Annotated in this window: 33 protein-coding genes and 1 pseudogene; 10 read left to right on the top strand and 24 right to left on the bottom strand. The window is 34.6% G+C overall.

All coding sequences use genetic code 11. The features are described from left to right. Window positions 1-115 precede the first annotated feature (115 nt). From QO182_RS17425 to QO182_RS17400, 6 genes are all read right to left on the bottom strand, one after another. The gene (locus QO182_RS17425; protein ID WP_371563035.1) at window positions 116-733 is read right to left on the bottom strand and encodes a hypothetical protein; all 618 of its coding nucleotides are present in this window, start codon (window positions 731-733) and stop codon (window positions 116-118) included. After that, window positions 723-1,226: an RNA polymerase sigma factor gene (locus QO182_RS17420; protein ID WP_371539969.1), complete on the bottom strand. Its 504-nt coding sequence runs from the start codon at window positions 1,224-1,226 to the stop codon at window positions 723-725. The genes QO182_RS17425 and QO182_RS17420 overlap by 11 nt, the downstream gene beginning before the upstream one ends. A gap of 67 nt (window positions 1,227-1,293) precedes the next feature. Further along, window positions 1,294-2,109, bottom strand: coding sequence for a TraB/GumN family protein (locus tag QO182_RS17415; RefSeq protein WP_371539966.1), 816 nt, complete (start codon window positions 2,107-2,109; stop codon window positions 1,294-1,296). Window positions 2,110-2,162: 53 nt separating this feature from the next. Then, window positions 2,163-2,363, bottom strand: a complete 201-nt coding sequence (locus tag QO182_RS17410) for a hypothetical protein (RefSeq protein WP_371539963.1) — start codon at window positions 2,361-2,363, stop codon at window positions 2,163-2,165. A 142-nt stretch (window positions 2,364-2,505) separates the two neighbouring features. Further along, window positions 2,506-3,663 carry an aminotransferase class I/II-fold pyridoxal phosphate-dependent enzyme gene (locus QO182_RS17405; protein ID WP_371539959.1) on the bottom strand — a complete coding sequence of 386 codons (1,158 nt, stop codon included), beginning with the start codon at window positions 3,661-3,663 and terminating at the stop codon, window positions 2,506-2,508. 60 nt (window positions 3,664-3,723) lie between these two features. Then, window positions 3,724-5,544: a TonB-dependent receptor plug domain-containing protein gene (locus QO182_RS17400; RefSeq protein ID WP_371563033.1), complete on the bottom strand. Its 1,821-nt coding sequence runs from the start codon at window positions 5,542-5,544 to the stop codon at window positions 3,724-3,726. A 77-nt stretch (window positions 5,545-5,621) separates the two neighbouring features. Between QO182_RS17400 and QO182_RS17395 the strand changes: the two genes are divergently transcribed. Further along, the gene (locus QO182_RS17395; RefSeq protein WP_371539949.1) at window positions 5,622-7,118 is read left to right on the top strand and encodes a PLP-dependent aminotransferase family protein; all 1,497 of its coding nucleotides are present in this window, start codon (window positions 5,622-5,624) and stop codon (window positions 7,116-7,118) included. A 47-nt stretch (window positions 7,119-7,165) separates the two neighbouring features. Here QO182_RS17395 and QO182_RS17390 read toward each other — a convergent pair whose 3' ends face one another. From QO182_RS17390 to QO182_RS17360, 7 genes are all read right to left on the bottom strand, one after another. Further along, entirely contained in the window at window positions 7,166-7,447 is a 282-nt protein-coding gene (locus QO182_RS17390; RefSeq protein WP_371539944.1) for a F0F1 ATP synthase subunit epsilon, read from the bottom strand. Window positions 7,448-7,525: 78 nt separating this feature from the next. Beyond that, complete coding sequence (gene atpD / locus QO182_RS17385; RefSeq protein WP_371539940.1) at window positions 7,526-9,037, bottom strand: F0F1 ATP synthase subunit beta; 1,512 nt, start codon at window positions 9,035-9,037, stop codon at window positions 7,526-7,528. Window positions 9,038-9,297: 260 nt separating this feature from the next. After that, window positions 9,298-10,827 (bottom strand): G-D-S-L family lipolytic protein, encoded by a 1,530-nt coding sequence (locus QO182_RS17380; RefSeq protein ID WP_371539937.1) that lies wholly within the window; start codon window positions 10,825-10,827, stop codon window positions 9,298-9,300. 31 nt (window positions 10,828-10,858) lie between these two features. After that, complete coding sequence (locus tag QO182_RS17375) at window positions 10,859-13,687, bottom strand: TonB-dependent receptor domain-containing protein (RefSeq protein WP_371563031.1); 2,829 nt, start codon at window positions 13,685-13,687, stop codon at window positions 10,859-10,861. A 295-nt stretch (window positions 13,688-13,982) separates the two neighbouring features. Beyond that, entirely contained in the window at window positions 13,983-15,830 is a 1,848-nt protein-coding gene (gene glmS / locus QO182_RS17370; RefSeq protein ID WP_371563028.1) for a glutamine--fructose-6-phosphate transaminase (isomerizing), read from the bottom strand. 6 nt (window positions 15,831-15,836) lie between these two features. After that, window positions 15,837-17,381, bottom strand: a complete 1,545-nt coding sequence (locus QO182_RS17365; RefSeq protein WP_371563025.1) for a DUF4270 domain-containing protein — start codon at window positions 17,379-17,381, stop codon at window positions 15,837-15,839. A gap of 16 nt (window positions 17,382-17,397) precedes the next feature. Next, window positions 17,398-18,210, bottom strand: coding sequence for a glycogen/starch synthase (locus QO182_RS17360; protein WP_371539923.1), 813 nt, complete (start codon window positions 18,208-18,210; stop codon window positions 17,398-17,400). Window positions 18,211-18,288: 78 nt separating this feature from the next. Between QO182_RS17360 and panC the strand changes: the two genes are divergently transcribed. The 5 genes from panC to QO182_RS17335 all read left to right on the top strand — a co-directional run bounded on the left by panC (window position 18,289) and on the right by QO182_RS17335 (window position 23,870). Further along, window positions 18,289-19,167, top strand: a complete 879-nt coding sequence (gene panC, locus QO182_RS17355; protein WP_371563022.1) for a pantoate--beta-alanine ligase — start codon at window positions 18,289-18,291, stop codon at window positions 19,165-19,167. Window positions 19,168-19,181: 14 nt separating this feature from the next. After that, window positions 19,182-19,532, top strand: coding sequence for an aspartate 1-decarboxylase (gene panD / locus QO182_RS17350; RefSeq protein WP_371539918.1), 351 nt, complete (start codon window positions 19,182-19,184; stop codon window positions 19,530-19,532). Window positions 19,533-19,638: 106 nt separating this feature from the next. Beyond that, complete coding sequence (gene radA, locus QO182_RS17345; RefSeq protein ID WP_371539916.1) at window positions 19,639-21,000, top strand: DNA repair protein RadA; 1,362 nt, start codon at window positions 19,639-19,641, stop codon at window positions 20,998-21,000. A gap of 293 nt (window positions 21,001-21,293) precedes the next feature. Continuing rightward, a complete protein-coding gene (locus tag QO182_RS17340; protein ID WP_371539914.1) occupies window positions 21,294-21,707 on the top strand; it encodes a hypothetical protein in 414 nt (137 codons plus the stop codon). A gap of 201 nt (window positions 21,708-21,908) precedes the next feature. Further along, window positions 21,909-23,870: a transglycosylase domain-containing protein gene (locus QO182_RS17335; protein ID WP_371563019.1), complete on the top strand. Its 1,962-nt coding sequence runs from the start codon at window positions 21,909-21,911 to the stop codon at window positions 23,868-23,870. Window positions 23,871-23,951: 81 nt separating this feature from the next. Here QO182_RS17335 and QO182_RS17330 read toward each other — a convergent pair whose 3' ends face one another. The 3 genes from QO182_RS17330 to QO182_RS17320 all read right to left on the bottom strand — a co-directional run bounded on the left by QO182_RS17330 (window position 23,952) and on the right by QO182_RS17320 (window position 26,892). Next, on the bottom strand, window positions 23,952-24,989 hold the full coding sequence (locus QO182_RS17330) for an aldo/keto reductase (RefSeq protein ID WP_371563017.1): 1,038 nt from the start codon (window positions 24,987-24,989) through the stop codon (window positions 23,952-23,954). Between the two features lie 156 nt (window positions 24,990-25,145). Beyond that, window positions 25,146-26,087, bottom strand: coding sequence for an OmpA family protein (locus QO182_RS17325; protein ID WP_371539908.1), 942 nt, complete (start codon window positions 26,085-26,087; stop codon window positions 25,146-25,148). A 40-nt stretch (window positions 26,088-26,127) separates the two neighbouring features. After that, entirely contained in the window at window positions 26,128-26,892 is a 765-nt protein-coding gene (locus QO182_RS17320; RefSeq protein ID WP_371539906.1) for an exodeoxyribonuclease III, read from the bottom strand. 137 nt (window positions 26,893-27,029) lie between these two features. Here QO182_RS17320 and QO182_RS17315 point away from each other — a divergent pair, with 137 nt between their 5' ends. Beyond that, window positions 27,030-28,832 (top strand): GNAT family N-acyltransferase, encoded by a 1,803-nt coding sequence (locus tag QO182_RS17315; RefSeq protein ID WP_371539903.1) that lies wholly within the window; start codon window positions 27,030-27,032, stop codon window positions 28,830-28,832. 63 nt (window positions 28,833-28,895) lie between these two features. On the opposite strand, the gene QO182_RS17310 is transcribed toward QO182_RS17315, so the two are convergent. The 8 genes and pseudogenes from QO182_RS17310 to serS form a co-directional block, all read right to left on the bottom strand. Further along, complete coding sequence (locus tag QO182_RS17310; RefSeq protein WP_371539899.1) at window positions 28,896-29,177, bottom strand: TM2 domain-containing protein; 282 nt, start codon at window positions 29,175-29,177, stop codon at window positions 28,896-28,898. Window positions 29,178-29,636: 459 nt separating this feature from the next. After that, window positions 29,637-30,575: pseudogene (locus QO182_RS17305) on the bottom strand (2-hydroxyacid dehydrogenase); the annotation flags it as partial. 497 nt (window positions 30,576-31,072) lie between these two features. Then, the gene (proC, locus tag QO182_RS17300) at window positions 31,073-31,849 is read right to left on the bottom strand and encodes a pyrroline-5-carboxylate reductase (protein WP_371539897.1); all 777 of its coding nucleotides are present in this window, start codon (window positions 31,847-31,849) and stop codon (window positions 31,073-31,075) included. A gap of 87 nt (window positions 31,850-31,936) precedes the next feature. Then, window positions 31,937-33,289: a magnesium transporter gene (gene mgtE, locus QO182_RS17295; RefSeq protein WP_371539895.1), complete on the bottom strand. Its 1,353-nt coding sequence runs from the start codon at window positions 33,287-33,289 to the stop codon at window positions 31,937-31,939. After that, window positions 33,279-34,058: a 16S rRNA (adenine(1518)-N(6)/adenine(1519)-N(6))-dimethyltransferase RsmA gene (gene rsmA / locus QO182_RS17290; RefSeq protein WP_091085786.1), complete on the bottom strand. Its 780-nt coding sequence runs from the start codon at window positions 34,056-34,058 to the stop codon at window positions 33,279-33,281. The genes mgtE and rsmA overlap by 11 nt, the downstream gene beginning before the upstream one ends. 167 nt (window positions 34,059-34,225) lie before the next feature. Beyond that, on the bottom strand, window positions 34,226-34,537 hold the full coding sequence (locus QO182_RS17285) for a DUF4286 family protein (RefSeq protein ID WP_371539892.1): 312 nt from the start codon (window positions 34,535-34,537) through the stop codon (window positions 34,226-34,228). A 54-nt stretch (window positions 34,538-34,591) separates the two neighbouring features. Continuing rightward, window positions 34,592-36,370, bottom strand: coding sequence for a tetratricopeptide repeat protein (locus QO182_RS17280; protein ID WP_371563015.1), 1,779 nt, complete (start codon window positions 36,368-36,370; stop codon window positions 34,592-34,594). Between the two features lie 122 nt (window positions 36,371-36,492). Continuing rightward, window positions 36,493-37,764, bottom strand: coding sequence for a serine--tRNA ligase (serS, locus tag QO182_RS17275; RefSeq protein WP_371539889.1), 1,272 nt, complete (start codon window positions 37,762-37,764; stop codon window positions 36,493-36,495). 561 nt (window positions 37,765-38,325) lie between these two features. On the opposite strand from serS, the gene QO182_RS17270 reads away from it, so the two are divergent. The 3 genes from QO182_RS17270 to QO182_RS17260 are packed head-to-tail and all read left to right on the top strand — an operon-like array spanning window position 38,326 to window position 43,894. Continuing rightward, the gene (locus QO182_RS17270) at window positions 38,326-39,270 is read left to right on the top strand and encodes a sugar phosphate isomerase/epimerase family protein (protein WP_371563012.1); all 945 of its coding nucleotides are present in this window, start codon (window positions 38,326-38,328) and stop codon (window positions 39,268-39,270) included. 44 nt (window positions 39,271-39,314) lie between these two features. Further along, the gene (locus tag QO182_RS17265; RefSeq protein ID WP_371539883.1) at window positions 39,315-41,639 is read left to right on the top strand and encodes a chondroitinase-B domain-containing protein; all 2,325 of its coding nucleotides are present in this window, start codon (window positions 39,315-39,317) and stop codon (window positions 41,637-41,639) included. A gap of 11 nt (window positions 41,640-41,650) precedes the next feature. Beyond that, on the top strand, window positions 41,651-43,894 hold the full coding sequence (locus QO182_RS17260; RefSeq protein ID WP_371563009.1) for a heparinase II/III family protein: 2,244 nt from the start codon (window positions 41,651-41,653) through the stop codon (window positions 43,892-43,894). Window positions 43,895-44,045: the final 151 nt, after the last annotated feature.

The raw sequence follows: 44,045 nt of genomic DNA, 5'->3' as shown, positions 1-44,045 counted from the left end.
GAAAAAAGGGTTCAACTTTAATTAAAAAGGCAAACCCCTATTTTTTTAACTTACACACTTTACGGGACAGTGTCTAAATCCTAAAAAAATGCCTGTCGAGTAGACAGGCATTTTGCTATTCTTCTTTTAATTCGTCAATTACTTTCTTGATTTCTTTGGCATACTTTCCATAAAAAAGTTCTGCATGTGCCTTTATAAGAAACCAACAGCCCGTTAACCACAAAACAAAACCAATTATCAGTCCAACAAACAGTATTTCTGGACTTTGCATACCTTCAACTATTTTTATGATTTTTTCCGTTTTTGAACCCAAAGGAATTAGAATCATATAAATAAAACCAAAAGGAATAGAAACAGTAGAGATAATTTTATAGACTTCCATAAATAATTTTATTTCATAATAGGTTTCATACAAATTGTCTTTTGTGCTAATATTTTTATTATTTACAATTTTATAAAAGTCTTTAATTTTTATTAAAAAATAGGTACTGACCATAACTGATATGAAATACACTAGGTAAAAAAGCACTAGATAATTCAAATTAAATTTAATAAATACTGGTACAAGCCCACACACAAGGATCAAGATTTGAAGGTAGGCCTCCCTTTTTAAACCTTTTTTTATATGAGTCAGGGGCATACTGGCTGATTGTATTTTTTCTAGATGATTTGGCACCCTAATTTCTCCTGTGTTTTCATTGTTCCACGCGTTCTGTATATCGTTAAAATCCATATCCTTGATTTTTAATTATTTCTTTTAATTTTTCTTTTGCTCTATTTAATTTCACTCTGGCATTCCCTTCAGAAATCCCTAAATTATCTCCAATTTCCTTATGTGAGAAACCCTCCAGTTGATAAAAGATGATAGCCTTATCTATTTTTTCTAATTTTTGAACTGCTTTGTAAAAATGTTCAATTTGGCTTTCCTTAATTTCTGAATCGTCAGTTTCTTCTTTGATATTTTGAGATACGATCTCATATTTATCGACTTTTCTCTTTTCTTTCTTTAGAAAAACGATAGCGGTATTAATGGCCACCCGATACATCCAAGTCGAAAACTGACTCTCGTTTCTAAACGAATCATACGATTTCCAAAGTTGGCAGACAATCTCCTGAAATAAATCCTGTTGATCATCGTGATTGTCCATATACATCTTAGAAACTTTATATAAAATTCCTTTGTGTTTTTCAATCCGGTTTAAAAATTCTGGTTCTTTCTCTTTCAAAATGGTATTAATTCAGAATAGGTTTATCGGTATACCCTTTTTTTCTCAATAGATTTATCACTCCTTGTTATCCCAATAAATGACCCGCTCCTACAGCAAAAAATGTGCTTTTATCTTTCATCATATTCGGCATATTAACAATCCAGTTTTCATTTCTCACATCTAATAACCATTTTCTGGTTTTTTCATTCATCACTTTAGGAGCCGTAATGTCTTTATATATTTCTGGAAGGTTTTCTTGAATATAATTTTGAACTAACTTTTTTGCATCATCATCATTTGACTCTTGCAACAGTGTTATCACCTCCACATCAGAATAAGCATTACTTAAAAAATCATTTTGCGATTGAAGTGTTTCAAAACCAGCAATACTTTTACTTGAACTTTTAGCCATTTCAATAAATTCCATTTCATACATTTTAATATCAGCGCAGCCAAAGGATTTCATAGTAATCAAACTCATTACTGCCATTATACTGAATTTATCAACTTGTTTGACTGTCATTCCTGTTCTCTTTTGCAACAAAACATCAAAATCATTTAATTGTTGCGGACTCAATGTTTTACTCAATGGTTCTTTTCCATATATAAATTGCTGAGCACTGCTTATTTCTTTTGGATCGGCTAAATTCACCTCTAAGACTAAATTGTCAGTAGAATCAAAAGCTTTCTTGGTTTTATCAGATAGAAAATAATCATTTCCACAGATCATATGAATCGTGCCATATAAATAAGAGGATTTCGATAATCCATTTCCTGAAATTTCCCATAACAGCGATTTTTCATTTAACGGTGCTGAGGCTGCTTTTTTTGCTTGTGCAAATACTCCGCTGGAAATTAACAATACTGCTACTACTGCAATTGATTTAAATAATTTTTTCATAATAATTTGATTGATGATTGATTTTTGATTTGATGATTGAAACTCGTTAAGAATTACTTACTATATTTTGATCTTAAGACCGAAAGTACGCCAGCCAAAAAGAAGCAAGACATCATCAATAACATTTCAAATTTTGGCTTGTCATAAACGTATTGGTTTACTACAGCATGGCCAAGTCCAATTGAACTGATAAAAATCATAACAGGTCCGAAATCATTTCTTTCGCTAAATTTTTTTGTTGTTACTGTTCTCATAATGGTTTTGTTTAATTTGATTACTACTCGTAAGTAATTAAACAAGTAAAACGTTACAAAAAATTTAAATTTATTTTTTGTAAGCTAACAAAAACTAGGGTTTGCACGATATTTTTTTTCGAAAAGGAATACGAAAAAAAGTCTATTGAAAGAGAAACTTGCTCAACAATCGCAACAGTTCGCTAATTTCTTCTGGAGAATTATAACTGTGCAAACAAAAACGAAGTCGTTCCTGCCCTTCGGGAACCGTTGGCGAAAGTGTCGCTTTCACATCAAATCCTTTTTCTTGTAGTTTTTGGGCTATAGATGTAACATTTTCTTTACCCGGAATGATGGCCGATTGTACTGCTGATTTACTGTGTACAAACAATTGTTTCAGTCCTAACATGTTCTTTTCCTGATTGAAATGAATGATGTTTTTGCGAAGTTGCGCTATGGTTTGTTGTTCTTGTTCTAAATGTTGATATCCAGTCAAAATCGCGGTAACGGAACAGAGCGAAAGCCCTGTGGTGTACTTAAAACTTTGATCCAAATTTACTAAACAATCCCTCAATTCAACCGAACCTACAATCGCTGCTCCCTCACATCCTAAAGCATTTTCGAAAGTCAAAATACGAGCAAAAATAGGGTCTTGCAAACCTGTCATTTGAACGAATCCTTCGCCTTTTGAACCAAAAACACCCAAAGCATGTGCTTCATCAACTACTAAATAACAATGGTGCTTATCTGAAATCCGCACTAATTCTTCCAGATTGGGACAATCGCCATCCATAGAAAAAACAGATTCGGTTACGATATAAATCCTTGTTGGGTCTTGGGTTTTAGGTCTTGGGTTTTGGATTAACCTTTCTAAATCTTCAAAATCATTGTGATTGAATTTACAGGCTTTGGCACTCGACAGTTGAATTCCGTCAAGAATAGACGCATTACACAATTCATCGTATAAAATCAAATCTCCTTTTTGAGGAACTGCACTAAAAAAACCAATAGTAGCATCGCAACCCGAATTGAAAATTAACGCTGTTTCGGTTTGATGGAAATTAGCAATAAAACCTTCTGTTTCCTGATACAGTTTGCGGTTCCAGGATAAAAACCGGGAACCGGTCGCTGCTTCTTCAATGCATTTATTTTTACTTAAATACTCCTGCCTGTCCTTAAAAATAATCTCTGACTGAGAAAAACCTAAGTAATCATTCGATGCGAAATCGATTAAATCATTGGGCAAAGCGCCTTTTTGCAAAGCATCGTTTTGTTCCTGTTGATTTAGTTCCGGCTGTATTGATTTTGAAAAACATTTCATATACCGAAAATATAAAAAGTCTGCCGATAATCTGGAACTTTAAGTTTAGATTGTTATTGTCTATCTAAAATTATATTGTACTCCAAACAATAAATTACCTTTTGGCATAGGAACTAAATTCGTTTCTGTATACTCCGTGTTGAAAATATTGTTGGCAAACAAAGAGAGCTCAAAAGCATTTAAAGCATAGGAAGCACCCAAATCTACAACTGAATATGAATCTCCAGCAATTCGTTCCGCATAACGATACGAAATCGTATTGCTGAAATTTTTCAGGAATTGCATATTGTAACTCCCCACAAACTGATTCTTTAGTGAATTCAAAGAATACTGTGAGAAAGTAAAGGTGCTTTCTTCTATATCATTCTGAATAAAAGAATAACCAAATTGTAACTTTTGAGCAAATGAATTAAGATTAAAGGTATAAAGCAGTTGCGTTTCAAAACCTTTGGTGGTAACATCCTGAATGTTTTGGGCTTGCCAGGGATCCGTAAGCTCCATTTTTACGTAATCAATTAAATGATTAGAATTGCGATTAAACACTGCCGCAGACACATTAAAATTAGAGGTATTCCATTTCAAACCAATTTCTTGCGAAAATGCTTTCTCAGGTTCTAAATCAGGATTACCTATCGTAGTTGGAGATTTATAATTCAAATCAGTAAAAGTTGGAATTCTGTAAGTATAACCCAAGTTACCATATACCTTCAGGTTATCAAGCAATTGATATCCAACATCTATACCTGGAAAAGCAAAAAATTTGAAGTCAGAAAAATAAGTCACAGCTACTCCCGGAGTAATATCTAATTTTTTATTGAACAATTCAATACGCTGCTCTAAAAACAAAGTACTTAGAAAACGGTTATTATCCCCAAGATTATTACTCGAAAGAAACACTTTAGCCGTTTCTATACCAAAGCCGGTAACACCGATATTTGACGTATACGATCCATTTAATTCTGCAGCAATTTTGTTTGAAATATGCAAATTCCTGTAAACAGACGGATTCTTCCTGATAAAAATATATTCGTCTTGATTACGTCTCCAATATACCTTTGGTTTCCAGGTAAAATTACCCTTTTTAATAATCGTTGAAAAACCAACTAAACTAGCATTAGTTTCCTCATATTGCTCAGTAGCTGCTGGCGAAGAATAAAAACCATTTGCCCCAAAGTTTTTTTCCGAAAGAGCAACCAACATCGTTATTGGCAATTTGTTTTTATTAAAAACACTCTTCAACACAAAATTCTGATTGTCAAAATCTGTATTATAGCGATAGCCATTCGATATGTTTTTTGAAAAGTGCAAAATATGATTGCTTTCATTCAAACTAACTCCTGCGGTAACAGCAGCACTAAATTGACCATAAGAACCCGCCTGAAGCCTTAATGAAGCATCATTATCAAGCGAATCCTTTGTAACGATATTGACAGCGCCGGTAAAAGCATTTTGACCAAATACACGACTTGCTGGCCCTTTTATAATTTCAATTCTCTTAATAACTTCAATCGGCAAAGCTAAATTCATCGAGTGATGTCCAGTTTGAGCATCATCTACCTTGAATCCATCTATAAGTAGCAGCGTTTGATCAAAACTTCCGCCCCGTATATATAAGTCTGCTTGCATACCACTAGTACCGCGACGTCTTACATCAATACCTGCAATTTGCTGCAAAGCATCGGCAACATTTGTCACTCCGGATTTTTTTATATCCTCGGCAGTAATCAACTGAATGGTTCTGGAATTTTCCTTGAAAGGCAAATCAATCCTACTGGATGTAATAACAACTTCTTGTAAGGTATCTGTCTTTTGTGCGTTTTCCTGTGCATTTACTATGAAAGAACAGATAAAAAAAAAGGCTGAAAAGTATTTCTTTTTCATTTATTAAAGTATTGAATTATTTTAAAACGTTGCAAAAGTAGTACCTTTCCGGACTACTAAAATAGTCCAGTTTTGAAATGATAGATAGTCCGGTTAATGCGTTGTTAAAAAGGCTGATCCACTTTGATAAATCAAGTGCCAGCCCTGTGTATATACAAATCTCCCAACAAATCATCAATGCTATTCAGCGTAGTTATTTAGCAGGAGGCTCTTTATTACCCGGAACTAGAATCTTTAGCCAATTAATACATGTGCACCGCAATACAGCCGTTGCGGTATATGATGAATTAGCTTCTCAAGGTTGGGTTGAAATAATTGCTAACAAAGGGACTTTTATATCAGTTCCAGAACAGAGAACAGCCACAATAAAAGCGGGTTCGAACCAATTAGGAGACATTTATAACTTTGCAGAAACAACTGGATTTCCCTTTCAGCCCTCTTTTCATTTATCATCAACGCAAGAATTTTCAGAAGCAAAGTATGAACTAAATGATGGGCAACCCGATTTAAGGCTACATCCCATTCATGAATTTTCAAAATGGTATGGCACTTCCATGAAACGCAAATCATTGATTTCGAAATGGAATCAAAATAAAAAAACAAGGTATTCTGTATTTGAAAACCAACTGTGTAATTACCTAAATGCTACAAGGGGACTTCACATAAAACCAAAAAATGTCATCAGCACCAGAAGTACAGAAATGAGTTTGTACATCATATCGCAACTTTTAATTCGCCCAAAAGATGTAGTTTTGGTTGGGGATCTGAGCAGTTATGCTGCCAACATGATTTTCCAACAATCAGGCGCCATTATCAAAACAATACCCATTGACGAACAAGGCTTAGATGTCGATTATATTAAAACACATTTTGTAAAAGGGGCAATTCGCTGTGTTTATATTTGTGCCAATCGTGATTATCCTACAACCGTTTCATTAACAGCAGAACGTCGCTTAAAACTGTTACAACTTGCAAAGGAATACCAGTTTGCCATTATAGAAGATGATTATGACTATGATTTTCAGTTTGAAGGCTTGGCTATGCTACCTATGGCCAGCTCTGATGCAAATGGAATGGTAATTTATTTGGGAAAGCTTGGGCAGTCTCTATTTCCCAGTTTTCAAACAGGATTTGTCGTAGCCCCAGAAAATTTAATTTCAGAAGCCAAAAACTACTTGCAAATGTTAGACCGTCAAGGCGATTTAACACAGGAACAAATGCTATCAGAACTGATTTATGAAGGTGAGATTCATCGATTGCTCAAAAAAAACATCCTAGTCTATAAGCAAAGACGCGATTTTTTATACCAATGCCTTGAAGAAAACTTTAAAGATGCTATCCGTTTTAAGAAACCAACGGGCGGTTTGGCAATATGGTTACAGTTTAATACAGTACTTCCATTGGTTCAACTTTCAGAACAAGCGCTACGCTATGATTTGTTTTTGCCTAAAACCATACTTTATCAAGACAAAGACACTTGCGCTATTCGTCTAGGCTTTGGCCATTTGAATGAAGAAGAAATAGAGATCATAGTAAAAAAACTGAAACAGGCTTATGATTCGACCTTAAAATAAAAAAGCCTAACAGTTAAGTTAGGCTTTCCTTATATATTCAAATTATTTTAGTCGACTAAAACAATTACTTTATTGTCTTTCATTTCTAAAGTTCCTGCAGAGATAGCTAATGTATAATTATCCGCATTTACTTTAGTAAACAATCCTGATGTTTCTTTATCAAACTCAAAACTAGCAGCAGTAATACTTACTATTCCTTTTTGAAGTAATGAAACTATTGGTGCGTGATTATTTAAAATTTGAAAACTTCCATCAACACCAGGTACAGATATTGAAGTTATTTCTCCTTTGAATAATGATGCTTCCGGCGATACTATTTCTAATAACATATTTTTGTAGTTAAAGGTTTAAAAGTTCAAAGTTTAAAGTTGCTTGTGAACCTTAAACTTTAAACCTTAAACTATTTTTTAAGCTTCTGCTAACATTTTTTCTCCTGCTTCGATAGCCTCTTCAATAGTACCTTTAAGGTTAAATGCTGATTCTGGCAAGTGATCTAATTCACCGTCAATAATCATATTAAACCCTTTTATAGTATCTTTGATATCTACTAAAACCCCTTTTAATCCTGTAAACTGCTCAGCTACGTGGAAAGGTTGAGACAAGAAACGTTGAACACGACGTGCTCTAGAAACAGCTAATTTATCTTCTTCTGATAATTCTTCCATACCTAAAATTGCGATAATATCTTGCAATTGTTTGTATTTTTGAAGAATCTCTTTTACTCTTTGTGCACAGTCATAATGCTCATCACCAAGAATTTGTGGTGTTAAGATACGAGAAGTAGAATCTAACGGGTCAACCGCTGGATAAATACCTAACTCAGCAATTTTACGAGACAATACTGTTGTTGCATCCAAGTGAGCAAACGTTGTTGCTGGTGCTGGATCTGTTAAATCATCTGCAGGAACGTAAACCGCTTGTACAGAAGTAATAGATCCTTTATTTGTAGATGTGATACGTTCTTGCATCGCTCCCATTTCTGTAGCTAATGTTGGTTGGTATCCTACTGCAGATGGCATACGACCTAAAAGTGCCGATACCTCAGAACCTGCTTGTGTAAAACGGAAGATATTATCAACGAAAAACAAAACGTCTTTCCCTTGATCTGTTCCAGCTCCATCACGGAAATACTCAGCAATAGATAATCCAGAAAGCGCTACACGAGCACGAGCTCCTGGTGGCTCATTCATTTGACCGAAAACGAAAGTAGCTTTAGACTCTCTCATTCCTAGCATATCAACTTTAGATAAATCCCATCCTCCATTTTCCATAGAGTGCATGAATTCATCACCGTATTTTATAATTCCTGACTCTAACATCTCACGAAGTAAGTCATTCCCTTCACGTGTTCTTTCTCCTACTCCTGCGAATACAGAAAGTCCACCGTGACCTTTTGCAATATTGTTAATCAACTCTTGAATCAATACTGTTTTACCAACACCTGCACCACCGAACAATCCAATTTTACCCCCTTTTGAGTAAGGCTCAATTAAATCAATTACTTTAATACCTGTGAATAAAACTTCAGATGAAGTTGATAGATCTTCGAATTTAGGAGCTTGACGGTGAATTGACATTCCGTTTTCTCCTGTTTTTGGTAAGTTTCCTAGACCATCAATCGCATCTCCAATTACATTGAATAAACGACCATAAACATCAGCACCAATTGGCATTTGGATAGGATTCCCTGTTCCAACTACTTCATAACCTCTACTCAAACCATCTGTTGAGTCCATCGAAATGGTACGAACTGTGTTTTCACCAATGTGAGATTGTACTTCAAGTACTAATAAAGTACCATCTTTTTTTGTGATTTCTAATGAATCATAAATTTTTGGAAGTTCAACATCTACGCCGTTGAAAACTACGTCAACTACTGGGCCAATGATTTGGGCAACTTTTCCTATTACTTTTGACATTACTTATGTATTTATTAAATAGCTATTTAGGTTTATGAAATAGAACTAACCAAAACTTATCGATTAGACCTTTTTATCAGGGTGCAAAGATAATTTTTTAAAATAAAAAATCAACACCTTTTTCTATAAAAACAAGAAAAAAATAATGCATTGTTTAAAAATCAATTTTCAACAAATAAAAACAGCAATATTTGGTTAAAAATAAAAAGCCATTCATCTCTCGACGAATGACTTTTATCTATTATTAAAACCCCACTAAATTAAAGCGAGCTTGGAAATAAAATTCTATAATTCCCTAGATCTACTTCTTTTAAATTAGAGCCATACGTGGCATTAATAGCACTAATGAATTTGTTCGCAAGCACTGCGTATCCTCTTGGAGAAGGATGAACACCATCTGTTGAAAACCCACCACCAGTAATAAAAGCACCCGTTACTGCAAATCCGTTTGCTGTAAATCCACCATTTGAAACCTGACTCAACAAAGCATTAGAATCAACAAAAGCTAAGCCTTTTGCCGTTGCAACTGCTTTAATTTTTGCATTATAAGCATCCGTAGCAGTTTTTACCAAAGCTACTTCACTTGCAGTTAAGGTCGATTTATCTTCCATCGGATAGGTCACTCCTATTGTACTATTGTCTACTGGATAACCTGCTTTTGTAGTCCCAATTAAACCACCTGCGGTTAACAATATATAATCTCTAGTTGCTGCCGCATTACTAGCATGACGGGCTTTACCATACAAATTTCCTAAAAACCCGGCAGTTGCTGCAGGGTACTTAAATGGAGCTGCTTGAAAAGCCGCAGTAAATAAGGCCGTAGCATCATAAGCTAACATTTCATCTGCAATTAACAATGGATTAGATGAACTTACAGTTAATGCCTGAAAACGAGCCGACTGCCCTACTGACGCCAACATACTATTCATAGCTCCAAATAATGGATTTAACGCCCCAACTTGCGAAGCGTTTAATGGCACAGGGTTTGCCGCTATATATGTAAAAAACGGCAAAGTATTCACATAAGGAATATTTGCCACAACTCCTTTTGCTCCTCCAGAAGTTAGCGAATTCACTAAGGCTTCATATGTAGCATCAAAACCAACTCCCGAAACTCCCGCTGAAGGAGTTATAGGGTTTGAGCCATCACCTCCAGTTGTAGCATAACCTAAAATATCATTATTTCCTATCCAAAGTGAAAAGAAAGTTGGCGCTTGAGACATTGCATAATCCAAAACAGAAGCAGCACCATCTTTTGGAGCAAAACGAACATAATAAGGATTCGCTGTTCCTGCTAGTATACCTAAAGGACTACCGTAAATTTTCGATAATAAATTAAAACTTTTTGCACCAGGAACGCCACAATTATTATACGGACCAGCAGCAGCTATGGAAGTTAAAATCTCTGTCGAAGGAGTTCCCGCAACTGCAACTGGCGCTCCTCCGCCAGTCGATGCTAATCTCGCTCCAGAAGCAATAGTTCCATTAATTTTAAAACCACCTATATTGTCAGCCATAAATGGGGTTTTAAATTCTCCACCACCAACTGTTGCAAATTTTTGTGCCATTATATTATTATAAGAAGATTTCTGACCTTCTACAAACAAGGCTCCATCTGAGTAACCTGCTGCCATTGAATCTCCTAATGAAACAACTTTAGAAAAATTAGCAGATCCCGCCGTTAAAGGTAATCCGTCAGATGAATTTGAAATTACCGTTACGTCATCATCACTATTACACGCTACAAAGCTTAATGAAACCAATAGTAGCCATTTGAAATTTTTTATCATGGTTGTATTTTTTTTTAAAATTTTAAAAGTATTACGGGTTAATTGTCCAAGAAGCAAAATATTGTTGTCCTATCAATCCAGCACCTAATACTTGCGCGTATTCTTTACCACCAATATTTGAAGCCCCTAACTTAAGTGTTGACTTTAATTTAGGCATTTCATAATTGATTTGAGCATCAATCACAGTAGCAGCATCGATCATACCATCGACCATACTAGATTGCCATAAATACGCACTACTATATCTTCCACTAACATTGAAACCAAAATTTTTGAATAATTTTTCGTTACCGAATGATGCTTTTACTTTGTTTTTTGGAGTATTAAAACCGGCTTCAAAACTTGGATCTTTTGCTTGATCATATTTAAATTCAGCATAGTTATAATTAACACCTACTTCAAAATCTCTATATACTTTTTTAGAAAGACCTATACCAAAACCAAGAGATTCAATCTCAACTTTAGTATTTGTATACAATTGAAAAGCTCTGAAATTTCCAGTTGAAAGAGCGTGTACAGACTGAAATCCTAGGTCTGTTGCACTTGGAGTAGCGTTTGGCGAATCTTGAGCCGTACCATATAAGGGCGCAACCACATTAAGATTCCCAATGAAATCATTATAAATATTATAATAACCATTAATATCTACTGAAACCCCTTCAATAAGTGAACGATACCCTAATTCAAAAGCTTTTACTTTTTCTGGTTTAACATAATCAACATTAGTTTTCTTCAACAATGTAGGATTTCCAGCTGCTGAAAATGCAGCAACCGATGTAGCCGTATAAGAATTATTATAAGCATTCAACCCATTAATCGTAACAGTTGAACCACCAGCAAATGCCTGACCTGTAGCTGTTGAAACAGGAAGAACTTCGCTAAATCTTGTTAAGTTATCCGGAGCTGACCCTAATAAAACTGCACTACCTACATCAAAACCGATGTATTGATCTTGAGTAGATGGATTTCTAAAACCGGTTTGAAATGAAGCTCTAAAATTATGCCTTCTACTTTCACCACCAGAATATACTAAAGAGACTCTTGGAGAAACATTCCCATCAAAATTTTGTGCTTTATCATAACGCATAGATCCAGTAAATTTCAACCTGTCATCCATGAATTTTTTTGTTAACTGCGTATAAACTCCATACTCATTGTACAATATAGGTCCATCTTTATCAGTATAAATTCTACCGTGCGAATTTAGCTGGTATTCTCTATAAGAACCACCTACTTGAATTTCAGCAAATTTGATAAGATCTTTAAAGTTATAATTAGCATCTGAATGATATATCTTCGAATTGTCAACCAATTTAGACCCCGAAAGCACACTTGCTTCATTAGTCACTTTATCAAAAGCAGACTTAAATGCAGCCGTGCCAGGAATTAACCTTCCCGTATCTGCAGCATTTCTTGCAGCAATATGTGCATTTTCAGGTGTTGAACCAGCTAAGGTAGCACCAGCATAAGTTGCTGCATACTGCCCAAACCAAGTTTTATCATCTTTCCAAACTCTATTAATATTAATCCCAGTAAAAAGCATGTCATAAGAATTTCCTCCATCTTCTGTAGTAGTATATCCTCTCACGAAAAAGTTTTTACCTTTCACCTCTAATTTATGTTGTTGCATAAAAAAGTTATTCAAGTAATACCTATTCGCACCTTGATAAACCGCATTTCCATAACCAAACTTACTTTGCCAAATAACTTCCAAATTTTCGTTTCCAAAAGGTCTATAATGTAACGAAAAGTCAATCTTAGTATTACTAGCCTTATTATCCGTTAGATCAGTTTCATTATACCCAGTTCTACTTACATTATAGTTAGGAAGTATATTATTAAACGCTGTATATTGCGACTGAGTGATAGCCCCCGCACTAAACAGTCCTGCAGCAACTCCTTTTATATTTGTAGTAACTTCATCACCATAAACATTTATACCGTCATAATTCACATGACTCCTATCTCTTCCCGCAACAGTCTTGTCATCGTAGTTCGTAGCATACCAGTCCGTACCACGCATATAGGTAAAGTTAGCTTTTGCAGCTAGCTTAGGACTAAATGCATGCGCCATTCTAATTCCATAATCAACATAGTCGTTTGAACCAGCCGCTTTTTGACTCGTTTGTCCAAATTTTGCGTAAGCAGTAATTCCTTGGCTTGTAAATGGACTTTTACTATTCATAAATAAAATACCATTAAATGCATTTGCACCATATAAAGCAGAAGATGCCCCAGGCAGTAACTCTACACTTTGAACGTCAATTTCTGAAATTCCAATCATATTTCCCAATACAAAATTCAATAAAGGAGAAGCATTATCCACTCCATCAACCAACTGCATAAAACGCGTATTTGCTACAGTAGCAAAACCACGGGTATTAATAGACTTAAAAGAAAGACTACTAGTATTCATCTGCACTTCTTTCATGTTTTCTATACCGTCATAAAAAGTAGCAGATGCCGACTTTTTAATATCAGCAATTCCCATTCTTTCGATGGTAACAGGAGACTCTAAAACTCGTTCAGGAGTTCTTGAAGCCGAAACTACAATTTCATTAAGCAGGTTCGACTCATCTTTTAAAATAACATTCACCTTTTGGTTCTTTGATGAAATAGTTACTTTTACAGAAACAAATCCAACACTAGAAATCTCAACTACATAAGGTAATTGGCTTGTTGAATTTAAAGTAAACTTCCCCTCCCCATCAGTAATTGTGCTGGCAGTGCCTCCAACAATCCTAACGTTGGCTCCAATAACTGATTGCGCGTCACTGTCAGTAACCGTGCCTGAAATTGAATTTTGAGCAAAGCTTAGGCTGCAAAAAAACAATGTTAATAAAAGTAAATAAATTTTCATTTGGTTAGTTTTTTTTATGATTAGTGCTACCAAAATACAAATATTTTTGATATCAACATCAAAATGAGTAATTAATTAAATATACGGTAATATATTTAGATGATTTTAACACAATTGCATCAATATGATTTTTATATTATAACACGATATATTGTTAAAAAAATACAAAAAACTATGCACGCATAAGGAAATCAGCCAAAAATTGAATTAATCATAAAAATGTGTCTTTTTGACTTTATTCCATAAAAAAAGCGAGATAAATATCTCGCTTTTAAAATCTATTGTAAAATACTACCTATTCAACAGTTACTGATTTTGCTAAATTTCTTGGTTGATCTACATTACAACCTCTCATAACTGCTATATGGTATGATAATAACTGCAATGGTATTGTTGTAATCAATGGAGACAATGCATCTGAAGTTTCAGGAATTTCAATTATATAATCTGCTAATTCTCGAACTTGAGTATCTCCTTTAGTAACAATAGCAATAATTCTACCGCTTCTTGACTTAATTTCCTGAATGTTACTTACGATCTTATCATAATGACCTTGCTTAGGAGCAATAACCACGACGGGCATTTGCTCATCAATTAAAGCAATTGGCCCATGTTTCATTTCGGCTGCAGGATAACCTTCAGCATGAATATAAGATATCTCTTTAAGCTTTAAAGCGCCTTCTAGTGCCACTGGAAAGTTATAACCACGTCCTAAGTACAAACAATTAGGCGCGTCTTTAAAAGTAGCTGCAATTTCTTTTGCGCGATCATTAGTTTCCAATGCTTCTTTAACTTTCTCAGGAATCAACTCTAACTCTTGTAAATACATATGGAAATCCGAAAGAGATAATGTTCCTTTGGCTTTTGCCAAACGTAAAGCAATCATGGTCAAAACTGTAATTTGAGTAGTAAAAGCTTTAGTAGAAGCAACACCTATTTCTGGTCCCGCATGTGTATAAGCACCTGCATGAGTTTCTCTTGAAATAGAAGAACCTACTACATTACACACTCCAAAAACAAAAGCTCCTTTCTCTTTCGCTAATTTAATAGCAGCCATTGTATCAGCCGTTTCACCAGACTGTGATATAGCAATTACTACATCATTATTATTGATAATGGGATTTCTATATCTAAACTCTGAAGCATATTCTACTTCAACAGATATTCTTGCAAACTCTTCAAAAATGTATTCAGCAACTAATCCCGCATGCCATGATGTACCGCATGCAACAATAATAATTCTGTCTGCGTTTAAGAATTTTTCTAAATTATCCTCAACACCAGCCAATTGAACAATTCCCTCATTAGCATGTAATCTACCTCTATACGTATCTTTAATTACACTAGGCTGTTCGTATATCTCTTTCAACATGAAATGATCATAACCCCCTTTTTCAATTTGCTCCAAATTCATTTGAAGTTCTTGAATATAAGGATTAACCAAAGAATCGTCTTTAATTTTTCTTACTTTCATGCCTTTATGCAACCTAATAATAGCCATCTCGCCGTCCTCTAAATACACCGCATTTGAAGTATATTCTATAAATGGAGAAGCATCTGAAGCAATAAAATACTCGCCCTCGCCAATACCAATTGCCAGCGGACTACCTAAACGAGCCGCTACAATTTCATCTGGATTTTTTTTATCAAAAACAGCAATCGCATAAGCACCCACCACTTGATTAAGCGCAATTTGAACTGCTTTTCCTAATTTAATATTATCTCTTTTTTGTACTTCCTCAATAAGATTAACAAGTACCTCTGTATCTGTATCTGAATGAAAAACATACCCTCTTTTAATTAATTCTACCTTTAAGGGAGCATAATTCTCAATAATTCCATTATGAATTATCACTAAATTCCCAGAATTAGAAAGATGAGGATGTGAATTTACGTCATTAGGAACACCATGTGTCGCCCAACGCGTATGTCCAATCCCAATTGTTCCATTAGTTGTGATTTCTTTTGAAGCTCTTTCTTCAAGATCCACAACCTTTCCCTTTGTCTTGCATAATTTGATGTCTTCACCATCATATATCATGACACCTGCGCTGTCGTATCCTCTGTACTCGAGTCTTTTTAATCCTTTTATAACTATAGGGTAAGCTTCTCTATGACCTATATATCCAACAATTCCACACATACTCTTTTAATTAGGTTTTGTATAATAAATTTCTAATTTCAATCTTTTATCATCAGCAACTGCTGCGCTACTACCGTAAAAAATTGTTCCTAATGGACTCATAACTGAAGCCTTAGGGAATTGCGAAATAACACCACTTGTTGATCTTAACTTATATGAACTTATGGTATTGATGTCTTCTGTAACTACTATACCTAATTTTACATTTGTAGAATCGGCATTTTTAATTAAATTTCTAATATGATTTGTAATTCCTACTTTATAAGTATTGTCTTCCGTTTTTTCTGTATTTAAAATACCTCCAAAAACAGCTTTTCCAGCACTTCCATCATTATAATAATCTACAATAGGACGATTATTATTTAAATCATATAGATAGATACGATTCGGTTTAGCCGCAGTTCCTAAAGCAGTAGGGTCAACATGGAAAACAATACTAGCTTCATTTATCAACCATCCGCTATCTCTAATTGTTTTTAATTCAGTTGTATTAAAAATTTCCAAAACTGACATCGAACCTTCACCACCTTTTATATATAATTTCGAGTCTCCAAGTGTTGTATTAATATTAGCAGTATTTGTCGCATTAGCATACGAAGTATTTGTATTACTTTGCTCTAATAAGCTTACTGAATTTCCTGTAAGTTTAAGTACAATCGACTTTTCAATTCTTGTAGCATCAGAATCAGATGTATCCTCTTTATATTTAATAGTAATCTTACCTTGTCTAAAGTCTAACAAAGCCATATTAGAAGAACTACTTCCTGATTTCTCAACTTGAAAATATAATCCTCTAAAGTATTCTTTAAAAACATCATTAGTCACCAACTTACCTGAAGCCGAGGCATCAATAATTTTTGTTTTAAAATAACTAGTATTCAAATCCAAACGCATTCCTGGAGCAACGCGAGTAATCACATCTTTCCCGTCTGTAGTTACTGTAATTTTATACTGAGCAGCACTAAAGAAAAAAGCATCATTTTGACTTTGATCCAAAGAGCTATTCAAACGACTACCTACCTTAGCAGTATTGAAATCAGAATTTTGATTAGTATAATATTTTTGAGCTTCCTGAAAATTAGCATTAGGATCTAAATCCCTCATAAAGTAACCTGACTCGTAAACACTCAACTTAATTTTACCAACTGAAGGACCTTGAATTGAATCCAACTCATACGTTCCATCCCCACTAGCATCAGTAGCGGTTAATGTACTGAAATACGGGATTGTTAAAACAACACTTTCAATTACTGGATTCTTGCCAATCGTTGGATTAATAGTTTCTAAAACGATCTGTGTTGCAAAACTTGCAGTCGTTGTTCCAAAAGCAGGGTTGTCATAAATCCCTAATGCATTTACAGCAAGATTATTGGATTGTATAGGCCCAACTTTTTGATTATAAGCAACAACATTAGATGTATATTTTACAAAATCAAAATGGTTATCCCCGATTAAACCATCTCCAATTGAATTATAATCTTTATCACAAGAATAAAGAAAAACAACACAAGCCACTAATAGAATTTTCTTAAAAAAAGAATTATTGTACATATTCGATAATAAAAGTTTAAATTGATAGAACCACGTCTCTATAAAAGTTAGAATACGCTTCCGCGAATTCATCTTTAGGGACGAAAGGTAAAAAAGGTTTTCCTGAAGATTCTATAAATTTTGTTAAACTTGGAGACAGACTATCTGAAGCAATAATAACAGCATCAGAATGCTTAATCGTTGCTTTAATAATACTTTCATAATCTGGCGTTTCTAAATCAGCAATAGCATCTAAAGGAACTCCGTCAAGTTTTATTTTATTTATCATTTCTGCATCTAAAGTTCCTTCAAAAGACTGACTATAAACAGAAGTAACGATTTTTGTATCAGAAAACAACGCTTCGTTTTTATAATAATGTTTCATATAGATAGGCAACATTGCTGCCATCCAGCCATGAACATGAATAATATCCGGAACCCAATTCAGTTTTTTAACCGTCTCAACTACTCCTTTTGCAAAGAAAATGGCACGCTCATCATTATCTGCATACATCACACCTTCTTCATCAGCAAATGTCGCTTTCCTTTTGAAATATTCATCGTTGTCAATAAAGTAAACTTGAATCCTCTCTTTAGGTATGCTAGCCACCTTTATTATCAAAGGCATATCCAAGTCATTTACAACCAAATTCATCCCTGAAAGCCTAATTACTTCATGTAACTGGTGTCTTCTCTCATTAATATTCCCATATCTCGGCATAAAAATTCTGATTTGCCCACCCTGATCATTAATCATCTTTGGCACGTCGTAAGACATTAAAGAGACCTCGTTCTCAGCTAAGTAGGGCACCACTTCAGATGATACATATAATATCCTCTTATCTTTCATATTGTAATTTGCTTAATTTATTGGTAATAAAAACCATGCAAAATTACAAAAATTTATGCAGTTATTAACTAATATATTATGTTTGCATTAAATTTAAACAAAATGCCCATGCCTATTTTCTATGGAAAAGCAGCTTTGATAGACTATTTGAAATCTATTAAGACTCAAAAATCTACCATTGGTTTCGTCCCCACGATGGGTGCATTACATCAAGGACACCTTTCCTTAATGCAACAGTCATTGACTGAGAACAACACTACCGTGGCTAGTATTTTTGTAAATCCCACTCAGTTTAACAACCCTGAAGACTTATCAAAATACCCAAGAACATTAGAGGCAGATATAGATAAAATAAACGGATTAAGTACTGATATTATTTTATATGCCCCCACTGTAGATGATATTTACGAAGGAAAAGTACTATCCCAAGCTTTTGACTTTGATGGATTAGAAAATCAGATGGAAGGAAAATTCAGACCAGGCCACTTTGATGGAGTAGGAACAATCGTAAAACGTCTTTTCGAAATCGTAACGCCTACAAATGCATATTTTGGAGAAAAAGATTTCCAACAGTTGCAAATCGTAAAAAAGATGGTCGCTAAAAACAAGCTTAACGTCAATGTTATAGGATGCGATATTTATAGAGAACCTAGCGGTCTCGCTATGAGCTCCAGAAATGAGCGATTAACTGATCAAGAGCGATCAGATGCGGCTCTAATTTTCAAAACATTAAATCTCGCCAAAGAAAAATTTAAAACAAACAGTGCAACAAAAGTGACAGAATGGGTAGCCAAATCATTCGACACAAACAATTCTTTTGACTTAGAATATTTTCAAATTGCAGATGAAAAAACACTCAAACCTTGTTTAAGAAAAAGTAGCACTAAAAAATACCGCGCTTTTATCGCGGTTACCATCAATAACATAAGATTGATTGACACCATTTCATTAAATTAATTTACTTTTGTAGTATGCAAATTCAAGTATTAAAATCAAAAATTCATCGGGTAAAAGTAACCGGAGCCGATTTAAACTATATCGGTAGCATTACTATTGATGAAAACCTGTTAGAAGCCTCAAATATAATTGAAGGCGAAAAAGTTTCCATTGTAAATATCAATAATGGAGAACGCTTTGAAACTTACGCCATAAAAGGAGAGCGTAATTCAGGTGAAATAACTCTAAATGGACCTGCCGCAAGAAAAGTCCAAAAAGAGGACATTATCATTATTATCTCTTACGCTACCCTAGAGTTTGAAGAAGCAAAAACCTTCAAGCCCTGGATTATTTTTCCAAATGAAAAAGACAACTCATTGACTTAAAATAAAGTCATAGATAATTTAACGCTTTTTATAAAAAGACAATGGAAGTAATTCCACTGTCTTTCTTTTTTTAATTTAACTTTGAGATTTAATTCCTTTAATCCTTATGTCGAAAGTAAAAACTTCTTTTTTCTGTCAGAATTGTGGCGCCCAATATGCCAAATGGCAAGGACAGTGTAACTCCTGCAAAGAGTGGAACACCATAGCCGAGGAAATCATCCAAAAACAAGAAAAAGTAGCTTGGAAAAGCGAACCAACTGCAACAAGTAAAGCACCCAAGCCTTTAAAAATAAATGAAATCGATTCTACTCAGGAAATCCGTATGGATACTACTGACTCTGAATTAAACCGAGTACTAGGAGGCGGAATCGTTCCTGGTTCCCTAATATTATTAGGCGGCGAACCCGGAATAGGGAAAAGTACATTATTGCTTCAAATTTCGTTAAAGCTACCCTACAAAACTTTATATGTTTCAGGCGAAGAAAGCCAAAAACAAATAAAAATGAGAGCCGAAAGAATCACTACTTCAAGTGAAAATTGCTACATCCTTACCGAAACGAAAACGCAAAACATCTTCAAACAAATTGAAGCTATTGAACCCGAAATTGTAATAATCGATTCGATTCAAACGCTACATACTGACTATATTGAATCTACAGCAGGAAGCATTTCCCAAATCCGGGAAACAACAGCTGAGCTAATCAAATTTGCCAAAGAAACGAATATTCCCGTTATTCTGATTGGTCATATTACCAAAGACGGTAATATTGCCGGTCCAAAAATATTGGAACACATGGTCGATACTGTTTTACAGTTTGAAGGAGACCGCAATCATGTCTACCGTATTTTACGGTCCTTAAAAAATCGTTTTGGTTCTACGGCAGAAATAGGAATTTATGAAATGTTAGGAAGCGGACTACGTGAAGTCTCAAACCCATCTGAGATATTGATTTCGCATAAAGACGAAGAACTTTCAGGAACTGCGATTGCTTCTACCCTAGAAGGCATGCGTCCGTTAATGATCGAAATCCAATCCTTAGTCAGCACCGCCGTTTACGGAACACCTCAGCGCAGCACAACAGGTTATAATGCGAAACGCCTCAATATGATATTGGCCGTTCTGGAAAAAAGAGCTGGTTTTAGGCTTGGTGCCAAAGATGTATTTCTAAACATAACGGGAGGAATTTCTGTAGACGATCCTGCTATCGATTTAGCTGTAGTAGCTGCCATTTTATCCTCTAATGAAGACATTCCAGTAAACAAGGATTTTTGTTTCGCTGGAGAAGTAGGACTATCAGGAGAAATTCGTCCTGTAAACAGAGTAGATCAGCGCATTCAAGAAGCCGAAAAATTAGGATTTTCCACCATTTTTGTATCCAAATACAATAAAATCACATTAAAAAATACCGGAATAAAAGTGCAACTTGTGGCAAAAATAGAGGACGTAGCCAGCATGTTATTTGGGTAACAAAACATTCATGACTAAAAGCAAAACTAAAATACTGTTATAGCAGCATAATACTCTTTGTTTTGATATTTAGTTATTTACCTGTTAATTTTTACGTTATTCTTAATTTATATCGTATTTTTATAAAACGAACCTGTTTTTCATTTCAAAGACCATAAAGCGTTGGCATTTGATAAAAAAGGGTTAGAATTTATCAATCTAAAAGCCATTTTAGAATAGGTATTTAATACCATTTTTCTTTTTAAAATTAAAATTCTCTACTATAATTAATAACATTATTAAACGTATAAAAGATGAAAAAGCAAACAGGTATTTGGATTGACTCAACAAAAGCAATCATCGTAACTCTTGAAGACGGAAAGGAAGCAGTTAGTGAAATTCAATCCGATCTTGAGAATAGGGTATATCATGATAAAGAAGGCGACAAAGGGAGCTTCTTTGGCGGTCAACATATTGATTCTCAAAAATCCTTTGACGAAAGAAAGAAACATCAAATCAACAACTATTTTAAAGACATTATATCCACTGTTAATGAATCTGATGAACTTTACATTTTTGGACCTGCAGAAACAAAAACGAAACTCCAACAAAAAATTAATGATGAAAAATCGACTATTGCAAGTAAACTTAAATCTGTTGAAACGGCGGATAGCATGACTTCCAATCAGATTATTGCCAAAGTAAAAAAATTCTACAATCAAAAATAATACTACTTACCGCACAAACATGGCAGTATTTAAAATATAAAACATCCTGTTAAAAAACTACAATAAATAATACTGTAGTTTTTTTTATGTCCAAAATTAAAATTTGAGTCCTACCCAATAATTATTCGAATTAAAAAAAGAGAGTAACATATATTCATTTAAATTTGTTTCTCAATCGATTATTAAAATAGTCTACAATTTATGAAAACTGGAAAACAGAAAATAATTTTACTTCTGAAAGTACTTATAGTATTCCTACTACTAATTACTTTTGGTTTTTTTATTTTTAGAGATTCTATTTTGCAGCAAGCAATCGGAGGCGTTTCATCAAAAATTGAACAAAAATACAACAGTAAGTTATCTATAAAAGAAGCTTATTTTGACGGATTTTCAGGAATAAGCCTGACTGAAATCACCTTAGTTCCTAAAGATGCAGATACATTGTTTAGCATTCAAAAAATGAAAACCAGTATTAATTTCTGGCATTTATTACTGGGTGATGTACAACTAGGTACTCTGGAAATTAAAAACGGAATGGTACAACTCACGCAGAAAGGGAATGTGAAAAATTTTGCCGCTTTCCTCAAGAAAGACGATGAGGAATCTACTACCAATAACAAGAGAGATTATGCCGCTTTTGCTTACAGAATTATTTCGAAAGCCTTAAACCTTATCCCTACAGATATGAGCATCGAAAACCTGAAGTTCAAGATCGATGATAATGGCAAAAAAGCAACTATCGACATTAAAAAATTAGTCCTTTCTGATAAAGAGCTCGAAACTTCAATAGATGTTCAAACCAATACTTTTGCGCAGCACTGGAAAATTAGCGGTTTTGCCGATCCACGAAATAACAAAGCAGACATTAGAATCTTTAATAAAGATACCGGAGCAATCAAAGTACCGTATTTTGATGAACGATACAATCTAAAATCTAGCTTTGATTCGATTCGGTTAAACATTGAAAATATCGACAAGAGCGGTGATGAATTACACATTGATGGTTTTACCTCCATTACAAACTTTAGAATAAGCCACCCAAAAATAGCCAGTAAGGATGTCGTAATTAAAAACGCACGGTTTGACTATCGTTTCTTAATCGGTTCCGATTTCATATCAGTAGATAGCAGTTCCACGGTCCAATTCAATCAGGTTAAATTCCGCCCCTACATTTCCTATGATACAGAAGCTGACACGATCTACAAACTGAACGTAGTTATCCCGAAAATGAAAGCCCAAGATTTCATCTCCTCACTACCTCACGGATTATTTACCCATTTTCAAGGAATGCAAGCCGAAGGGACTTTTGATTATAAACTGGATTTTAAATTCAATAAAAATAAACCAGACCAACTTGTTTTTGATAGCAATATCAATAAAGAAAATTTAAAAATAACTAAATACGGAGAAGCCAACCTAAACAAGCTCAATGGCGAATTTATTTACAGAGCGATTATAAAAGATGTGTTGCAACGCCCAATTTTAGTAGGTAACGCTAATGCAAATTACACGCCGATTAATCAGATTTCACCCTACTTAAGAAAATGTGTTTTAACAACAGAAGACCCCTCTTTTTTCTCCCATCACGGATTTATAAACGAAGCATTCAAACAGTCGATTGTCAAAAATATAAAAACAAAAAAATTCTCCCGTGGTGCTAGTACCATAAGTATGCAATTAATAAAAAATGTTTTTCTCACCCGTGAAAAAACAGTCTCTCGAAAACTAGAAGAAATTTTATTGGTTTATATTTTAGAAAACAACCGCATCGTAAGCAAAGAACGCATGCTCGAAGTTTATTTTAATATTATCGAATGGGGACCTAACATATATGGGATAGGCGAAGCCAGCCGCTTCTACTTCCAAAAAAGCCCTTCTGAACTAACGTTCAACGAGTGTTTATTTCTGGCTCGAATTATACCTAGCCCTAAAAAATTCATGTATCAGTTTGATGACCAAGGCAAGCTGAAATATTTTGCCATTAAACAGGAATCATTTTTAACGAACATCATGACTAAAAGAGGGCTACTAAGTATTGACGACACGATTTACAAATCACATCCCCTACGTATTTCAGGTGCTGCAAAATCATATCTTCGATTAAAAGAACAAGATTCAATCCCACTTGACACGCTGTCAATTAATGAAGAGTTTGAGTTCTAAATAAGAAACTCCTTTAAACACAAAAGCCCAATTAGTATGAAACTAATCGGGCTTTTGTACTGTTTGAGGCAATACATCTTATTAAGGAGCTGGATCAGGAAATATAGCCTGAACTTCGTCAATTGCTTTCAAAATTTCATCTGACAATGATACTTGCATAGTATCTATATTCTCTTTTAGTTGTTCCATCGTTGTAGCTCCAATAATAGTACTGGTAACAAAAGGCTGTTGTGCTATAAAAGCCAATGACAATTCCGTTAAGCTTAACCCATTTTTACGGGCAATTTCTTGATACAGTTTAGTTGCTTCAGTACATTGCTCGCTGTTGTACCTTGAATATTGAGGAAATAAATTAATCCTTGCTTTAGGATGCTTTTCTCCCGTTAGGAATTTTCCAGACAGGACTCCAAAAGCCATTGGAGAATAGGCTAACAAACCCACATTTTCTCTATAACCTACTTCAGCTGAACCATTTTCATAAAGCCTATTCAATAAAGAGTAAGGATTTTGGACCGTTTTTATCCTTGGCAAATTATGGTGCTTACTTTCTTCCAGAAAACGCATGATACCCCAAGGGGTTTCGTTAGAAAGTCCGATGTGCCTAATTTTTCCTTCCTTTATAAAATCACCCAAAGTATCTAAAACGGCGTGAATATTATCTTCCCAACCATCTTCTTGCACTTTAAAGCCTCTCTGCCCAAAAAAATTAGTTTTTCGTTCTGGCCAATGCAATTGATACAAATCAATATAATCTGTTTGCAGACGTTGTAAACTATGATCTAAAGCATATTTTATACTTGCAGGTGAAAAATCATTTTTATCACGCATATAACTAAAATTAGGGTTAGGACCTCCAATTTTAGATGCAAGAACTACTTCTTCCCTCTTTCCGGTTTTTTTGAACCAAGTTCCCAGAATTCTTTCCGTGCTACCATAAGTTTCCTCACGTGCCGGAACAGAATACATCTCAGCTGTATCAAAAAAGTTAACGCCTTGTTCAAGTGCATAGTTCATTTGCTCATGTCCTTCTGCTTCTGTATTTTGTTCACCAAAAGTCATAGTACCTAAGCATATTTTGCTGACTTTTATTTCAGTATTGGGTAAGGTTGTATATTTCATTTATTCTAATTTAAGAAGATAAAGATACAAAGGTAGATTTTATTGATAATGTTCTACGAAGGTATTAACAGATATTTTAGAAACTCAAGACGTATTTAAATACAAAAAGATTCAGAGTTCTCACTCTAAACCTTTTTTAAATCAAAACTACACAACTTAGTTTATTTCATTCAACATTTCAGCGATTTCATCTAGTCTTGGCGTTAAGATAATCTCAATTCTTCTGTTTTTTGCTTTTCCTTCTGCTGTTGCATTGCTAGCCAATGGCGAAAATTCCCCACGTCCTGCAGCAGTTAAGTTTTGCTTATTAATATTTTTATTTTCGCTTAAAATAGCAACAATTGCAGTCGCTCTTTTTGTCGATAAATCCCAGTTATTCGCAATGGGTCCAGAGCTAGAAAAACCATCATCATCAGTATGACCTTCAATCAAAACTGAAATATCTGGATTGTCACCCAAAACTTTTCCTAGTTCTACTACCGCTTTTTTACCCTCAGCACCTACTGAATAACTACCTGAATTAAAAAGCAACTTATTCTCCATAGAGACATAAACCTTTCCATTTTTTTGTTCTACTGTTAATCCTTTCCCTTCAAAACTGTTCAAGGCTTTAGATAAAGTTTCTTTTAATTTCTTCATAGTCGCTTCTTTTGCAGCAATCAAAGATTCCATTTCTTGCAAACGCTGTGAGCTTTTGTTTAAACGCTCTTGTTCAATTGCTAACGCCTTTCCTTTAGCATCTAACTGAGCAAGCAAATCGCGATTTTTACTCATGTTGGTTTGTAAAGCCTCATTACTATTTTTCTCCAATGCTTTATAGGACTCATTAAGCAAATCCATTTTATTACTTAAAGCACCGTAATCAGCAAGCCATTTATCACGCTCTGACTTCACTTTACTTAGCTCTGAGTTTAGCGCATCACGATCTAGTTCCAGTTGATTCTTTGCTTGTAAAAGGTCTGAGTTTTCGTCAGCTAAAGTTCTGTTTTCTTTCTTTAAATCCGTGAACTTATTTTCTAAATCATTGTAGATTTTCTTGGAAACGCAAGAAGTTGAAAGTGCTACAATTAACAGTCCTAGTGAAATTCTTTTTATCATTTTTTATACTTTAAAATTATGCTTTATTATAATTATTAATCTATTCTATCTCTACTAAAACGGGACAGTGGTCAGAATGTTTTGCTTCGGGCAAAATAAGTGCTCTTTTTATTCTTTCTCGCAAAGGTTCACTGACCAAACAATAGTCAATTCGCCAACCTTTATTACTTGGTCTTGCAGTAGGAACGCGAACGGTCCACCACGTATAGTTATCTGGTTCTTTGTTTAAAAAACGGAAACTATCAGTGAATCCGTTTTTCAAAAATGTATCAAGCCATGCTCTTTCTTCAGGTAAAAACCCAGATACTTTTTTATTTCGAATAGGATCATGAATATCTATCGCTTCATGACAAATATTATAATCGCCGCAAATTACAAGATTAGGAATGGCATCCTTTAAATCTGTAATGTAATTTTGAAAATCATCCATAAACATAAATTTATGATCTAATCTTGCACTATTTGTTCCTGAAGGCAGATATAAACTCATCACTGATAAATCATCAAAGTCCACACGAATAGTCCTTCCTTCGAAATCCATATGCTCAATCCCGGTTCCAAACACAACATTATTCGGTTTTACTTTTGATAAAATAGCCACCCCGCTATATCCTTTTTTTGTAGCCGGAAACCAATAATGATAAGGATATCCTGCTAATTCAAAATCCAATAGCGGCAGTTGTTCCGGAGACGCCTTAATTTCCTGAAGACAAACTACATCAGGATTTGCCTGCTGTAACCAATCAATGAATCCTTTAGAAATTGCAGAACGAATTCCGTTAACATTATAAGAAATAATCTTCATTTATATAAAATTTTGAATTTCAAAAGTAATAAAAATACAAATGAAACAGTGGAAAAAACAAGAAAATCCAATGCTTCAATAGCCTAATAATAGACTTTTTGTCTATCTTTGTTGTTCGCTCAAAAAACAATACGTAAATGGGTTTAGTTACCGCAAAAGAAGTTGCAAAAGCAATAAATGCTGAAAAATATGGAGTTCTCGGAACTTTTTCCGGTTGGCTTTTAATGAAAGCGCTAAAAATATCTAAGCTCAATGAATTTTATGACGGTAATAAGCATTTGAAGGATGTTGAATTCTTAAATGCCATATTAGACGACTTACAAATAAAATTTGAAATACCCGAAGAAGATTTTAAAAGACTACCAAAAGAAGGTGCCTATATAACCATTTCTAATCATCCATTAGGTGGTATAGATGGTGTTTTGTTATTGAAATTAATGCTTGAAAGAGAACCAAATTTCAAAATAATAGCAAACTTCTTATTACATAGAATCGAGCCTCTTAAAAAATACATCATGCCGGTTAATCCTTTTGAAAATCATAAGGATGCTAAATCAAGTGTGATAGGGATCAAGGAAACTTTACGTCACTTGAGTGATGGAAAACCTCTTGGAATGTTTCCTGCAGGCGAAGTTTCTAGCTACAAAGACGGAAAACTTATGGTCGACAAACCATGGGAAGAAGGAGCTATCAAGGTAATCCGTAAAGCGCAAGTTCCCGTTGTACCTATTTATTTTCATGCTAAAAACAGTTGGTTTTTTTATTTCCTTTCTAAAATTAGCGGAACCTTTCGTACTGCAAAATTACCGTCAGAAGTTTTTAGTCAGAAGCATCGCGTCATAAAAGTCAGAATCGGAAAACCTATTTCTGTCGCAGAGCAAAACGAATACAAAACAACAGAGCTTTATTCTGAATTCTTGAGAAAGAAAACTTACATGTTGGCCAATCCCTATGAGAAAGAAAGTAAATTATTGACCACGCCACATTTAAAAATTCCAAGAAGTCCTAAAGAAATAGCTACTCCTGCAAATGGAGAGAAAATAATTGCAGAAGTCGATGCCTTACGAAATACGGATTGCAGACTATTACAGAGTAAAAACTACGAGGTGTTTTTTGCGGAAGCAAATTCAATTCCGAATATTCTTCATGAAATCGGACGATTGCGTGAAATTACTTTCAGAGAAGTAGGAGAAGGAACAAACGAGTCTATCGATCTAGACAAATTTGATCAATACTACCACCATCTTTTCTTGTGGGACGATGAGGCAAAGAAAATCGCAGGAGCATATAGAATGGGATTAGGCTCAGAGATTTACCCAAAATATGGAATCGAAGGTTTCTACTTGAATGAACTTTTCCGTTTTGAACCAGAACTTCATGACATGATGAATAAGTCTATAGAAATGGGACGTGCATTCATCATCAAAGAATACCAACAAAAACCGATGCCGCTTTTCCTTCTTTGGAAGGGAATCATTCATACCACTTTACGTTTTCCAGAACATAAATTCCTTCTTGGAGGCGTAAGTATAAGCAATCAATTCTCTGATTTTTCTAAGTCTTTGATGATTGAATTTATGAAATCAAATTATTACGATCCTTACATCGCACAGTATATTCATCCTAAAAAAGCGTACAAAGTAAAACTTAAAGATGCTGATAAAGATTTTATCTTTAATGAAACTGAGGCCGACTTAAATAAATTCGACAAAATTATCGATGAGTTGGAACCAGGAGTTTTGCGTTTGCCAGTCTTAATCAAAAAATACATCAAACAAAATGCAAAAGTAGTTGCTTTTAATGTTGATCCACTGTTCAACAATGCTGTTGATGGTTTGATGTACATTAGAATCTCTGATATTCCAGAAAGTACAATGAAACCTGTTATGGAGGAATTTCAGGCAGAACTGGAAAGAAAACTAGCTGAAAAAGAAGATTAGTTAGCTCTAATCACTTTCAAATAAAAATAAAAAAGTCTCGACAATATCGAGACTTTTTTATTTTTAAAACCATGCTTTTTTATTTACTTGATAGGTTTGATAAAACTCCTCATCTGATTTAGTTAAGTACACAATTCCTTCTATAAGTCCTAATAATGTGGTCACTGCACCACAAGTACAGAGACTAATAACCAACCATATTATCCCTTCTTTTGTATATCCCAAAAGGAATTTATGAATTCCAAACGGCGCCAAGAGAATCGCTAATAAACCGGCTGCTATTTTTTTATTATCTTCATGAACCGGTTGTGGACTATTCCAAGCTTCATGTTTTGAGTTTTCCATAGTAGTTGATTATTTTATAAAAATTAGTAAGAATAAATATATTAAACTTTATTTAAAAACGCGATCAATCGGCTCCCAAAGTTCAATTTTGTTTCCTTCAGGATCCAAAATCCAACCAAATTTACCATAATCAAAGCTCTCCATTTCTCCCACAATACTAACACCTTCCACCTTTAACTGCAACAATAGATTTTCTAAATTATGTACTCTAAAATTCTGCATAAACTGTTTTTTACTTGGCTCAAAATAAGCCGAATCCTCAGCAAATGGCGACCATTGCGTAGAACAATCGTTTCCATTACTATCTTTCCACCAAAAAGTAGAACCGTAATCGTCTGTCTTTAACCCTAAGTGTTTGCCATACCAAGCAACCAATTCTTTAGCGCTTTTTGATTTAAAAAACAAACCACCTATTCCGGTAACTCGTTTTTCATCAACCGCAATTTTATCTTCGCCAAAATACTTCACTTTAATTTTATCTACTATCACTTGCGCTAGCCTTTCATGGCTCTCAAAAGTCCATCCAGCAACGTGAGGCGACAGTATCACATTATCTGCTCCTAATAAATATTGAAATGCTTCAGGCGTGTTCTTATCTTGAAAAAGAGTTTCAAAAGATAATTTTTCATACTCTAAGACATCCAGCCCTGCACCTAGAACTCTTCCCGCAGTCATAGCAGCCACTAAATCTGCTGTTACAATATTCTTACCTCTAGACGTGTTAAAAACCCAGAAAGGCTTGGCAAAAGCCTTGATAAAAGCTGAGTCAACCATTTTATTAGTTTCTGGTGTCCATGGAAGATGCAAACTCAAAACGTCCGCCTTCTGCTGTAATTCTTCCAGAGAAACCTGTTTTGCATTGGCATCACCAACATTGTCTAAAATATCATAGCATAATACTTCAACATCAAAACCACGTAGTTTTTTAGCAAAGGATTTTCCCATGTTTCCATACCCAATAATCCCTACCGTTTTACCGTCTAGTTCATGTCCTCTATTGCTTTCTCTGTTCCAATGTCCGGAGCGAATTTCTCTATCTGCTTTATTTAAATTATTGAAAAGCGACAAAATCATTCCTAAAGTATGCTCTGCTACCGCATTTCTATTCCCTTCGGGAGCAGCAATGAGCGTAATGTTTTTTGACACTGCATAATCACAATCGATACTTTCAAGGCCAGCACCCACGCGGGCTATAAACTCTAAATTAGTGGCTTTGTCTAAAAAGGCTTTATCAATTTTGAATCGACTCCGAATTACAATCCCTTGGTAAGACTCTATTTTGGACTCAATTTCCTCTTTCGAAGAAGTAAAATCCTCGTGATTTTCGAAACCCAATTCTTGCAATTGCCTCATTAAAATGGGATTATTGCTATCAATATGAAGAATTTTAATATCCATGAAAATGTTTCTAAGTTAGAAATCAAAAATAATAAAAAAACATGGTTTATAGTTTTAATAACCGAATAGATTCAAATTTCGACCTCGTGAAGCATAAAAAAACCATCTCCAAATTATTTAAATTTAGAAATGGTTTCCCACTTAATACTATTCCTATTGAATACTACTATAAGTACCTTCGTTTAAAACACCTTGTCTAACCCTTTAAAATGGAGAAGCTTTTTGCCCCCCATATAAAAAATTAGAAATTCTCTCGTAAAGATTGTAAAGTAAATTTTTCATCATAATGTATATTAATTGTTAATATTCAATTATACCATTAGTCAGAAAAGTCGATGTAGATTTATAGGGCTTTCGCTAATTTACGATAAATTACATTTGAAAGAAAACACCACGTCTTCTTTTCGACGTACTGCGTTTTAATCCGACGAACTACCTGTTATTTTTATAAATTAAAAAAGGCTAAAGCCTTAATAAACAATGTCTTAAAAAGATGATTAACCTTTTATCTGATTCAGAGAAGTTTTGATTCCACGTATCAATGAGGAGCTAAATCCATGCATTTCCATTTCGTTAAGTCCTGCAATGGTACAGCCTTTAGGAGTTGTTACTCTATCTATTAATTGTTCTGGATGTACCTGTTCTTCCATAAGCATTTCGGCAGCCCCTTTCACCGTTTGTGCCGAAATAGCTAATGCCGTCTTCCAATCAAACCCTATTTCGATACCAGCTTGCATCGATGCTCTAATGTAACGCAATGCAAAAGCAGTTCCACTTGCTGCCAAAACAGTAGCGGCATCCATCAATTTCTCATCAATAACTGGTGCTGTACCAAGATCCTCAAATAAAGAAATAACGGCCTCAGCTTGTAGTTTATTATTTTCATCGAATGAAATACACGTTGCTGATTCCCCAAATTGGGCCGCAATATTAGGCATGATTCGCATCGCCTGATTGTTGCCCCCTATTTTTCCTTGAAGCGCTTCGATAGACAAGCCACTCACTGCCGAAGCGATTGTTTTATTCGTTATTTTAGGCAGTATATCAGCCAAAACGACATCAACTTGATATGGTTTTACAGTAAGAATAATTACGTCTGCTTCTTCAATATTATGTGTATTGTCTGAAGAAATCGTTATTCCCGCCTGTTCGAGATACACAATACTAGCCGTATTTCTTCTAGTAACGGTAACCTGATTATTTTTCGAAAATTTAGATATCCCTATTGCGATTGAAGTCCCAAGGTTTCCCCCTCCTATTATATGTACTTTCATTTCTATTTTTTGGTTTTTTGGTTTTTTTAAATCAATAACTTAGCCATCAGTAAAAAGGTATGATTTTTTAAAATCAGAACCCTCTAATTAAAAGCCTAATATAATTCTTGCAATTGAGAAATAGATAAGAATCCCACAGATGTCATTACTGGTCGTGATAAACGGACCGGTTGCTAATGCAGGGTCAATTCCAAATTTATCTAGCAACAACGGCACGAATGTTCCTATAAGCGAGGCAATTATAATTACCGAAACTAATGCAATAGTAACAATTAAACCAATGACAATTTCGACATTCAAAAGAAAATGACTTCCCACGAATAATATAACTGCGAGAATTAAACCATTAAGCAAACTTAGAGAAACTTCTTTCATCAAACGACTAAATAAAGATCCCGTCAAGGTATTGTTTGCCAAACCTTGCACAATAATTGCCGATGATTGCACACCTACATTTCCTGCCATTGCCGCAATTAGCGGGGTAAAAAAGAATAATTCTCCATGCTTTAACATAGCGCCCTCAAATAATCCAAGCACTTTTACGGAGATAAAACCTCCTAACAGCGCTAAAACTAACCAAGGTAAACGCGCTTTTGTATGCTCTAAAATACTATCATCTGCTTCTACATCCTTAGAGATACCTGCAGCTAACTGGTAATCCTGATCTGCTTCGTCCCTAATGACGTCAATAATGTCATCAATAGTAATCCTCCCTACTAAACGTCCCATCTCATCAACAACAGGAATAGCTTCTAAATCATATTTCTGCATGATTCGGGCCACCTCAACATCTTCAGTATCTACGTTAACGGAGTTTAATTTCCGAATATAGATATCCGTAATATTTGTTTTTGTTGACGTGGTTAATAAATCCTTTAATGAAAGTCTTCCTTTCAACCTATTTTCATCATCGACCACATATATAGAATGTACCCGAGAAACGTTTTCGGCCTGGATACGCATTTCTTTAACGCAAGTCAGAACGTTCCAGTTTTCATTTACTTTCACTAACTCTTTCCCCATCAATCCCCCGGCAGAGTTCTCGTCATAACGCAATAAATCAACAATATCTTTTGCATGCTCAACATCATTCAATTCAGAGATTACTTCGGCTTTTAGATCCTGAGAAAGTTCGGCGATAATATCGGCCGCGTCATTCGTATCCAGCTCATCTAATTCTTCCGCGATTTCTTTTGCCGAAAGGCGACTTAATATATTTTCACGCAGGTCATCCTCTAGTTCTAGAAGAATTTCGGCGGTTTTATCACTGTCTAATACTTTAAAAATATAGGTTGCCTCATCAAAATCAAGCTCATCCAAAATCTCAGCAATATCAGCATGGTGCATGTCATTCAATAAGGCTTCCAGTTCCTTATCGTTTTTATTGACGATGTGCTGCTCTAATTCGAGTATTAAGTTTTTGCTGATTTTAAATTCCATCCGCTTCTATTTTTTGGGTAAGTTCTATAAATTGCGCAACGTCTAACTGTTCTGGGCGAAGGTCAAAGATTGGATCTTCTCTTAGGCTATCAGATAAGTTCATTGTTTTTAAGCTATTTCTCATGGTTTTACGACGTTGCTGAAAAGCCGTTTTTACTACGGTGAAAAATAATTTCTCCCCACAAGGCAAACTATAATCTTTCTTTCTTCGCAAACGTAAAACACCTGATTTTACTTTTGGTGGCGGAATAAAAACATTTTCATCTACTGTAAACAAATATTCTGCATCATAAAAAGCTTGTACTAAAACAGACAGTATTCCATATGCTTTAGTTCCTTTCTTTTCACAAATACGCTGTGCTACTTCTTTTTGAAACATTCCTGCAAATTCAGGAATCTGATCACGGTACTCTAATGTTCGAAAGACAATTTGTGTCGAAATATTATAGGGGAAATTCCCAATAATCGCGAACTGCTTTCCTTCAAAAATTTCATTTATGTTATATCTCAAAAAATCTTTTGAGATAATCTTATCCTTTAATTTTGGATAATTTTCGTCCAAGTAGGTTACGGATTCGGTATCGATTTCTATTACATAGGTCGTAACAGGTTTGTCTAATAAATATTTAGTCAAAACACCCATCCCTGGTCCTATCTCCAATATATCATCATACCCTTCCAAGTTCAACGTGTCGGCAATATCCTTAGCGATGCTTTCATCCTTCAGGAAGTGTTGTCCGAGGTGTTTTTTGGCTTTTACTTTTTCCATTTTTATGCTGAATTAATTTCAGTATCTTTTGTTACTATTAAGGTACTAAGACCCAAAAATATTTATTTTATTTCTTTAGAACATATCGTTTTAAATCTTCTAATATATAACGACATGAGGTTACTTCGTTTTTCGAAATGACATGAATACTGACCTTATCACTAAATTTAGTGTTCAGAAATCACTTCCAATTCTGTTCTAAACGCAAGCATTTTTTCTCCAAATAACTTGGATCCTTCTTCACGAAATCTTGGAGCATCTTCCTGATAATATTTCTCCAGTGTCTCCTTACTATCTGTTGTGTACTGTGCTGAATAAGTCACACCGCCCATTTCTTCTTCTATTAATACACGAACTAATCTGGCGGCAGTAAATTTGCCTGTAGCCAAAATTTCAGGAATGTGCTTGTGCTGCATCCATATCATCCATTGGTCGTGAACACTTTCATGTATGTTTGTGGTAACGTTGTATATTATCATTTCTTCCTTTTTAATAGTTGATTTGCTTAACCGCTTAAACGATTGAACATTTTCTTATAAATTACTATCTCCCCGCAATTGCCTGAAATTTTTTCTGGCTTCTACAAAGTAGATACTGTCTTCATGATTGAAAATTATCTTTTCATATAACGGCTTGGCTTTTTCTACCTCTTTCAGCTTTTTATTATAAATCTCTGCCGAGAAAAACAAAGCCTCATCAATGTAAATTCCGTCGTTATGATGATCAATAATTTCTTGATATTGGCTTAAAGCCAAATTATATTCGGTTGTTTTCTCATAAATCTTCCCTAAACGCAATAAGGTTACCGCTTCAATTTCCTGTCCCTTATACTTCTTTAAGATCGATTGAAACTGAGCTATCGCTTCCTGATTTCTATTTTGATATAAAAGATAATCTCCTTTTGCAAATTCCTTCAGGGCTGTTTGTGTCGAATCAGCCGCAGTATTGTCATTTATCAACAGGAAATATTCTAAAGCATCATTTGCTATTAGTTGGGTATTGGCTGATTTTAGCTCCTTGAACTGTTTCAATGCCCACGCAAAATCAGTTTTAAAATAGCTCGTTTTAGCGGCTTTTAAACTGGCTTCATGTGCTACCACATCATTTTTTAAATCCATCTCAATCTGAGAATAATAGATCAATGCCTGATTGAATTTTTCTTCGAAAAGTAAAATATCCGCTAATTCCATTTTGGCCTGCGCAACTTTATAATCATCCAATCGTAAGTCAAGCGCTTTTTTGATAATTGCTCTTCCTTGTTCTGGATTTTTTAAATTAAAAGCCACAAAATGTGCCTGAATTAATTGCAAAGATAGGGTAAAAGGGCTGATTTCATATTCTGTCAGCAAAGCTTCTATTTCTGCATTAATATTTGCAAAATCTTTTTCCTTCGCCTTTTCTATTTTTATACTAATCAAATAGGTTTGTGCCTGGATAAGCAATTCTAAATCTTTTGTGTTCTCTAGTACAAATCCTAAAATTTCAACCGCCATTTCCTGATCGTCTTCTTCAACAGCAAGATGTGCTAAATTGACAATATTAGACAGTGATTCCGGATTGCGTTTGTAAATGGCTTTCTCTTGAATAAAGGCTTTCGAAAACTCTTTTTGCTGAACATAAAACCAACTCAGATAACGGTTCCAAAACAAATCTTGACTTTTTTGTACTCGAAGAATTAATCCTTTTCTGAGCATCTCACTAAAATTACCATCACTATCATCAGACATGAATCGAGACAATTGATTTTGAATCATTATCGAATTTTGCGGAGTAGCAAATGATTCATCCAGAAAAGTGGAAATCATCATTTCTGTGTTACCTAATTGCCCGTAAAGCAACCCAGTTTGATAATTAAAATTATATTTGGGCTCTATCTGCGAGGCAGTTTTATAGGATTTTAAAGCATAATCTAATAATACTTTTTTCTCGAATGAATTGGCTATGCCATAGACTTCATTTGGATTTTTATTGATTCGATCTATCGCTTGATCGTAGTAATTTTTGGCTTTAGCCTCATTCTTTTGTAGCTGAGCATTGTAACCCAATTCTACTAAAAGATTTCCCTGATTGTATTTGCTAAGTCGGGTTTGAATCGCTTTCTCTGCATTGTCAAATTCCTGTAATTGTTGGTAACAATCAACAGTCCTTAAAAAATACTGCATATTTTGAGGGACGCTGAGCAATAATTCCTCATACCCCATTTTAGCTTTTTCAAAATCGCCTTTATCATAGTAATATTGCGCTAATTGTTCGTTTTGAGAAAAACAAATCAATGAAAAAAACAGAGTTATATGTAGAAAGAGTTTTTTCATTATTCTTGTTTATAATCGCAACAAACATTTCCATCACAAAGCTGAGTTAACCGAAAATTCGCAAATTATTTTAAATAAAACATACAATTTGCGAATTTATGGTCAATAAAAACTGCCTATAATTAATCTATAATATCAAATCCGCAGTATGGACGTAAAACCTCTGGGATTACGATTCCTTCTGCTGTTTGGTAATTTTCAAGGATTCCTGCCAAAACTCTTGGCAAAGCCAATGAACTTCCGTTTAAGGTATGTGCCAATTGGTTTTTACCGTCTTTGTCTTTGAAACGCAATTTTAAACGATTGGCTTGAAAAGTTTCAAAATTAGATACAGATGAAATTTCTAACCAACGGTCTTGTGCTGTAGAAAACACTTCAAAATCATAAGTCAATGCCGATGTGAATCCCATGTCTCCACCACAAAGGCGTAAGATTCTATATGGTAACTTCAATTCGTTAAGAATGTCTTTTATATGTTCAACCATTCCGTCTAAAGCTTCATATGATTTATCAGGATGCTCCACACGTACGATTTCTACTTTATCAAATTGATGCAAACGATTTAATCCGCGTACATGCGCTCCATAAGAACCTGCTTCACGACGGAAACATGGTGTGTAAGCTGTAGTTAGAACAGGCAACTCATTTTCGTTTAAGATTACATCTCTAAACATATTTGTTACTGGAACCTCAGCCGTAGGAATTAAATATAAATTATCAGTTGCATCGTGGTACATCTGTCCTTCTTTGTCCGGCAATTGTCCGGTTCCATAAGCAGATGCTTCGTTTACCATATGAGGTACTTGAACCTCATTGTATCCCGCTGCAGTATTTTTATCTAAGAAATAATTGATTAACGCACGTTGCAATCTTGCGCCTTTTCCTTTATAAACCGGAAATCCTGCTCCGGCGATTTTATTTCCTAACTCGAAATCAATAATATCGTATTTCTTCACTAATTCCCAATGTGGTTGTGCACCTTCGTGTAAAACAGGAACTTCACCCGCTTCAAAAACGTTTAAATTTTCCTCAGGCGTTTTCCCTACCGGTACAATATCAGCTGGAAGATTAGGCAAAGTATATAGTTTCTCGGTAAGTTCAGCAGCAAGTGCATCTGCGATTTCTGATAACTTCTTACTTTTCTCTTTGTTTAAAACCGTTTTTTCTTTCAGAATAGCGGCTTTTGATTTCTCACCGTTTTTCATCAATTCGCCTATGTCTTTGGACAGTTTATTAGATTCAGCTAAAATTCCGTCTAACTCTACTTGCGTAGCACGACGTTGTTCGTCTAGTTTTACGACATCTTCCACAACACTTTTGGCATCCATATTTCTTTTTGCCAAAGCTTGGATTACTTTCTCTTGATTCTCTCTAATAAATGCAATTTGTAACATAGCTTGAATTTTATAACTCTTGGGTTTTTATCTCTATAAAGAAAGCAAATTTAAGGAAATGTTTGAGACTTATCAGACAAAGTTTTGGGGAAATAACTATTTATGTCGCTCTTTTTCGATTAGCGCATCTCTGTGTAATACCATAATAATAGTTATTTCGCAAAGACGTGCTCAATTCACGCTCAGAAACGCTATGTTTATTTGTTTACCTAAAATTAGAACGTGAATCAAACTGATTGCTGTGGATTTCAAAAACTACTTTGCAAAACTCTATGCTTACCTTTTCCGCATTCTCCACGATTCTCTGTGTATCTTTTTACTAATTCAAGATTCTTATTATATTAACTCCATTTTTTTTAATTTCTATTTTATTCACTTGTTTAATTAAATTATATACATATATTTGGAAAACCAAATTGGTTACCCAGTTTTTTGTATTGCTCAATTTGCTGATTTATACTATTATTTAAACGATTTTTACCTTAGAAGAATCATTCCAATTGATTCACCAATATAAATCGTTGACTAATAGATTAATGTCGGTTTAATTTTAAAAAAACTATGACAACAAGAAGAGAATTTATATCAAAAACAGCTTTTGTCGCTGGCTTAATGCCATTTGCTTCTTTTCCTTTTTCAAATTTATTTGACGAAGAATATAGCGATATCTTAGATGTAAATATTTTTTCTAAACATCTTCAGTTTTTAGATTACAAAACGACTGGTGAAATCGCTGCCGAAATGGGTTTTTCTGGCGTCGATCTCACAGTGCGTCCAGGAGGCCATGTGCTTCCAGAAAACGTAAAAACCGACTTACCCATAGCAGTAAACGCAATTAGAAAAAGTGGTATTAACTGCACCATGATTACCACAGCTATTGAAAGTACAAATAATCCGCTGGACATAGACATCCTTCAAACTGCTGCTGCAAATAAAATCACCTACTATCGTCCCAATTGGTATAAATACAAAGAAGGGCAGTCTATGGAAGATGCTTTACTTTACTATCAAGCCGAAATAAGAAAATTAGGCATGCTAAACAAAGAATTAGGACTCATAGGTTGCTATCAAAATGTTGATGGTACCGTTGTGGGAAGTTCTTTTTGGGAAGTCAAAAAAATTATTGAAACCGTAGATCCAAAATATTTTGGCTCGCAGTATGACATTAGACATGCGATGGTAGAAGGAGGGAATTCTTGGCAAAACGGTCTTCAACTTTTAGAGCCCAACATTAAAACTATTGTTCTAAAAGATTTTAAATGGGGAAAAGTTAACGGGAAATGGGAAGCAATCAATGTACCCGTTGGCGAAGGAATGGTAGACTTCGATAAATATTTTAAATTATTAAAACACTATAAATTAAAACCGCCTGTATCCCTACATATTGAATATGATTTAGGAGGGGCAGAACAAGGGAAGCAAAAAATTACGGTAGATAAAAAAATAGTTTTTGATGCGATAAAAAGAGATTTAAAGAGCGTACAAAAACTATGGAAAGAAGCCTAATAGCTAAAATAAAAACTAAAAATAATTTTGAAAATTAATTGATAATGAAAAGAATCGTATCCATTTTAAGTCTGCTAATTTTACTTGTTTCTTGTAAAGAAATAGCTGTAGCAAACAACTTGAAACCAAAAAACAACATCAAAGTAAAGAATCTAACCGAGCTTCAGAATGCTATAAAAAACAGCACTGCTGGTGACAACATCATTTTAGCTAACGGTATTTGGAAAGATGCTGAAATTAAATTTTACGGAAAAGGAACAAAGGAAAACCCTATCGTTTTGAGAGCCGAAACTCCAGGAAAAGTTTTCATCGAAGGAGTTTCTAACTTAAAATTAGCAGGTAGCTATTTAGAAGTAAGAGATTTATATTTCAAAAATGGATATACACCTTCTAATGCCGTGATTCAATTTAAAATCAACAATGATTCTATTGCTAACAATTGCAAAGTCACGCAATGTGTTATTGAAGAATTCACTCAACCTGACAGAGATGTAAGCGACCATTGGGTAGAATTTTGGGGTAGACACAATGAGCTAAGCAATAATTATATTACAGGAAAATCTAATTTTGGACCAACAGTACGAGTATTCCTTGATGGTAACGAACATGTTAATAATTACCACCAAATAATAAACAACCACTTTGGACCAAGACCTCGTAAAGGAGGACCACATGGAGAAACGATTCAAATAGGCGATAGTGAAACTTCAATGACGCCTTCCTACACGAACGTTTACAACAACTTATTTGACCGTTGCAATGGTGAAGTAGAAATTATTTCGAGCAAATCTAACTTTAACGAATTCAAGAATAATGTGTTTTTTGAAAGTGAAGGGTCTTTAGTTTTAAGACACGGAAATTATGCTAAAATTGACGGAAACGTTTTCATAGGAAATGATAATTCTGACCAAATGGGAGGTATTCGCGTCGTAAATACAGGACATTGGATAACAAACAACTATTTCTACAAAATAAACGGAAATTCATTCAGAAGTGCTATTGCAGTTATGAACGGGATTCCAAAATCGTCCTTAAATCGTTACAACCAAGTTACTGATGTTGTTGTAGCTCACAATTCATTTATTGACTGTAAATCACCTTGGCAATTTAGCGTAGGTTCTAATGTAAGTCAAAAAGAAGTATTGCCTAAATCTGAAATTCGTTCTGCACGTCCTGAGCGCGTAGTAGTAGCAAACAACTTAATTTACAATGAAACTCCAGATACAAACCCTATCGTAAACTATGATAAAGTTGATGGTGTTAATTTTAAAAACAACTTCATTAACAACGAAAATAAAAGTGAAGTTAAGCCCGCAGGATTAATCAGTAAAGATTTTGCAGTTACTAAAGCAGCAACCGATTTATTTGTATTGAAAGAAAACAATCCAGATGTTTATGCAGGATTTGACTTTGAAACAATTAATAAAGATTTCTTTGGAAACGATAGAACTGCAGCTAACAACAGCGTTGGTGCAATTGTAAATCCAATTAAAGCAAACCCTATTTTAGTCGATAAAAGCAAATACGGAACCAACTGGTTTTTAGTTGAAAAGCCTAAAGCTGCAGCAAACAAGATAAGCGTCTCTAGTTCAACAGAACTTGTAAACCAACTTAAAAAAGCAGTTTCTGGAGATATTATTGTATTGAAAAGCGGCACTTTTAAAGTTAACGAAGCGCTTCTTATTGACAAAGAAATTACCATTACTTCTAGCGATGCTAAAAAGAGATCTAAACTAGTATTTACTTCCGCAAAAACGGCTTTTGAAATGCTACCTAAAGGAAATTTAATTCTAAAAGACATTATCCTTATGGGGAATAAGTCGCAAAATGCCTTTACAACTTTAGACAAAAACATGAGTAAAGCTTATGATTTACGTATCGAAAATACAGCCATTTCTAACTTTAAAAATGTTTTAGAAGTATCAAAAGGATCATTTTCAGATACTATTTTAGTTAACAATTCAGTGATTACAGATTGTGAAAATGGTTTTCTTCTAAATAAAGAAACGAATGACGGTGGAGATTACAATGCCGAATTTGTAACTTTTACCAACACTAAATTTGATAACATTCAAGGATTAGTTTTAGATTATTACCGTGGTGGTTATGACGAATCAACCATTGGTGGAAACCTAAAACTTCAAGGAAACACTTTTACAAATTGTGGAAAAGCACAACCAGAACACATTTTAATTAAAAATAGAGGGGTTGTATTTGTGGAAATTTCGAACAATACTTTTACAAATAACCCTGTAAAAACAATTGCGGTATTATGGGGAGAAAAAGGACAAGAACCCGTAAACAATACAATTACCAATTCAGGGAAATTTGAGATTGTTCAAAATCTAGAAATGAAGTTGATGTACTAATAATTCCAGCTATGAAATACTTAAAAAATAGCCTCATTGCTTTAAGCTGTGTCATTTCTATGAGTAGTTATGCCCAAAATATTGCTGCTGAAAAAGTCATTGCTAACAATAAATTAGTTGACTATTTAAAACCCGATGTACAACAAGTGCTTGGTGGTGTAAACACAGTAACTGATACTAAATTAGCACAGTATTTTAGAGACAAATTTTCGGAACGATATTTTTACAATTGGAAGAATAATGACGCCCGTTTCAAAGCCTACGAATCTTCTTATCCTGACGCTAAAAATGGACATATTGAACGCGCTTTAGATCATATGGGTAAGTATCCTGCCGTTGCCCACTGGAAACTGCCCTATACATACCAAAATGGCGAAGCAGTAAACGCCTATGCTATGCGCCACTTAGCACGCCAACACAAAATGGTGGATGTTGCTATGTACTACAATTATCAAAATAAAAATCCAGCGTATTTAAGCTACTTTAAAAACCAGCTAAAATCACTTAATACAGCTTTAGAAGCCAATAAATATGAAACCATAGAAGATGGTAATGGAACCTATGAAGCCTTTCGATCTGGTTATCGAATACTGAACTGGTTAGAGATTCACAATATGTTCTTGGGAGAAAAAGAGTATTCTGACGAAGATCAATTAACTACCATTGCGACCTTACTACAGCATGCTTCTAATCTTTACGAAAGTAATACCGAGTTTGTTCCAGGAAATCATCAAACACGAGGCATGTCTGCCTTAGCAATGCTTTCCATTTTATTTAAGGATTTTAAAGATTCTGATAAATGGAACGAGCGTGCTATGACTATTTTAGAACAGCATTTATCTAAAGAAATCAATGCAGACGGATTTCAGTTTGAGCGCACGGTACATTATCACATTAGCGATATTGACACCTACTATTATGTGTATCAATTAGCAAAAAACAGCAATATAAAAGTAGGCGAAGTTTGGGAAAACAAACTAAAATCGCTGTTTACCACCTTAACTAAAATTGGATTTCCAGATAAATCAGCACCCGTTTTTTCTGACGATACAAACGAACCTTGGGCAGAAAAAAATGATATCTCAGGAGCATTAACATTGGGTTATTTACTCTTCTCAGATCCTGAAATGGGTTATTTTGCTAATAATCATGTGGAATCGGATATGTTTTGGTTTTTGAATGATGCGCAATTAAAAATGCTAAGTAATCTCGAAAAGAAAACCCCTCAATTTACCTCTGTAGATTTTCCCGAAACTGGCTATTACATTATGCGTCAAGGTTGGAACAAAGACGATAAAATGATGGCTATTTCTAACGGATTAGATCCTGACAAACCAGATCATCAGCATGGTGATATGCTTGGAATTCAGGCGATGGCTAACGGACAGGTTATTTTACCCAATTATCAAGTACGCTATTCACTTAAAGATTATGAATTTTTCAAAAATTCTATGGTTAAAAACGTGGCTTTGGTTGATAATGAACTACAAGGAAAAGAGTATGGAGGCAATCAAGGAGGAAGTGGTTTTGGCAAATTTAAAACGCTACCGCACCCAAAAACGATTGCTTGGAAAACCAACAAAGATTTAGATCTTTTTATAGGAAGTCATGATGGGTTTGAAAATATTGGAGTCAATTATTCGAGACAAGTTATTTATTTAAAAGATGATTTTTGGATTGTGAAAGACAACTTCACAGCAGACAAACCGCATACCTACAAACAAGTTTGGCAAGGTCATTATAGCAAAGAACTCGCACCTAAATTGCTTCGTTCCTCTTTTAACGATGGTTCCGGAAGTGATATCTACCAATTGACAGCTACTGACTCAGTGTTAACTTCAGGAGCAAGAGGTAAAGAATGGGCTGTGGTTTCTAAGAACAATAATTCGGCATATAGTTTTATAACCGCAATTGTTCCTTTTAAGAAATTTGAAGATAGAATAGATGAAGAGATTAGCAACCCAAAAATAAAAGGATGGGAAGTAAATAGTTCAAAATGGACTAGTGAAGGGGCGCAAGTAAATTCATTATCTAAAGAAAATATTTCGGTGTTTTTCTCAGTTAAAAAGCTACGACTAAACGGTATTCAAATTAGTTTTTCTGAAGAAGGGGATGTCTTTATAAAGCTCGACAAAAACAAACTGACAATTCAATCGTTAAGTAAGAATGAATTGCAAATGACATTTACAACTAAAAAAACAACTAAAAAGGCGTTGCTTAAGCCGGGAGAATCGGTAGAATATGACTTTAAATAGCAACACACCATTTTAACTCCTTTAGCGGTTTAATATAAAATAGCCACTAATTACCTCAAACCCGGGATAATTAGTGCAAATTCCAGTGATATTGACCACCCAATTCCAATTTAAAGTGACCACCTGATTCCAATTCAAAATGACCACCTAA

Source organism: Flavobacterium sp. Arc2, assembly GCF_041431385.1.
Classification (GTDB): Bacteria; Bacteroidota; Bacteroidia; order Flavobacteriales; family Flavobacteriaceae; genus Flavobacterium.
Note: the sequence above shows the minus strand (reverse complement) of the source record. Positions and strands in the feature narration are given on the sequence as shown.

Coding starts and splice junctions, on each gene's coding strand:
- QO182_RS17310 (WP_371539899.1), bottom strand. CDS start 29,177: ATGGAAAACTCAAAACATGAAGCTTGGAATAGTCCACAACCGGTTCAT.
- panC (WP_371563022.1), top strand. CDS start 18,289: ATGTTTGCATTAAATTTAAACAAAATGCCCATGCCTATTTTCTATGGA.
- serS (WP_371539889.1), bottom strand. CDS start 37,764: ATGTTACAAATTGCATTTATTAGAGAGAATCAAGAGAAAGTAATCCAA.
- QO182_RS17405 (WP_371539959.1), bottom strand. CDS start 3,663: ATGAAATGTTTTTCAAAATCAATACAGCCGGAACTAAATCAACAGGAA.
- QO182_RS17285 (WP_371539892.1), bottom strand. CDS start 34,537: ATGATAATATACAACGTTACCACAAACATACATGAAAGTGTTCACGAC.
- QO182_RS17260 (WP_371563009.1), top strand. CDS start 41,651: ATGAAATACTTAAAAAATAGCCTCATTGCTTTAAGCTGTGTCATTTCT.
- QO182_RS17360 (WP_371539923.1), bottom strand. CDS start 18,210: ATGAAAGATAAGAGGATATTATATGTATCATCTGAAGTGGTGCCCTAC.
- QO182_RS17365 (WP_371563025.1), bottom strand. CDS start 17,381: ATGTACAATAATTCTTTTTTTAAGAAAATTCTATTAGTGGCTTGTGTT.
- QO182_RS17410 (WP_371539963.1), bottom strand. CDS start 2,363: ATGAGAACAGTAACAACAAAAAAATTTAGCGAAAGAAATGATTTCGGA.
- QO182_RS17400 (WP_371563033.1), bottom strand. CDS start 5,544: ATGAAAAAGAAATACTTTTCAGCCTTTTTTTTTATCTGTTCTTTCATA.
- QO182_RS17375 (WP_371563031.1), bottom strand. CDS start 13,687: ATGAAAATTTATTTACTTTTATTAACATTGTTTTTTTGCAGCCTAAGC.
- QO182_RS17425 (WP_371563035.1), bottom strand. CDS start 733: ATGGATTTTAACGATATACAGAACGCGTGGAACAATGAAAACACAGGA.
- QO182_RS17390 (WP_371539944.1), bottom strand. CDS start 7,447: ATGTTATTAGAAATAGTATCGCCGGAAGCATCATTATTCAAAGGAGAA.
- QO182_RS17325 (WP_371539908.1), bottom strand. CDS start 26,087: ATGATAAAAAGAATTTCACTAGGACTGTTAATTGTAGCACTTTCAACT.
- QO182_RS17320 (WP_371539906.1), bottom strand. CDS start 26,892: ATGAAGATTATTTCTTATAATGTTAACGGAATTCGTTCTGCAATTTCT.
- proC (WP_371539897.1), bottom strand. CDS start 31,849: ATGAAAGTACATATAATAGGAGGGGGAAACCTTGGGACTTCAATCGCA.
- QO182_RS17280 (WP_371563015.1), bottom strand. CDS start 36,370: ATGAAAAAACTCTTTCTACATATAACTCTGTTTTTTTCATTGATTTGT.
- rsmA (WP_091085786.1), bottom strand. CDS start 34,058: ATGGAAAAAGTAAAAGCCAAAAAACACCTCGGACAACACTTCCTGAAG.
- radA (WP_371539916.1), top strand. CDS start 19,639: ATGTCGAAAGTAAAAACTTCTTTTTTCTGTCAGAATTGTGGCGCCCAA.
- QO182_RS17315 (WP_371539903.1), top strand. CDS start 27,030: ATGGGTTTAGTTACCGCAAAAGAAGTTGCAAAAGCAATAAATGCTGAA.
- mgtE (WP_371539895.1), bottom strand. CDS start 33,289: ATGGAATTTAAAATCAGCAAAAACTTAATACTCGAATTAGAGCAGCAC.
- QO182_RS17395 (WP_371539949.1), top strand. CDS start 5,622: ATGATAGATAGTCCGGTTAATGCGTTGTTAAAAAGGCTGATCCACTTT.
- QO182_RS17330 (WP_371563017.1), bottom strand. CDS start 24,989: ATGAAATATACAACCTTACCCAATACTGAAATAAAAGTCAGCAAAATA.
- QO182_RS17265 (WP_371539883.1), top strand. CDS start 39,315: ATGAAAAGAATCGTATCCATTTTAAGTCTGCTAATTTTACTTGTTTCT.
- atpD (WP_371539940.1), bottom strand. CDS start 9,037: ATGTCAAAAGTAATAGGAAAAGTTGCCCAAATCATTGGCCCAGTAGTT.
- QO182_RS17340 (WP_371539914.1), top strand. CDS start 21,294: ATGAAAAAGCAAACAGGTATTTGGATTGACTCAACAAAAGCAATCATC.
- QO182_RS17335 (WP_371563019.1), top strand. CDS start 21,909: ATGAAAACTGGAAAACAGAAAATAATTTTACTTCTGAAAGTACTTATA.
- QO182_RS17270 (WP_371563012.1), top strand. CDS start 38,326: ATGACAACAAGAAGAGAATTTATATCAAAAACAGCTTTTGTCGCTGGC.
- QO182_RS17380 (WP_371539937.1), bottom strand. CDS start 10,827: ATGATAAAAAATTTCAAATGGCTACTATTGGTTTCATTAAGCTTTGTA.
- QO182_RS17415 (WP_371539966.1), bottom strand. CDS start 2,109: ATGAAAAAATTATTTAAATCAATTGCAGTAGTAGCAGTATTGTTAATT.
- panD (WP_371539918.1), top strand. CDS start 19,182: ATGCAAATTCAAGTATTAAAATCAAAAATTCATCGGGTAAAAGTAACC.
- glmS (WP_371563028.1), bottom strand. CDS start 15,830: ATGTGTGGAATTGTTGGATATATAGGTCATAGAGAAGCTTACCCTATA.